The sequence below is a fragment of the Lacibacter cauensis genome, assembly GCF_007830055.1.
Taxonomy (GTDB): domain Bacteria; phylum Bacteroidota; class Bacteroidia; order Chitinophagales; family Chitinophagaceae; genus Lacibacter; species Lacibacter cauensis.
This window is the reverse complement of record NZ_VLLE01000002.1, coordinates 943352-1001022: the sequence shown is the minus strand read 5'-3', so window position 1 is coordinate 1001022 and position 57671 is coordinate 943352. Positions and strand designations below refer to the sequence as shown.

Here is a 57671-nt window from a genome sequence, read left to right as displayed (position 1 = left end):
TCGCCAATTTTTCCAAACTCATATTTTGTGTCTACCAAAATCAAACCTTGCTTTGCTGCTATTTCTTTACCTCTTGCAAAAAGTTGTAAAGCATAAGTACTCAGCTGTTGCCATTCTGCTTCGGTACAAATGCCCTGTGCAATAATTTCTGCAGGTGAAATGTCTTCATCATGTCCCGCTTCTGCTTTGGTAGATGGGGTAATGATCGGAGTAGGGAAGTAGTCGTTTTCCTTTAGACCATCTGGCATTGCTGCTCCGCAAAGTTCACGCTTGCCTGCAGCATAGGTACGCCATGCATGACCAACAAGGTTGCCTCTTACAACCATTTCAATTTTAAAAGGTACACAACGTTTACCGATACTTGCATTGGGAGCAGGTACTGCCAGCAGCCAGTTCGGACAAATATCCTTTGTGGCGTTCAGCATGTAAGCAGCTATTTGATTAAGGACTTGTCCTTTATAAGGAATGGGTTCTGGTAAAATAACATCGAACGCCGAAATTCTGTTGCTTGCAACCATTACCAATAAATTAGTGCCGATGCTGTAAACATCTCGCACCTTTCCTTTGTAGTAGTTGGACTGATTGGGAAATTGATACATATTCATGTGCTAAAGTAAACCGCCCGGGAATGTTTGCCAAGTTTAAAAATGAAAATGCAAAATTGGGTACATAACTGGTTACAAAGAAAATTTTTGTATTAAACTAACAATCTTTATTTTGCTCATTACTTAAACTAAAAACGACTGACTATGCCAAAAAAACTGCGAGCATTGTTATTGCTGTTAGTATCCTGCGTCTACTCCTTGTCATTGTTTGCCCAATCTGTTACAATAAAAGGTTCTGTTAAGAGTGCTGCGTCGGGAGAAACCATTCCTGCTGTTTCGGTTACCGTAAAGGGAACCTCAACAGGTGTATATACAAACGAAAAAGGGGAATTCAGCTTAACGGTTCCTTCTTTGCCCGTTACATTAGTTATTTCTTCCATCGGTTTTGAATCGAAGGAAGTAAACGTAACATCAGCTTCAACTGCTGTGGATGTTACACTTGCCAGTGCAAGCTCACTCGGTCAGGAAATTGTGGTATCGGCTACAAGGGTGGCAACACGTATTCTTGAATCGCCTGTTTCTATTGAAAGGGTGAGTGCAACAACTATCCAGAATGCTCCTGTAGCATCGTACTACGATGTTATTACGAACTTTAAGGGTGTTGACATGCTTGCATCTTCACTTACATTTAAAACGCCTACAACCAGGGGCTTTCTGGGAAGTGGTAACGTCCGCTTTAACCAGCTTGTTGATGGTATGGACAACCAGGCACCCGGTTTAAACTTTTCTGTTGGTGGTGTTATTGGCTTGTCTGAGCTGGATGTAGATAATATGGAATTATTGCCTGGTGCATCTTCTGCATTATATGGCCCCGGTGGTATGAACGGTACATTGCTCATCAACAGCAAAAATCCTTTCAAATACCAAGGCTTGTCTTTCCAGGTGAAACAAGGTATCATGCATACCGACAACCGTTTCCGTGATATGTCTGGTTATACCAACTGGACACTTCGCTGGGCACATAAAGTGTCAGATCGTTTTGCATTCAAGATCACATCTGAAATTATCCAGGCGAAAGACTGGGTTGCTGCCGATTACCGTAACTACGACAGAGCAACCGGTTTGCCTAAAGGCGGCGACCGTATTACTGATGCCGGTTACAATGGTATCAATGTGTATGGTGATGAAATTGCCCGTGATATCCGTCCCATCATCAACAACTTTGCAGCTATTCCGGGTTATGCAGCTATTATAGCGACCTTACCTTCTACAATGCCGGTATCAAGAACCGGTTACACTGAAAAAGAATTGATCGACCCCAATACTGTAAACTTTAAAATGGGTGGATCATTAAACTATAAAATCAACAGCAATACCGAAGCTATCCTGAGTGGATTCTGGGGTACCGGTAATACTGTTTATACCGGTAGCGATCGTTACAGTTTGCAAGACCTGAAAATGGGTCAGGCGAAATTTGAGATCAACAGTAAAAACTGGTTAGTGCGTGCTTACACCACACAGGAAAATTCAGGTAACTCGTACAATCTTACTGCCACTACTTCTTACTTTAACGAGTTGTGGAAGCCTACACAGGTTTGGCTGCCCGAATACATTGCCGCTTATATGAACGGCCGTGTTACCGGAGGTTTGAACGATCAGCAGGCGCATATTGCTGCCCGTGCTTTTGCCGACAGAAATCGTCCTGCAGCAGGCACTCCACAGTTCAACCAGCAGTTTAATTTTATTAAAGGTGTACCTATTGGTAAACCTGCAGCAGGTGCACCTTTGGGTGGTGGCCGTTTCCTTGACAAAACTGATTTGTATGCTGCTGAGGGACAATACAACTTTTCTGATATCACAAAAGGTTTTGCAGATATTCTTGTGGGTGCTAACTACAAACGTTACGTGTTAAACTCTCAGGGTACATTGTTTGCTGATAGTACCGGCCCGATTGGTATCAATGAGTTTGGTGCTTTCTTACAAATAGCGAAAGAACTGTTTAAAGAAAAGGTTCGTTTAACTGTAAGCGGACGTTACGATAAAAACCAAAACTTCGCAGGCCGTTTTACACCACGTGCAACTGCACTTATCCGTTTATCGCCAAACAACAACCTGCGTTTGTCGTACCAGACAGCTTACCGTTTCCCAAGTACACAAATGCAGTGGATCAATTTGTTTGTGGGTAACGATTACCAGCTTATCGGCGGTGTTCCTGCTTTCAGAACTTTTTATAACCTGAACGGAAGCCCAGTTTACGCAATTCAGAACGACCAGGTAACTACCAATAAAGTAACAGTTACAGATCTTAAACCTGAATCGGTAACATCTTTTGAAATTGGTTACAAAGGTTTAATTGCAAATAAGTTGCTGATTGATGTGTATGGTTATTATGGTCAATACCAGGATTTCCTTACACGCCGTCTTGTATTCCAGACTGCAACCAACCGTAAGTTCTCTATTCCTTATAACACAACAAATAAAGTAAAGAGCTTTGGTTACGGTATCAGTCTCGATTACCGTTTACCTGCTAACTTTTTGGTTGGTGTTAACTTCGCAAGTGATGAGTTGACAGATGTGCCTGCAGGTTTCCAGGCTGGCTTTAACACACCGAAATATAAAACCAACATCAAACTTTCAAATACCGGTTTCGGTGCAAGAAAAGCGTATGCTTTCAGCGTTGTTTACAAGTGGATGAGCAGCTACAAATTTGAAAGTGATTTCATTAACGGCGAAGTGCCTCAAATTAATACACTTGATGCGCAGGTTAGCTATAAGCTACCTTCGAACAAATACATTTTCAAATTAGGCGGCAGTAATATTCTTAACCAGTATTATGTACAGGCTCCGGGCAACCCTGCCATTGGTGCATTGTATTACATCAGTATCGGTTATAACATTTATTAATTAAATCATTAAAGAATAGACCATGTTGAATAAATTCTTAAAAGCTGGCCGCCTCACTGTTATTGCTGCATCGTTGGCATCGTTAGGCGCATGTAATAAATTATACGAGCCTGTTCCGTACACTGCTTACAGTGAAGGTGATGTTGCAAATACAGTTTACAAAAAACTGGCTGCGAACTCTAACTACTCAGTTTTTGTTTCTGCTCTTGTACGTACAGGTATTTCTGCGGAGCTCGATGTAGCTAATGCCAAGTTTACTGTATTTGCTCCAGATAATACGGCAATGGCTACGGCTGGTATTACCTCTACTACTGTTGCAGCTCTCCCTTTATCAACTTTAACTTCTGTAATTAACTATCATGTAATTCCGGCAGAGAATATTGCTGCTGCACAAATACCTGATGCGTTCCCTAACGCAGAAAAAAAATCAAAACTGGATATTGCCACTACAGCTTTTGTGCCGTCGATTCCAACAACTGCCATCCCGATTAAAATGTCCATCTTCCCCTCACGCAGAGGAACTGCTGCATGGGCCAATAATATTCCCGTTGCAGCGGCAGATATTATGACGGGTTCTAACGGTGTTGTACATCGTGTGGGCGCAGTAGTGGCTCCGCCATCACGTGTATTGCTCGATACAATCGCTCGTGATCCGGATTTTGCATATTTGGTTGCAGCAGTTGTGCGTGCTGATTCCGGTTTAGCTACAAACGCATCTCCAAGTTTGCAGTATGCTTTGGCCCAGCCATTTGCGAACCTTACTGTTTTTGCTCCAACGAATGCCGCATTTCAAACCCTAATTTACGGCTTGGTTTACCAACAGGCTTTTGCAGCAAGTGGCGGTAACGCTACTTTTGCTGATGCTCAGGCATCTGCTGCAGTTGCTGCCGGACCTGCATTTCTCTCAACAAATAATGTAACCACAACTTTGGTAAGAGGTATTGTTGTTTACCATGTTTTGGGTCAACGTGCATTCTCCGTAAACTTTGGTTCAACAGCTGCCAACTACCCAACATTGCTCAATGGTGCTATTGCTAATCATCCCGGATTGGCTATTTCCTCTACCTTGTCATCAGGTTTAGGTGTTGGTCTTTCTGTTAAAGGTGTTGGTAATGCAACAGCTGCAACTGCCGCTGCTGCATCAGGAACCAATCCTTTGGTTGATCGTATTGCTGTTAACGGCAACTTCTTCAAGATTAACCAGGTATTATTACCGCAATAAAAAAGTTGTTTTCATAGGTAAACGGCATCCGATAGGATGCCGTTTTTTTGTGCGCAGGTATGTGCTATTCGTTTACTTTTACAACAATGTAAACCTGTTTGCATATGCACATCGTTTTGTTTGATACAACAGCCCGGACTCAGTTATATCCTTTTTCGTTGATACGGCCACTTGCAGCTTTACGCAGCGGCATTTTTACCATGCAGGAGCGATGGAGTGCTGCATTTGAAAAAGATACATTTACATTAAGCGAGGCTTACCTGCAACAGCCTGTACCGAATAAACATGCTGATGGTTTACTGTACATCAATGCGTCGGCTGTATTCTCTCATGAGCTATTCAACGAGGTAAGATCGTTGGCCAAACAAACTGCATTGTACAGTGCCGATGTATTGATAGCAGTTAGCGCTAACGAGTTATTGACTTTTCCCATAGAAGATGATCAGCTTGCATCGTTTAAAAAGCAGCAGGCTGTTTCAAAAATTGAGCTACTTGCTTATCCCTTCGACCTTGTTCGCATGAACGATGCTTTGTTGCGGATGGATTTTGCTTTTATACAGCAGACAAGAGAAGCTGCAGCCATCTCATCAACCAATACAGTTATAAATCCTGAACAGATATTTATTGAAGAAGGAGCAGAGGTTGAGTATTGTCATCTCAATGCATCAGCCGGGCCTATTTACATTGGCAAAAATGCATTGTTGATGGAAGGTGCAATGATTCGTGGACCATTTGCAGCTTTGGATGAAGCGGTGGTAAAAATGGGGGCGAAAATTTATGGTGCTACTTCTGTTGGAAGAAAATGTACAGTGGGTGGAGAAATTAAAAATGCGGTGTTCTTCGATTACTCAAACAAAGCACACGATGGGTATATAGGTGATGCTGTAATCGGCTCCTGGTGTAATATCGGTGCCGGTGCATCTTGTTCCAACGTCAAGAATACTGCAAGTGATATTAAAGTATGGAACCAGCCTTTGCGTAAATGGATAGCAGCCGGTAATAAATGTGGTGTTATGCTGGGCGATTATACAAGGGTGTCCATCAACTCTTCATTAACAACAGGAATGGTGAGTGGTATCAGTGCCAATATTGTAAGCAACAGGTTGTCGCCGAAATATGTTACCGATTTTACATGGGATGTTGCAACGGGAGAAAAATATTTCCTGCACAAAGCATTACAGGAAATTGAAAACTGGATGCAGATGAAAAATAAATCGCTTACTAACGAGGATAAGTCCGTAGTAGAATATCTTTACGGCCAACTATAATTTAAAAATCAGAACAAAATGCGTAAACAGGTAGCAGCAGCCAACTGGAAGATGAATCTTACTTATCAGCAGGCTGAAGAGTTAATTACAGGTATCATCAATACGCCGCATCAGTTGTCGGCTCATCAATATGCAGTTTTTGCAGTGCCATTTCCTTACTTAACCATGGTGGCAGATAAATTGAAAGGTAAGGCAAATACCGGTGTTGCTGCACAAAACTGTTATACAAAAACAGCAGGCGCTTATACTGGTGAAACTTCGGTAGAAATGCTGAAATCGATTGAAGTAGGCTATGTGGTATTGGGCCACAGCGAACGCCGTGAATATTTTAACGAGAGCAACGAAATGCTGGCGGAAAAAGTAAACGTTGTTTTAGCAGCAGGTCTTACGCCGATTTTTTGTTGCGGTGAAGCATTAAGTATTCGTGAAGCCGGAACACAAAATGAATATGTAGGCAATCAGTTAAAAGAAAGTCTGTTTCATTTAAGTGCAGATGAACTGAAGAAAATAATTATTGCTTACGAACCAATCTGGGCAATCGGTACCGGTAAAACAGCTACCTCTGACCAGGCACAGGAAATGCATGCGCATTTGCGCAGTGTATTGGCGGCTCAATACGGCACAGATGTTGCAAATGAGATTTCAATTTTATATGGTGGAAGTGTAAAAGGTTCCAACGCCAAGGAAATTTTCGGACAGCCGGATGTAGATGGCGGATTGGTAGGTGGTGCTTCATTAAAAGCCGATGAATTTGTACAGATCATTCAGGCACTAAAATAATGCAATGAGACGAGCAGAACAGTTACAGAAACTATCGCATCAGCATCACAATGGTTTAATGGCTGTTCTGCTTTTAAAAAAAGGTATTGAGAAAAAAGCTGCGGTAGGTGTGTTGAGTGGATTTATTGTTCATTGCTGGGAAAGTGAACTACGTACGCATTTTATTAAAGAAGAAGTATACCTGCATCCGTACTTTCTGCATTTGCCCGGGTTGATGCCCATGTACGAGCAAATGAAAAATGAGCATCACGTAATACGCCGAATGATCGATGCGATACGTAACGGAGAATCTTCAGAGGAATTGATCACATCTTTTTATACCCTGCTTGAAAAGCATATCCGTTTTGAAGAACGGGAACTATTTATGTATATCCAGGAGCATATTGCAGCGGAGCATTTTGCTGCAGTAGAACAGTCGCTTGATGTGCTTACTGCAAAAGCCTGCTCCGATTACCCTGTAAAATTCTGGGAATAATAAAAACTTCAGCTTTTCATACTGTGCTGTGCACGCTCAAGCCGATCGTTCACTGCTCTTCCCAAACCTTCCTCAGGTAAATATTCTGCAAGTATCACATCTGCCTGCAGCTGATCAGCTTCACGCAAAACACGGAAAAGATTTTTTGCAGCTTCTTCTTTACTGCCGTTTGCTGATAAAATGAATTGTTGTTCTTTCGGAACAGAGGAGTGGTAGTGATTGAAATTTATAAGAATGATTTTTTTTCCTGCAAATTGCAGCAACAGCTCATCAATATTTCCTAAATACAAAGGCGTATTCGTAGCATAATGACTTTTTAATTGCCCCGGTGTATTCGGATTGTCGGTAATTTTTTGATGATGCTTTATTTCCTTGCCGATAACTTTTTCAATTGCTTCAACAGCAATACCGCCAAGCCGGTAGAGTACAAGTTCAATGTCTTCGTTCCATCCTACAATTGTTGATTCTACACCCACACCACAGGCTCCGCCATCAAGGATATACGGAATCTTATCTTGCAAACCTTCGTATACATGTTGTGCTGTTGTTGGACTAACATAGCCCGATGGGTTGGCGCTTGGTGCCGCAACAGGAAAATTTATTTGTGAAAGTAACTGCAGCGTTAATGGGTGATTGGGGACACGTATAGCTACACGTTTGCTGCCTGCTGTTACAAGATCGGGAACGTTCTGTTGTTTATTAAACAGCATCGTTAATGGCCCGGGCCAAAAAGCTGCAGCCAATAATTCTGCTTCTGCAGAAATATCTTTGATATATTGCTTCGCTTGTTCAAACGAAGCGACATGCATAATTAACGGATTAAACTGCGGACGGTTTTTCGCTGCATATATTTTTAACACAGCATCTTCATTTAATGCATTTGCTGCAAGACCGTAAACCGTTTCAGTTGGTATGGCAACCAGTTCGCCAGCTTGTAAAAATGCAGCTGCCGAAGTAATATCATTTCCTATTACTGTCTTCATTTTATATGCTCACCGGTAATTTTTCTTCGTGGTAACTATCAATTTTATCCATGTGCAGAAGGGTTGTACTCTTATCTTCACTTGGCTCATACATCATGTCAAACTTTGCACCGTAAATAAATTCTTCGTAGGTGTAAGAGCTTCTGCTCACAACAGTGTTGGCATATTCTTCATCATATCCTTTTACAAAAACAAGTATCTCCGTTTCTGCATCGGCAATTTCTTTGCGGGTAAGTTGATGAAACGGACTTTTTTCGTTGATGCTGTGTACAATGGTCCAGTTGCTGGTGAGAGTATTTGCTTTTGATAATTCCAGATCTAGGCTGTAAAATGCGTTCTTCCGTTCTGTTTCGTTTTCTGTATAACGCATTACGCAGGTAACTTTTACTTCTACATCGGTTAAAAAGTGCTCTTTAAACGGTGCAAAGCGAAACATTAATGCGTAGCCCTCTCTAAACGGTGTAAATAACGCAATGCTGCTGTATTTAATGTAAGCTTTCGGTTGTGAAAAACGTCCATAGATTAAACCGGTTGCAAGTGCCAGCATCAATATACCGGTGAACGATTCAAATGCTGCGATGGTGTTGGATGTAAGAGAGTCGGGGAACACATGGCCGTAGCCAACTGTTGACAGTGTTTGCGTACTGAAGAAAAATGCTTCCCAGAATTTCCCCATAACAGTAATTTCTTCCATGCCGCCTAAGTGATGTACACCAACAATAAAGTAGACGCATGCAAAAAAGAGATTAACGGTAATGTAGGTGATAGCAATCAATGAAATAAATTTCCAGGAAGGAAGTTTGAGCATGTATTGAAACACGCTGAAACGTTGCAAATACGAAATTCCCCGGAAGCGAATGTTGGGACGGCCATCTTTTTGAAAAAAACGACCGCCGCTTTGCTTGCTGTTAACACTTAGTCCGGTTTCTTTATTTTCTTTTGCCAGGCGGTTAAGCCTGCCTTTGGTTGATGCCATAATTCAAATATCTGTAAAACTACAGAAATGACCGATTTGCCTGTCTCATTCGGCTTGCAGGTTGGGGGAAATATTGTTTTTTGTACAATCTATTCGCTCTATATTTGAAACTGACTGAGGCGAACATGAAACTTGCAACTGCACTTTCCAAAAGTATATTATGGCGTGGATTTTATTTTGTGTCGGTGATGCTGCTGAACATTTTGGTTGCAAGACATTTTCAATCGGAAGGCAGCGGGCAAATGTACTATGTGATTAACCTGCTGGCCTTTACACTTATCCTCATCAGTTTTTGTCTTGAAGCTCCGATGGGCTACTATCTCTCCCAACAAAAAATAAATGAAACACAACTGGCGCTGCTTTCTGTTGGGTGGACGGTCCTGATTATGCTGCCGGGCTGGTTCATCATCCGTACATTACCGGTGCCAAAAGAAGGGTTGTTGCAGCTGGCCGGTTTCCATTTTTCTGCTACGTCTTTTCTTGCGGGTAATCTGCTGATTAGTTTTTTTGTTTCGCTGTTTTACGCCAAAATGGATTTTGTATTGCCCAATCTGTTACTGGTTGCTGTCAATCTGTTGTTGATTGGATTGGTGCCAAATAACGAATGGGTCAGCGGTTTTTTAAGCAACGAACGTTATGTGCAACTGTATTTCTTTGGCTTTTTTATGCAGGGCTTTTTGCTGATGCTTGCTTTTTTGTTTCGTTATTTTAAATGGTCTGCACTGAAAGCTGTGCCGGCTGCATTAATAAAACCGTTCTTTTCATTTGCGTTTATTGCTGTTGTTACCAACTCCATGACGTTTCTGATGTACCGTATTGATTACTGGTTTGTAAATAAGTATTGTGGTGATGATGAGCTGGGTAACTACATACAAGCCTGTAAACTGGCGCAATTGTTTTTTATTGTTCCTTCTATACTGGCTGGTGTTGTTTTTCCTATGACGGCATCGGGACGAAAGGAGGAAATGAATCAGAAAATGCAACTGCTTTCACGTGGATTAATTCTTTTTTACAGTGTCGCCTGTATGTTTTTGTTGGTAACAGGCGCCTGGCTTTTTCCATTTGTTTTTGGCCCAACATTTCAAAAAATGTACTTGCCATTTATATTGCTGGCGCCGGCGATTCTTTCGTACTCTGTTATTCATTTATTGGCAGCTTATTACAGCGGTAAAAAAGTTTTGCGTGTAAACCTTACGGGAAATATTCTGGCGCTCACTGTTATTGTTCTTGGCGATTGGCTCGTTATTCCCGTGTATGGTATTGCCGGTGCTGCAATGGTAAGCAGTGTTGGTTATCTCTGCTACATGAGTTATATGTTACTGGCGCATGCAAAAGAATACAACAGCCGCTTTGTTGATTTTTTATTGTTCCGGAAGTCGGATGCGCAGTTGTTGATCGGTTTGTTGAAAGAGAAATTTTCCACAGCTAAAACTGATGAGGTATGAAAGTACTTTGGCTTTGCAGTTGGTATCCGAATTCGGCCGATCCGTTTGATGGCGATTTTATTGAGCGACATGCAAAGGCATTGGCTTTATATCATCAAGTTGATGTGATGCATGTAGTACAGAATAAGCATTTTTTGAAAGGAATTACTTCAATCAAAAAAGAAGAACGAAACACTACAAATCTTAACGCATCCATTTACTTTCTCCCTTTACCCAATACCGGATTTGCATTTGTGAATGTATATCTATTCAATAAACGATATCAGGCTTTTTACAAACAACTGATCGAGCAATACATTGCAATAAACGGCAAGCCGGATCTTGTGCATGTGCATGTGCCGGTAAAAGCAGGGTTAACAGCAGTGCTGCTGAACAGAAAATACAATGTTCCGTTTGTTGTTACCGAACACAGCTCAGCTTACTTCGAATATATTCCTGAAAATTATTTCAGCCGCAACCGTTATTTCCGTTTTGTGACAAAGCAAACATTCAGTAAAGCACTTGCAGTTAGTACTGTTTCAAACTGGCTGCTGAAACGCTTACAGTTTTTATTTTCTGTACAGCAAACAAAACTCATCCGCAATGTGGTTGATACAAATTTGTTTTACCCGGTTGTTAGTGATCGTGAGCGGTTACGGTTTATTCATGTGTCGATGATGCATCCACTGAAAAATGTAGAAGGTATTTTGCGTGCACTCGCTTTGCTGAAAGAAAAGCGAACTGATTGGGAAATATGGTTCGTTGGACCCGCTTCAAAGGAAAACAGAGCGCTTACAGAAACTTTAGGTTTAACAGAACAGGTTCAGTGGAAAGGCACATTGCCTTATGCTGATGTTGCTGCTGCCATGCGTGCTGCAGATGCATTGGTGCATTTCAGTAATTATGAAAACCTGCCCTGTGTAGTAAACGAAGCTTTATGTTGCGGCTTGCCGGTTATTTCATCAAGTGTTGGAGGTATTGCAGAGATTGTTAATGCAACGAACGGCGTATTGGTAACAGCAGGTAATATAAACGAACTGACTGCAGCGCTTGCAGAATTTCTTCAATACAAAAACAGGTATAACAAAAATAAAATAGCTGCCGAAGCAGCTACTTTATTTAACGAAAAAGAAATTGGTAAGCAGTTGAACAGCTGGTATGCTGAGCTGCTTGCAAAAAAATAAATTACGATTTCAGCTTTGCAATGAGTTCAATATATTCCTGCATTGCAGCTTCTTTGCTTTTTCCTTTCAGCGCTTCCCATGCCTCGTATTTAGCTTTTGCCACAAAATCAAAAGGGTTTGAAGGAGCTTCGATATTTACATCGCCTTCGCTGCCTTGTTTGTATAACGAATAAAGCTGGAGTAGGGTGTCGTTACTGGGCCGCTCACTAAGCGATTTGCTTTCTGCCACCGCTTGTTCAAATTGTTGATGCAGATCCATAAGTTGTAAATTTTGACGAAAATAAGCGAATTCTTACTGAATCTGCTTTTCAAGAATCAGAAATTCCAATGGTTGTAAATGGGTGCCGGTAAGGTTGTCCTGCACAAAGGGTTTTCGTTCGCCGGTTTCGGCATAACCGTGGCGTTTGTACCAATCAATCAGTTCACTCCGTACCGAAATCACCGACATATAGATGGTTGCACTTCCAACCTTTTTTGCATGTTCATCGGCAGCTTTTAATAACTGTTTGCCAATACCGCCGCCCTGCAGGTTGGGGTTAACTGCAAACATGCCTAAATACACGCCCCGCTCATGTTGTTGCAGGTTGACGGTGCCGATGATTTCACCTGCATCGTTTGTGTATTTGAGAATTACGCTTCCGGGTTGTTGAAAAACTTTTAATACATCGGCTTCATCGGTGCGTACATCACCGGCAATTAAATGTGCTTCGGTAGTCCAGCCTTTTTGCGAACGTTCGCCACGGTAAGCACTGTTAAGCAAATCAACAATATGCGGAATATCCTCTTGAACAGCTTGTGCAATCATATATCAGATTTTAAAAATGTTGCAATTTACATTTCTTCATCGAAGTAAATTTTATAATACCGTTTACCGGTTACTTCATCGTATCCCTGTTCAATCAATTCTCTGTTACCATGGATGTAAATATGAAAATTACGATCGAGCTTAATGACGCTTTTAAATACCCGTGCTTGTTTTTTCACAGCAGAAGAGGAGATAGCAAACGAATCGGCAATTTCAATATTATGCTCGTGCAGGTACGATGAGCCGAATTGCTGAAACGATTCGATCAGTTCGGGTTCCTGAAATACAGCTTCCTGGAAATTATTGATGTTGAAATTGTCGTGCTCTTTGAAATAGGCAACCGATTTATTGAGTAAGCCTGCCTGATCGGCCTTAGATGTTTCAAATGCAGCAGGCAGATTGTTTACAATAAACTCTTTGGCAACATGGAGAAAGTTTTTGGTAAAGCTGAAACTGTCTGCACATTCCTTCACCTTTAAAAAATCATATTTCCAATAAGCTGCTTCATTGCCTTTGTTGGTATGATCAATTAAAAATAAACGATAGCCATCTTCCGAATTGCAGTTGAGAATTACACAGGCTTTGTCAGCTTTGTTGGGGTCAAGTCCTTTGCGGCTTTGAATATCGAGTTGATCACGCATCAGGTCAACCAGTAAAAAATCTTTTTTGTTTTCTGCTTTGATGAGTACAATGGCATCCACTTGTTTTTGTTCGAACGTTAAATCTTTGAAATACGCTGTAAACAATTCGCCGGGTTTAATGCCGGGATGTTTACTGGCATTGGCCAGATGTTTTGCCATGGCAACCGATTGCTCATGTAAGCTGTCGGGTTTTTGAAAAATGGTCTGGCAGTATGCATACATTTCGTTGTACTTTAAATCGGTTTCGTGTACAAACTGGTACTGCTGTTCTTCTTTAAATGCAGTGAGAAAAAACTGGCTCAGTAAATCACGCAGAGCTGCATCAGCTAACGGAAAACCATCTTCGGTTAAAACGGTTTGTCCCTCCTGATCGATGTAGTGAACGGAAAGAGCTTCGAGACTTGAATCGGTATAAGTAAACATGAAATGCGCTGTATTGAGTGGCGCAAGATAACTGAATGCAGAGAAATTTGTTTTTCATTGTTCGTTTATTCCTGAAAAAGTTGCCAGGGCTTGTTACACTTATGTTAATCCATATTTGTATATGATCGTGCCGCATAAATTTGCCGCTCACCAACAAGTAACGTATGCGATTTTCTTTTGCACTTATTTTTTGTTTCAGTATTTCAATTGCCCAAGCCCAAACGGAAAAAGAGAAGGAAGTAATGGATAGCTTGTATGTGCTGGAAGAAGAGACAAAGAAAAGTCCGGTTAAAGTATTGCATGCAGAGCCATTGTATATCGATCTCATCCGTGATCTTGGTGCAAGAAAAGGAGAGAAGGAGTGGAATGTTGGCCTCGGACTTACTGATAACAATAACTACGATCGGTATACAGCATTGGTTGAATACGAATGGGCGCCGATCAACCGTCTTGGTTTAGAAGTGGAATTGCCTTTTTCGTTTTATTATCCCACAAATGGTAATAGTACAAAGCCGGGCAGCCAGTTAAACAGTTTTAAAGTTGCGGCCCAATATACGTTTCTCGTTGCAGAAAAGCAGAAAACCTCTATGGCTTTTGGTTATATACAGGAGTTTGAATTCACCGAGTTTCGTAATTATGGAAAACGCAAACTTTATACAGGTAATGTGTACAATCCTTTTTTTGTAGCAGCTAAACGTTGGGGTAATAATTTTCATACACTTTTGTACAGCGGCCCTTTGATCGGTCAGCATTTTGAAGACAAATCAATACATACCAACTGGCAGATCAACAGCAATGTGCATTATATGATTCCCGGTACAAGAAACTTTATTGGTGTTGAGTTTAATAAGGAATTATCGAAAAATAGTTTTGATATGACGGTTCGTCCGCAAATGCGTGTAAGCGTTGCCGATAATTTATTGGTGGGTATTGTAACAGGAATTCCTGTAAGCAGAAAGACAGAACGGTTCAGTAGTTTTTTACGATTGATCTACGAGCCGGGACATAAAAAAGGAAGAGCATAATAAAACAGCCCCGCAAATTTTGCGGGGCTGTTTTATTTATTAGTCTCTGTAGTTGAGTGCCGGCTTTCGATCGCCCAGCAATGCCTTGTATTGGTAATCGCCTACCTGTTGTTTAAATTCTGCTTTTGCTTTTTCAATCAGCTCAGGATGCAGGAACAAATCAATTGCTGTCATTGCCATTGTTTTGGCCGATACCATCATTCCTTTTGTACCAATTTCAGTGCCGCCGCATGCTACGGCCTGCCAGCTGTGTGCAGCAGTGCCGGGTACCCATGTAGCCGAACGCAAACCAACCGTTGGTACAACATAACTCACATCACCTACATCGGTACTGCCGCCGCCGGCATCTGCTTCAACCTTCAATGGTTTTACCGTTCCTGCTTCGTTTACTGCGGGTGCCGTAAAACCAAAAGTTGCCTGGATTTTATTTCCAAACTCAACTTCGGCTGCAGTGTATTGTACGCCGCCTGTTTTGTCTAAATTCTTTTGCATTACTTCTGCCAATGTTCTGTTGAGTAACAAATCATGTGTGCCGCCAATCATTTCAAATTCCATTTTTGTATCGGTGCCGAGTGCTGCACCATTTGCTGCATTTACCACACGGTTGAAGATACTTTGTACCTGATCACGCTTGGGATGACGCACATAGTAATATACTTCTGCATAATCAGGGATTACGTTGGGGGCTTTACCGCCACTTGTAATTACATAGTGAATGCGTGTTTCCTGCGGAATATGTTCACGCATCATGTTCACCATGTTATTCATAGCTTCTACACCATCCAAAGCAGAGCGGCCACGTTCCGGTGATGCAGCTGCATGTGCAGAAATGCCACGGAAACGAAACTTGGCACTCATGTTGGCTAATGCACTCGTCATGGTGATGCTGTTATCATTTCCGGGATGCCAATGTATAGCAACATCTACATCTTTAAACAAGCCTGCTCTAACCAAATACACTTTGCCGCTACCGCCTTCTTCAGCAGGACAACCAAATACCTTAATGGTGCCGGTAAACTTTTTTTCTTCAATAAGTTTTTTAATGGCAATACCTGACGCCACAGATGCTACACCAAACAAATGATGGCCGCATGCATGCCCTGCGTCTTTACCTGCACTTGTTTTTTCGGGTGCATTGGTTTGCGATAAGCCCGGCAATGCATCAAACTCAGCAAGAATGGCAATTACTGGCGAACCACTACCGTACGTAGCAACAAATGCAGTAGGTATTCCTGCAACACCTGTTTCAACAGTAAAGCCGTTATCTTTTAGAGTTTGTTGTAAGAGTGCGCTGCTCTTTACTTCTTTGTAACCCACTTCAGCATAGTCCCATATCTGGAAAGCCATGCTTTTGTATTGCTCGTAATTCGATTGAATAGAAGTGGAGGCTTGTGTTTTGAACTGATCGTCTTTGCTAACAGCAGGCTTCTTTTGTGCCAGTACCGTTGCTAACTGTAACAGAAATGTAAGTAGTAAAACGCTTCTCATGCTTCATTGGTTTTTAGAAACAGGAAAGATAAGAAGCAATAGGTACATAAAATGCACACGTTGTTAATTCACATCTTTATGCGGTATTACAGCATTTAACCGTGATTTAGCTTTGCGGTGGTAAGATTAAAATTTCACTCAAATAACCATGACAAACAATATAGCCTTATCTCTTATAACTGTTTTTTTGTTTTTTGCAGCCTGCCGTAAAACGCCTCCTGTTCCCAAACCTTCCACTGCCGATTTGATAGTTGAGCTGGACAATAATTACCTGCCCAACGAAAAAGCAGACTCTGCCTATGTATGGTGGACTGCAGACGGTAAGCGTGTACAAAAGAATCTAACAAAGATTGCCGGTAAGTTTTCGATTTCACTCGATTCGTTAACTGCTGCTGTAGATATTGTTGAAGTCCGTTTGTATACATCAAAACTCATCAACAGTCACCGTTCGATGTATGTGAAACGAATCAGTAAACCTGTCAATAATAAATATGGGATTGTTTTGAGAGGACCATCTTCCGTAACAGACCCAAACTGGGTGCCACGTGTGTTTATGCTTGATGGCGGAGTAGGTGCAATTGCGGTAATGGGCATACGGCCGGAAGATACTTTCCTTGGCTTGTACAATATTGCAGACAAGTGGATCGATTTGACTGTAGAGAAAATTTATTACAAAGGGTTAAGCACTGTTGCAGGAAAATTGTGGACATGTAACGGCAATCATTGTATTATACCCAACGGTATGTATGAAAATGAACTTTACTTCGCATCTGTTCAGCAGCAACTGGCCGGTAAAGAATACAACCATATTGAACAGTTGTTTATGTTCGGCGATGGTAACATTCAAAACGGCTGGCGGGTGCTGAGCTTTACGTACGACTTCAAGTAACTGTTTAACTCATCAGGTCAATCATGCCCTTAAATACCAGTACGAGCCCAATGATGGTTAAGCCGTACAATGCAAAATTGAAATTGCTGTTGCTGTTAAACAGTATCAGTGTAAAAAAGAAACCGGTGGTAAGCAGGAAGATGCCGATGCCACAGTAAATGAAAGCTGAGTTGCGTTTCTTTTCATTACGGATTTTCTTCCATTCGTCGAATTGCTGTTGCGCAACTTCATTGGGCAATCCTGTTTCCAGTAAACGTTGCAGAATTTCCTCGTTTGTGAGGCCCTGTTGTTTCAATGTATTAATATGCTGAAAAGCATCCTGCAGTTGGACAGTACTCATGTAAATGGCAAGTTTATGTGGAAGATAGAAATTTTCTGTGATTAGTTTAAACAGCAGGTACTTCTTTTTCCCGGCTTGTATTGTTCGTTCAGGTGTCTGACGCTTGCAGCGTCCTCACACCGAACTCCGAAATGCCTGCAGTGTCAGGACATCGCAGATGTCAGACACTGCAGGATGCCTGTTTCCTTCTTTCAAACAATATAACTACAGCCGCACCAGCAACGTAGGCCATCAGATCTTTCCATTCAAATGAAGAGCCAATGATGATGCGGGCTGCTTTTGAATGTTCGAGTCCGAGCCATTGAACAATATTAAAGTATTGCAGCAGCTCTACCAGGAAAGTGAAAGCCAACACAGCAATTACTGTTTTAAACACTGGCATTGCAAAAAACGATTTAATAAAACAATAGAGGAGAATCACAACTAACAAGTCGCCAATATAGGGACGGATGATTGTATCATGCACGAAGAGGGCAATAAGAATTTCAACGATAAGCAGAAACAAGCAGGTGAGGAAGTACCGCAGGCTAAATTGCATGTATGCGGAATGTTTTCGCAATGATACACAACTCTTAAAATTCTATTGGACATTCCAGTTCCCCTCTTTATCCCCAGCTCCAACACACTGCTTTCCGCACGCCTAATTCACCTATCTTTGCCGCCTTGAAATCGAAGGAGTTTTAATGAAGAATATCAGGAATTTTTGCATCATCGCCCATATCGACCACGGAAAAAGTACCCTGGCCGATCGTTTATTACAAACCACCAACACCATCAGCGATCGAGATATGATGGACCAGGTGCTGGACGATATGGATCTGGAACGTGAAAAAGGGATTACCATCAAAAGTCACGCTATTCAGATCAACTACAAACACAAAGACGGACAGGAATACATCCTGAACCTCATCGATACACCCGGTCACGTTGATTTCAGCTACGAGGTGAGCCGTGCCCTTGCTGCCTGCGAAGGCGCCTTGTTGCTGGTAGATGCTGCACAGGGTATCCAGGCACAAACCATTTCGAACCTTTACCTCGCTATCGATAACGATCTGGAAATTATTCCTGTCATCAACAAGATCGACATGGAAGGTGCCATGATCGAGGAAGTAAAAGACCAAATCGTTGATTTGATCGGCTGCATACCCGAAGAAATTCTGTTGGCCAGCGGTCGTAGTGGCATTGGTATTGAAGCCATTCTCGAAGCCATTGTTGAGCGTATTCCAGCGCCGCAGGGCAAACCCGAAGAACCATTGCAGGCGTTGATCTTCGATAGTGTGTTCAACAGCTTCCGTGGTATCATCGTTTACTTCCGTATTTTAAACGGAAGCATCAAGAAAGGCGACAAAGTAAAATTTGTAAGTACCGATCAGGAATATGAAGCGGCTGAGATCGGTATCCTTAAACTGAAGATGACCGAGAAGAAAGAAGTGAATTGTGGCGATGTAGGTTATCTGATTACCGGTATCAAGAATGCCAAAGAGGTGAAAGTGGGTGATACGATTACACTGGCTGCTAATCCCACACAGGAAGCCATACGTGGTTTCCAGGAAGTAAAGCCGATGGTATTTGCCGGCATCTTCCCGGTGGTAACAGAAGATTTTGAAGAGCTGCGTGACTGCATGGACAAACTGCAGTTGAACGACGCTTCTTTAACCTTCGAACTCGAAACCTCGCAAGCCCTTGGCTTCGGTTTCCGTTGCGGCTTCTTAGGCTTGCTGCACATGGAAATTATCCAGGAGCGTCTGGAGCGTGAGTTCAACCAAACAGTAATTACTACTGTACCTAACGTAAGCTTTATTGCCTATACAACACGTGGCGAAAAAATACAGGTAAATAATCCTGCACAAATGCCGGAGCCTACGGCAATGGATCGTATTGAAGAGCCTTATATCAAAGCACAAATAATTACCAAGCCCGATTATATTGGTAACATCATGACGCTTTGTTTGGGCAAACGTGGTATCCTCATCAATCAAAGCTATCTCACGCAAACACGTGTGGAACTGATTTTTGAAATGCCGTTGACGGAGATTGTATTCGACTTTTACGATAAACTGAAATCGCAAACTCGTGGTTATGCATCGTTCGATTATAACCCGATCGGTTACAGAGATGCAGACATTATTAAAATGGATGTGCTGCTGAACGGCGATAAAGTGGATGCTTTGAGTGCATTGATTCACCGCAGCCGTGCGCAGGATTTTGGCCGTAAGCTTTGTGAAAAACTGAAGGAGTTGGTTCCCCGTCAGCAGTTCCAGATTGCTATCCAAGCGGCCATTGGTGCCAAGATCGTTGCCCGTGAAACGATTTCTGCGATGCGTAAAGATGTTACTGCAAAATGTTATGGTGGTGATATCAGCCGTAAGCGTAAACTCCTCGAAAAACAGAAAGAGGGTAAAAAGCGTATGCGTCAGATTGGTAATGTAGAAGTGCCACAGGAAGCGTTCTTAGCGGTGTTGAAGCTGGATGATTAAAATTTGATGTAATCCTGAGCGAAGTCAAAATGCCCGGATATAAATGCTAAAAGCACAAAGAACATTCTTTGTGCTTTTTTATTTATCGTAAGTTTCCGTAAATTGAATAAGTAATAACCCTATTCACCGTAAACCACAAACTATGAGCGACTTTACACTTAATAAAGAACCTGATCTTGTCGTAACTGCCCGGTTTATTACCAAAGGGGCAGATAGCCCGTTATTTGGTAATGGCTATACTGTTCGGCTATACGACAGAGATATTGTAGATGATGATTATTTAGGTGAAAGTTATCTCGACCGAGAAGGACATATACGCATTGCTTTTGCCCACGATGCATTTGTTAACGATGCTGCATTTAAAGAAGCCAAACCCGACTTTTATTTTGTGGTATTACAAAACGGCAAGCCCGTCTTCACTACAAAAGTGTTACAGGAGTTGAGTATCGAAGATTTGCAGCAGTTCAGAATGGGAGAGGGCGAAGTGGTTGATTTGGGCACTTTCCTCATTGATCTGAATTAATCCATTTTCAACTTCTGTGTTCCTTAAATACAATGCCGTGCTGTTGTAATTCTTTCAGCACGGGTTCGTAAATTTCTTTTCGTGTAGGAATATGTAATCCTTTCAGTTTTATCTGTTCTTCCAGGATAAGTTTTGCTGCAATGCCCAATGGTAATCCTACTGTCTTAGCCATTGCAGTCCGCAAGCTGTCATCGCCTTTTACAACGAGGCTGCTGTTGATAGTATGTGTTTCATTATTCTTGCGGTATTCAATTTCGTGCAACATTACAATCATGTCTTTGTCGGTTGGCTTTAATGCCAGTTTTTGTTCTGCTTTCTGTTGCAAAATGTCGGCACTACATTTTACGTTTGCAGGCAACGCTTCATTACTGTCAAGTTCCAGGAAAGCAAACTGCTCAAGAATAAGATCATGATCTGCCTCTTGTACATACAGTTCAAGATACATGCGCAGGCTTAGTTCCCGTCCTTCTACCTGTTTTGTTTTTGCAGCTAACCAGTCGGCATAGGTGCTGCATTGTTTTACCAAATCGGTATCGTTTTCATTTGTTAAACCAAGGTCAACAACAACATCCCATCCTTTACAGAAATCGGCATAACGTAACGTGGTACGGATGAATGTTGAAGCCTCTTCAAGTTTGTACAAAGGCATATAACTCAACGAATCTCTGTTGGGGTACCAGGCCAAGGGCGGTAAATCATCAATCACAATTGCTTTACAGTTTTCAAATACCTGGTGATAGCTTTTCTGCACAAGTGCATCGTTTTCTTTGTAGGCTGCACCTGCATGTCCGGCCATGACGATGTTGCGTGGATTCCAACTGATTTTATAATGCCAAGGGTTGTTATCACTCTCCGGAGCAACCAATCCCCCGCAATGCGATTTGAAGGATGCGATGGAACCGCCATCGTTGCGTATTTCATCAAACAACTGCATAGCGCTCATGTGGTCAATTCCGGGGTCGAGGCCCATCTCACACAAAAACAATAATTCCTTGCTGTTAATTTCTGCTTCCAGTTGTTTAATGTCTGCATCCACATACGAAGCATTCAGCAAATGTCGGCCTATAGCCACACAATCTTTTGCAACATGACTGTGGAGAAAAGGAGGGAGTAAGGATATGACGAGATCAGCAGCTTCAATCAACATCCTCCGCTCATCGGCATTGGTAACATCTACTTCTGCGGCTTTGGTATTTGTTGCGTTGTTGAGTTTTTCCTGTACCTGTTGCAGGTTGGCATCGGCAACAATGAGCTGCCATTGTTTTGCGGCTACAGTGGCCTTCAGATAGTCAATTAAAACAGTGGCCGATTTGCCGGCGCCAAAGACAAGAATCGTTTTCAAAATGCTTTTTCTTTTAACGAGTTACGATAAGCGAACATAGGTAATTTATACTGATGAATTGCTGTTGCGAATCAGTTTTGGGTGTTTGCCCTTCTATCAATAAATTTGCCCCACTTTAAAAACAAAGTTATTTCAATGAGAACAATAGCCATGCGTGAAGCCCTGCGTGAAGCAATGCAGGAAGAAATGCGCAGAGATGAAAAAGTGTTTTTGCTGGGTGAAGAAGTAGCCGAATACAACGGTGCTTATAAAGTTAGCCAGGGTATGCTGGCCGAATTTGGTGAAAAACGTGTAATTGATACCCCCATCTCTGAATTGGGTTTTACTGCTATTGCAGTAGGCGCTGCTCAGAATGGCTTACGTCCGATAGTTGAATTTATGACCTGGAACTTTGCTGTATTGGCATTGGATCAGATTCTTAATACCGCATCAAAAATGCTGGCGATGAGTGGTGGTCAAATTGGCTGTCCCATCGTTTTCCGTGGAGCCAACGGTTCTGCAGGTCAGTTGGGTGCGCAACACTCTACAGCGTTTGAAAGCTACTATGCCAACATTCCCGGTTTAAAAGTAATTTCTCCATCTAACCCATACGATTCAAAAGGTTTGTTGAAAGCGGCTATCCGTGACAATGATCCGGTTGTGTTTATGGAAAGCGAAGTAATGTATGGTGATAAGGGCGAAGTACCAGAAGGCGAATACATCATTGAAATCGGTAAGGCAGATATTAAGCGTCCCGGTCGTGATGTAACCATCGTTTCTTTTAACAAAATGATGAAAGTTGCCTTGGGTGCAGCTGAAGAGTTAGCGAAGGAAGGGATTGAAGCTGAAGTAATCGACTTACGTACGATCCGTCCGTTGGATTGGTTTACCATTCTGGAAAGCGTTAAGAAAACAAATCGTTTGGTGATTGTGGAAGAACAATGGCCATTTGCTTCTGTTTCATCTGAAATTACATATCGTATTCAGAAAGAAGGTTTCGATTACCTCGATGCACCGATTCGCCGTATTACCAGTGCTGATGCGCCGATGCACTATGCGCCAACATTGGTAGGTGCGTATTTGCCGGATGTACCACGTACAGTAAAATTGGTGAAGGAAGTGATGTACATGAAGAAATAACCTTAGTTGCAATAAGTAAAAAGCCGATCAAATTGATCGGCTTTTTTGCATTCTGGACAAATAAGTGGCTGTAGAATTTTTTATTCAAAACTTTTGAAGCATATTTGCCTCGGTTTTTCATAGGATATTGGATTTTAAACGAAGCTGGATTTCTATCCGGCTTTTCTTTTTTCCGGAACTGTCCAGTCGCTATATCTTTCAACGGGCCTGTGCGAGCCGCTAGGGCATAATACCTTCTACAAATAAACGGAGTGTACTTAGAATAATCCAGACTAAGCCATAGGTAACAAACACTAACGAAAGCCCCAATGCAGAAATTTTTGCTGCGAGTTTCCAGGCTGGTTGCGACGAAATTGAATTCAACTTCATAGGGATTGGTTTTAGTACATAACAAAGCTACATAACCTGTTTGGCCTGCGCAATCGAAGAAAACCTGTATTTTAAAGCGGTATTTACTGATGCCACACTACGGCCAGCTACGTAGTTGCGACTCGTAGAAAGTCCATTCAGGCGTAGCTATGATTTTATTTGAAGATGCAGAATACCATGGATTTAGGTTTTTATTGCTGGTATTTTTAAGCACATGAATATCCTGCGCCGGCATATAGCTTTGGGCTAAAAGGTATATCAGTTCGCCTGTTTGTTTATGCCGGGCCAGATCCATTACAATCACTGCATGTCCGGGTGAACCGCCTTTGATCAACACATCACCTGCTGCCAATGTCTGCCAGTTTTTAGGCTTGAGTTCTTTTTCCAGCGAAGCAGTACCGCACATGCCAAATACAATATCTAAGTAGGGCTGCCAGCCCCTGGTTTTGTATTGTTCCCAGCAATATTTTTTCCGGTTGTTATCAGCAAAGCAAATGGGCTTGTTTTGCTTTTTCAGATATTCTGCACGCAGGCGCATCACTGCATCTGCGCATTGCTGCAAATCCTTATTGCCAACACTAACCTCAAGCACAGCATATTGAGCCGCCTGGTTGATTTTGGGTTTACCATTGTACAGGTACACTGTGCGGTCGGCTTTTAACGGAAGTTGCCGCAGAAAGTGTGCAAAACTGTTTTCCTGTACCTGCAGGCGTTCGTATCCGTCGGGTAAAGGAATACTGCTAATTGTTTTTGTTATGGGCACTGTATGCTTGTTGTTTAGGGAAAGTAAAAAGCATCCTGAGCAGGCAAAGAAAAAGGCGGCCGCATTCATACTTGCATGGTTTTTGGTTAGCTTTGAATCGATTCGAAAAAAAATCCACAAAAGAATCTGTTAAACTATATGAGCAACATTTTAATTATCGACGACGAAAAAGCAATCAGGAAAACATTAGGTGAAATTCTTTCGTACGAAGGCTATAAGATTGAAGATGCTGAAAACGGTGATGAGGGCTTAAAAAAATTGAAGGAGAAAAGTTATGATGTGGTGTTGTGTGATATTAAAATGCCGAAGGTTGATGGCCTTGAGTTTCTAGAAAAAGCAAAGGAAATAAATCCCGATGTGCCCATTATCATGATTTCGGGACATGGCACCATTGAAACAGCGGTGGAAGCGGTTAAAAAAGGTGCTTTTGATTATGTAGCCAAACCACCGGATCTCAACCGTTTGCTCATCACTATCCGCAATGCAATGGATAAGCAAACACTGGTAACCGAAACCAAAGTGCTAAAGCGTAAAGTGAGCAAAGTGCAGGAAATGATTGGTGAGAGCCCGGCTTTGAAAAAGATCAAAGACACGATTGATAAAGTTGCCCCAACCGATGCCCGTGTACTCATTACCGGCGAAAACGGTTCGGGTAAAGAATTGGTAGCCCGCTGGATGCACGAAAAAAGCAACCGTGCAAACGGCCCCATCATTGAAGTAAACTGTGCGGCTATTCCCGGTGAGTTGATCGAGAGTGAATTGTTTGGTCATGAGAAAGGTTCGTTTACTTCTGCTATTAAACAACGCATCGGCAAATTTGAACAGGCCAACGGCGGTACACTTTTCCTGGATGAAATTGGCGATATGAGTCTTACAGCGCAGGCAAAGGTTTTGCGTGCCTTACAGGAAAATAAGATCACAAGGGTAGGTGGCGAAAAAGATATTACTGTGGATGTGCGTGTTATTGCTGCAACCAATAAAGATCTGCTGAAGGAAGTTGAAGAAAAGAATTTCCGTCTCGATTTATACCATCGTTTAAGTGTAATTATTATTCATGTGCCATCGCTCAACGAACGCAGAGAAGATATTCCGTTACTGGCCGACCATTTTCTGCAACAGGTGGCAGATGATTATGGCCAGGCAAAGAAAGGAATAGATAAGGCTGCTGTGGAAGCTTTGCAAAAGCATAACTGGAGCGGTAACATCCGTGAGTTCAGAAACGTAATGGAACGTTTGGTGATTCTTTCGGGCAAAACAATTACAGCCGAAGATGTGTACAATTTTGTGATACCCCGTGCATGAGCCAACGCATTTATTGCATCAGCGGTTTAGGAGCCGATGAAAAAGTTTTTTCGCAACTAACATTACCCGGCTGCGAATTGGTTGTTCTTCCTTGGTTGATGCCGCAGAAAAACGAATCGATACAGCAATATGCCCGGCGTATGGCTGTGTCGATACAGGAAGAGCGCCCCGTTCTTCTGGGAGTTTCATATGGTGGTATGGTCGCTATAGAAATCAGTAAACTACTGGAGTTGGAAAAGCTGATCCTGGTTTCATCTGTAACAACAAAATACGCCTTGCCCTGGTGGATGCGGGCAACAGGTAAGCTGGGGCTACATAAACTTTTGCAACCAAGACCCCATCCGTTGTTTTATCCAATCGAAAATTATTTCCTTGGTACTGTGTCCAAAACAGAAAAGAGGATGGCCAACCAGTTTCGAAAGAAAGTAGATGGCCGCTTTGTGCAGTGGGCCATTAACGAAATTGTAACATGGAACAATGTAACAAAACCATCCAACTATCTACAAATACATGGTACAAACGATAAACTGTTCCCGGTAAGTAAGTCGGAGGCTGCTTATATTGTAAAAGGTGGCGGCCATTTTATGGTTTATAACAGGGCTGCAGAAATAAGTGCCATTATTTTAAACGAGTTACGTCTGCAGGAACAATAGGCGAATATTTTAATAGCGGTTTCGGGCTGCAAAACCGAAACCCTTACATTTGTGACCAATAAAAAAACTGAGCATGGAAGGAAATGAAATTTTAGGAATCTTCTTGATTGGCTTACTGGTAATACTGTTGCCTGCCGTTGGTTTGTATGGCATGTTTAAAAAAGCAGGTGTTGCTCCCTGGAAAGCACTTGTTCCTTTTTACAATACATGGGTAATGGTAGAGCTCGCCGGTATGAAGAAGTATTGGTTCTTCCTGCAGTTTTTGCCGATCGTTGGTTGGTTTGTCTCTATCGCCATCATTATCGATTTTGTAAAGGCATATGGCAAGTTTAAATTTTGGGAACATGCCTTAACTGTGCTCATTTCACCACTTTACTTTATTTACCTCGGATTTAATAAAACAGATAAGTACCTCGGACCCGAAGCGATTACGGCTCACAAAAAGTCAACTGTACGTGAGTGGGTTGATGCTGCCATTTTTGCCATCGTTGCTGCAGGGCTTATCCGCATGTTCATTTTTGAAGCGTATGTTATTCCTACACCGTCAATGGAACGTTCATTGCTGGTAAACGATTTTCTGTTTGTAAGCAAAACGGCATACGGCACACGTGTTCCCAATACACCATTGGCATTTCCGTTGGTGCATCACACACTACCCATCGTTAAAACAAAATCGTATTTAGAGTGGATCAAACTCGATTACAGGAGATGGTTTGCCAAGCAGGTAAAGCGGAACGATGTGGTGGTGTTTAACTTGCCGGTAGGCGATACGGTTATTAATGATGAGGAACGTTACGGATCGAAAGTAACCTATTACGATGCGTTGCGCAGCGAGTTTAACGGTAACAGAAATGCATTATGGGATGCTTACGGCGACATTATTATTACACGCCCGGTTGATAAGCGTGAGAATTTTATTAAACGTGCAGTAGCTGTTGCCGGCGACACACTTGAAATTAGAAATGGTGTGGTGTTCATTAACGGCAAGCCGGGTGAAACACCTCCGCATTCGGAAACGAATTATGTGCTGAAAACAAAAGGCCAGCCTTTAGATTATACTGCAATTGAAGAAGAGTATGGTATTCGTGCAGATGCCGGTGAAGTAAGAGACCTTGGTAATAATCTTTACGAAATATTTTTAACCAAAGAACAGGTTGGTATTTTCAGCAGACTCTCGTTTGTTGAATCGCTTACACCAGTAAACTATGCTTACGAAAAAGATACCAGAGGCATTGGCGGTATTGATGTGTACCCGAATGACAGCGTGTATTGCAAATGGACAATTGATAATTATGGTCCGTTGTTTATTCCAAAGAAAGGAGCCACTATTCAGCTCACAGCTGAAAATTACAGCCGTTATGAGCGTGTAATCCGCACCTACGAGCACAACGATTTTGAAATGAAGGACGGCAAGTTCTATGTAAACGGAACGGCTACAGATAAGTACACCTTTAAACTGGATTACTATTGGTTAATGGGCGACAACCGCCATAACTCACTCGACAGCCGTTATTGGGGTTTTGTACCCGAAGATCATGTGGTGGGCAAGGCTTCCCTCATTTTCTTTAGCTGGAACAAAGGCCCGAGATGGAACAGGATTTTCCGTTCAATCAAATAATAACTTATATTTGATACCGAGCTTTTATGATGGATCCTCCGACATGTTCGGGGGATTTTTTGTCTAAACAGGTGACCATGAATAAAAAAGAATACCAGTTTGATTACGAGGTGTACGAGAGTATCGACGACCTCACAGAAGAAGATAAATGGCTTTTAGATGAGGCCAGAGAAGTAACTCAGCATGCTTATGCACCCTATTCCCGTTTCCAGGTGGGTGCTGTTGCCAAGCTCAACAATGGAGAGATTATTGCCGGCAGCAACCAGGAAAACGCCTCTTTTCCTGCCGGGCTTTGTGCCGAAAGAGTCGTGCTGGCATCGGTATCATCACTTTATCCGAAAATGCCAATTGAAACAATTGCCATCAGCTATTTCAACAATAATGGCGAGAGCAATCATCCGATTTCTCCATGTGGCATTTGCCGGCAGGCATTGCAGGAGTTTAGGGAAAAAACCAAGCAACCGATCCGTTTGATATTGGGTGGTATGCATGGCAAAGTATTTATTATACCCGATGCGGCGATGTTGTTGCCATTGAGTTTTACCAGTACCGATCTGCAATAACAGTTTACTTGGTAAACTCACTTTTCAGCAATGGCCAATCGCTGTTGCTGACATGCGCTTCTTTCATCAGTTGTTTGATCTTTTGCACAACAGCAGGGTATTGGGCTGCGAGATTGTTTTGTTCCGATGGATCAGTTGATAGATCGTACAGCTCAACAGGCGCATCATCATTCTTGTTTACATCTAACCGAACGCCTTTCCATTTGCCCCACAATACAGCTTGTCGACCATTGTTTTCATGAAACTCCCAATAGAAATAGTCGTGTTGTTTTTGTTTGCGTTTATTAAGCAAGATTGGTACAATTGAAATGCCATCGATCTTTTCTGCAACAGGAATTTTTGCAAGTTCCAGGAAAGTTGGATACATATCCCACAACGCAAAGGGCTTTTGTACAACAGCCGGTTTTATTTTGTTTGGCCAGTACGCAATAAAAGGTACACGCATGCCGCCTTCGTACAAATCACGTTTAATACCACGGTAAATACCATTGCTGTTAAAGAACTCCGGATCACCACCGTTTTCTCTGTGAGGTCCGTTATCGCTGCTGAAGATGATGAGTGTATTTTCGGCCAAGCCTTTTGCTTCAATTGCTTTTACAATTTCTCCCACATACATATCCAGCCGGCCAACCATGGCCGCAAACTGTGCATGCGGATAAGGCTCGGGCTGCATGTTATGTGGTCTTGTTTTTAAAGCAGCACCGGTGAGTGGTTGTTCGTTGAATTTTTGTTTGTAGTAGTTGTATAAACTATCGTGCGGACCAATGACGTCTCCATGTGGTAATGTGTAGGAGAGATACATGAAGAACGGTTTGTTATTCTGTTGATTGATGTATTGTACAGCTTGCTGCTGAATGAGTGCTGCAGAATAAACGGAATCGTATTTTTTGTTTACAGACAGATCAACTTTTGTATGATTGTTCCATAAATATGGCGGAAAGAAATCATGTGCCAGGCTTTGATCGTTATACCCATAGAATAAATCAAAACCTTTCTTATTCGGATCACCGCTGTTTTGATTAAAGCCCATTCCCCATTTGCCAAAGCACGCAGTAGCATAACCATTTTGCTGCAGATAATTTGCAAAGGTTTTGGTTGATGCAGGCAATGGTGTTTGTCCTTCGGGTTCAAATTGTTTGTTGCCACGAATAGGCGTGTGGCCTGTATGCAACCCCGTCATCAACGAAGCACGGGATGGTGCACAAACAGAAGTGCCCGAATAGAACTGTGTAAACTTTTTTCCTTTTGCAGCCAACGCATCAAGATTGGGTGTTTCAATTTTCTGCTGACCATAACAACCAAGCTCACCATAACCCAGATCATCGGCAAAAATGAAAATGATGTTGGGCTGTTTTGTTTGAGCTGTACCCGTAGCTGATGCGGTTAAAAATGCCAGAAGGAATAAAGAATAAACAGGTTTCATATGCTGAACAAAATAATTAATTGGTAAGCGTTACTTTCATTAATCCCATTTCTTTCTTGTTTGTAAATGGAACAATAAAGGCATTGCCAGTTACTGTTTGCATTAACGAAAGTAAGTATTCGTAACGATCGAATGAGCGTATTTGTATTGTTTGTAATGCATTGCTTTCGTTAGGTGTTAATAGAATCAACGCCTTACTTTTCCTTGTTAGATTTTGTTTTAAAATAAGGTAAGGCTGATCGTTTAAAACAAACGAGGCATATGCCAGCGGGTCAATTTTTAAACTCTTTCCATTGTTTTTAATCAGGCTGTCGGTTACTTTTTCCAGACGGTCATTTAAGACGGTAAAGGATATTTCTTTTGGGTTTGACTGACCTGCGATTGCTGTTGGTAAATTGAAGTTGTATGGGGCAGCATTCGCTGAGTTATACGAAGTTGATAAAGATGTTGGTGATGTAAAATAGCCGGATGAATAATTTGAATATTCTTTTTGCGATTGTGAAAAACACATCCAGCCGGCAGAGTTTTCTTTTTCAATAATAAATGACGAAAGTGCTGTTTCCGGTAAAGCGTCTTTTAGAATTTTAACCGGTACAATTTCGTTCAACGACTCGTTGAGTCTGGCCATAAATAAACTCGGTTTGTCGCCTTTGAAGCCGTATGGCGGAGCTATCATGGCGTATATAAATACAGATGAATCGGTTTTGCCAAATCTGAATGAAGGATTAAGAAATAAGTATTTTCCGCTTTCAAATTGATTTGTATAAGACTTGTTATTGGTACTATCTGATTTTAAAACAGATAGTATATTGTTCCCTTTGGAGTCTTTTCCTGTTTTTAAAACAAACAATTTGTCTTTAAATAAGACAATGTCTTTTAACTCTTCGTTTTCGATATCAAATGCAATAGATATTTCGTTTTGAAAGGATGTGCTTTTTCCTGGTTCAATTTTTATAAATAAAAATTTTGCAGTTTTTGACTGTTCGAAATATTTATTAATTATTACAAATAAGTTACTCCCGATTTTAGTAAGATTGAACGATGAAGTTGTTTTGTTCCAAAGAGAATCAGCAGGATTTTTAAAAAGGTCAGAGTGGTCAGTGATTATGCCATTGCCATCTATTTTAAGTAATTGATGTATACTGGTTTTCATCGTGTGTGTATAAAACCAATACACATTTTCAAACTGAATGATTTTTACCTCTGTATTTTCATGAATTGTTGTATTCAGTTCAATAATAGATTCTAAAACCAGCTCTTTGTTAAAAAGAAAAATTTGAGGTTTACTTTCCGGTAAAAATCGAATTAAATGATGATAGCCGTTTACTCCGGCCAACAACCGCACAAAACCTTTACCAGGCGTTTTTACTATTCCTTTGCAGTATTGTATTTTCTGGGCATGTGTAATTGTACATACTGAAACCAGAAAAAAGGAAAGCAACGAGTATTTTTTCATAAAGCTGTTAATTGTTCATGGTCGTTCCGAACGTGATAGTTAATTGGTAAACGTTACTTTCATTAATCCCAATTCTTTTTTATCGATATACGGAACAAGGATGTATTTGTTTTCGACTACCTGCAGTTGTGGCAACAGGAAATCGTAGTTGCTTTGTACCCTTAAGGGAACTGTTTCGAAGTAATTATTTTCTCCCGGATAAACCAACAGCAAACCCTTTTTTTTTGCAACCAGCTCCTCTGTTAGCAAAAGATAGGCAGTGTTTTGCAATACAAATTGTGCATAAGGTGCAGGATGAATTTTATAGTAGTTTCCATTGTTCTTTACAATGCTGTCTGCCTTTCTTTCCAGATGATTATTTAGTAAGGTCATCGAAACTGCTGTAGGTTGATTTTCGTCATACACGAAGGGGTTGTAATAATTATCCGAAAATCGGCGTGCTTCATCCATGTAAGGACTAAACTGATTTGCAGTAAGCCTGCTGCCTCGGCCAAATGACTGCAGATCGTAGGTGAAACACATCCATCCCGACGAATGTTTTTTCTCTACCAAAAATGCTGATGCTGCATTACCATGGAAAATATTGGGTAAGGTTTGTACAGGACTTATTTCGTTCAAAGTGTTGTTCAATCTTGCCATGAACAACTCGGGCCTTGCTCCTCTGTAACCAAACGGAGTGCGTAATAACGAGTAAACAAATACACTAGAGTCGGCAGTATTATACCTGAGTGTTGGATTGTGGTATACATATTTGCCACTTTCAAATTGTTTCGAAAACTGATTACCTGTTGCAATATCTGTTTTAATAATGGAGAGGATATTTTTCCCCTCTTCATCTTTGCTGGTTTTTACAATCAGTAATTGGTTTTTCAACAAGGTTACTTCCTTCAGTTGATCATATCCAAAATCGAATGGAAAGAAGAGTTGTGTAAAAGCGGATGTGCCGGGGTCGGCTTTAGGTTTTACAATTATTGTTTTTATTTGCTTCAGCTGTTCGTGGTACGAATGAGCGATTAAATAAAGACTGTCATTGTGGTTGAATAACTGAAAAGTAGCTTTGCTTCTGTTCCATAGCGAATCTGCCGGTTTGTTCAAGAGGTTCGAAATATCTGTTGTAACACCATCCCTGTTTATTTTCATTAACCGGTGAACGGAAGGCCTGTCAGTATGTGTATATAAAACATAATAATCTTTTAATTGCAGTAAACGAACATCGCAATTTTCAGCAATAGGAATATTTAATTCTTTTTTGCTTTCAAGATGCAATTGGTTGTTGAATACATAAACAACAGGCTTTTTGGCATAGCCGAAATAAATTAAATGATGATAGCCGTTAACATTTGCCAACAGCTTTAAGGTGCCACCGCCAGGATCTTTAACTGTGCCTTTGCTGTACTGCAGTTTTTGTGCAGTTGTGTACTGGCACAAGCAACAAAAAAATATGATTAGCAACCGATACATGCGCATAATAAAAAGCCGTTATGAAGTTTTACAAAATGCAGAGTTTCTTGTAAACGTTTATTTTATTGGTTCGTAAATCTCCACTTCAATAATACTAAGTCGGCCTTTGCTGGCTGCATCATTGCGGGTTACACCGTCATCTAATTTTTTACCCGATACCTCTGTAGAAGTTTCGCCGGTTAAATTACTTGATTTTACCAATTCAATCCGCACTTTACTACCGGTCAAACGTTTGCACGAAATAGTACAGTAACCAAGGCTGCTAGTTGTGTTACCGTTAAAAGCTTCCTTTCCATCAACTAATATGCGAATGGGATAGGAGCGTGTACGGAAATTATTCAGCTTAAGTGTTACTTCACTTACTGTTGCAGTTGCGTCTAATTCATATTCGATCCATGCAGTAGATAGATTGCCATCGTTATACCAATCGGTAAGTTCATTGTCATCAAAACTGGCAAAAGCGCTGTCGCTGTTCGAGCCTGCATTTGCTTTTACGATCGTTAATGCCTTTCTTGTTTGTTTGAAAGACGGTGTTAAAGGAGTTGGACCTCGTTGCAGATTGCCTTTTAAACCGTACGATGGTAATTGTGTACTGAGGCCGTTGCTTACAGGAACAGCAATTGATTGCAGCTGCGTACTTGCTGTACTTAATCCATCTGCTGTGGCAATGAGTTTGATGGTTCCTGCTTTTGTGGTGCTACGGATGAGCACTCTGTTTACACCACATTCAACAGGTAGTTGTTTCGATAAAATATAATTATCCGGTCCCTGCGCCATGCCTCCACGCCATTCAGCTTCGCCTTCCAGTCGAAAATTGATCATGTTAAATGCAACGGGGCAACGATCACCTTGCGCATCAACTACTTCCACTTCCACCAATGCCAAATCATGACCATTAGCCTGCATACCTTTTGGATGTGTAATGGATGTTAACCGTAGTGCTACCGGTGTACCAGCCGTTGTTTTTTGTGTACTGCAGAGTTGCTTGCCGTTTGCATTATAGCCAACCGCTTTGATAGTACCTGCCTGCCAGTTGATTTTTTTGAATGTAAACAGGAAGCGGTTGCTCTGTTCGCCAAAGCCTAAGGATTTACCATTTACAAACAGTTCAACTTTTTCTGCCGATGAAATCACAAACATATCTTTCACCGTTGTATCGCTGTAATTCCAATGACCAATAATGTGAATGCGTGGTTTCTCCACATCTACCCATCCATCCCACATTACCTGGTGTGCATAAAAGTTTTCTTTGGTGATACGTAAAGCATCTACCTCACCGCTACGTCTGTAATTTTCTGCACCACGATGATGGGTGTTGGTTTCGGAAAAAATAATATTTACGCCACCTGAACTTACACGTTTGCCTGTGCCGGGCCGTTCTCTCCAGTAATCGTACCAGCGTGCAATGTTTTCCAATGCATGCGATTCCATGTTGCGATTGTAAATTTTTGCAGGCTCGCCTTTGTACAAAGGTCCATCGCCATCTTTATGATAGGGTGGAGAATAATCATCCCAATATTTGCGCAATCCTTCATCTCTTGAATATTCCATGGCCCACATCGGTATGTGTGCACTTTTGTTGATGTACAGCATTTCACCGCCATACTCGGCTGTTTTACTGTCGAGCATTTCCCTGCTGCCGATAGCTCTGCCGCCAAACGGATCGTAAGCATCACGAATGCTTTTCATTTCCTTCATATGATCTTCGCTGATGCTTTCGTTACCGCATTCGTAAAAAATAATACTGGGATTGTTGCGGTTGTAAATAATGGCATCACGCATCACCGCTTTGCGTTGTTCCCATCGGATACCTGTAACATCTTTTTCTGCATCACCAGCCGGCATAGCCTGCAGTAAGCCAACACGGTCGCAGCTTTCAACATCCTGTTTCCATGGAGTAATGTGCATCCAGCGTACAAGATTACCGTTGCTTTGTACCATCAAATTATTGCTGTAATCGCTTAACCAGGCAGGTACACTCATGCCTACAGCAGGCCATTCGTTACTGGTGCGTTGTGCATAACCGTGCACCTGTAGTACACGATCATTGAGGTAAAACATGCCATCTTTAAATGCTGTTTTGCGAAAGCCTGTTTTGGTTACAACTGCATCAATAACTTTTCCATTAAAAAGTAAACTTGTTTCTACATCGTACAAATAACCAAAACCCCAGCTCCAGAAGTTTAAATTGGATGCTGCTGCTGATGCACTGATTGTTTTTGTTTCGTTTGGTTGAACAGTAACAGAAGCAGAGGAGAATGATTTTACTACAATACCGTTCATGTCTTTCAGCTTAACTGCATAGGTAACTGTTTGTATTTTGCCCGATTCATTTTTTATTTCGGAAGATGCAACAATGGTTGCTTTCCGGTTTTGAATGTCAAAGTCTTTTGCATAAATATAAGTTCCTGTTGTGCCGAGATTGTTATACAGCGGTAATGTTTGATAAACGTTGCCTGTTACATGCAGCAATACATTTTTGCAGAGTCCTCCGTAGTTGGCATTAAAATTCCTGTCGATCCATTGGTATTTGGTGTTGGTTGCTTTTTCACGATACTCCCAGCTGTTGTCGGTACGTACAGCAACAACATTTTCTTCGTTACCGAATTTGAGCAACTGGCTGATGTCGTAACCAAAAGCCATCACACCATTTTCGTGTAAACCTACAAATACACCGTTTACATATACTGCGGCAGCCTGCCGTGCGCCTTCAAACTCAAGAAATATTTTTTGTCCTTTGGCTGTTGATGGTAGTTTGAACTTCTTTCGGTACCAGGCGATGTTTGTGGAGAGATCAACAATGTCTTTTTTAAATGCTTCATCTTCGTTCCACGCATAAGGGAGTGTCACCTGTTTCCATTTCGAATCATCGAAGGTTGGTGCAGGTGCAGCCGGATCATCGCCCACAAAAATCTTCCACTGATGATTAAAATTGTATTTGCTGCGTTGTGCAAAAGAAAAAATTGCAGCAATGTTCATTGCTGCAATTAAAAGGAGTTTTTTCATTCAGAAATTATTTCATTTTGTAGATCTCTGTGCCTGCTAATAAAAAGCATCCAAGACCATAATCTTCAAAATCGGGTGTGCTTGTATACGAAACAGGCTGACCATCTTTTGGTTCTTTGCCTGTACCTTGTACATAGCCCAGTTTGCCATCTTTGTGTACAGCTTCTTTGCACATGGCATTCCATGCTTTTGCTATTGAAGTTTTATATGTTTTTGCATCAAGAATACCATTGTTAATACCCCATGCAAAGCCATAGATAAAGAGCGAGGTACCCGATACTTCTTTGCCGCCAAAATGATTGGGGTCGTTGAGGCTTACATTCCAATAACCATCTGTACGTTGCAGAGGCAGTAAGGCTGCACACATATCTTTAAAATCCTGGAGGTACTCGTTGTAATGTGGATCGGTTTTTGGCAAAGCCTCGAGTGTTTTTGCCAGCGCTGCAACTACCCAACCATTGCCACGGCTCCAGTAGCAATCATCACCGTTTGGTTCTTTATATGGAGGATCAAAATCTTTGTCTCTCCACCATAATTTTTCTGCAGGATTGTACAAACCCTTTTCACCGTGTTTGTTTTTGGTGTACGCATACATCTCGTACATGCGTTGAAAATAAGCAGGCTCGTTATACAGGTTGCCTAGTTTTACAAATACAGGCATCGCCATTTGCAGTGCATCAATCCAGTTCCAGTCGTCAATTTTACTTGTTGCCATCATCGAATCGATGGATGCTTTAATATCCTTCACACGCTCCGGGTTGCGCTTATTATCGATGAGGTACATATCAATATATGTTTGGCCGCAACATTGGTTATCGGCATTGCGTGTTTTAATACCGCCACGCAAACCCCATTTGTGTTTTTCGCCCCACTGCAGCGTATAATCGTAGTAAGCTTGTTGCTTATCGATGCTGTAAAGTGCCATCAAACCTTCGTAATAAACGGCTCTTGTCCAGATGTTGCTGGGCCGTTCAATGTTGGTGAAGATGGTTTTACCCGCATCGGGCCACTTGTTCATAAAGTACTGGTTGGTTAGCCTTAACGTGTTTAAAATCCTTTTTTTGGCAGGTAACTTTTGCGCAGTTGCAGGGTATAAGAAGGAGCCCATCAACAGCAGACAAACGATTTTTTTCAGCATAGCAGCAATGTTATTTTTAAAATTCAATGATAGTATATAAACACTGGAAGGGCATCCTGCTGCATCCTGAAACTGATACACTTAGAGTTGTTTTCGACGCTTTATCCTGTATAAAAGCCGATTGTCAGTTCGGGAACGATTGCGTAAAAAAATAACAACTTACAGGACGGAACAGGATACCCCCACTACGAAATTCTTCTACTTTTAAAACCTAAACCTTTTAACAAGCTGCTATATGAAAGAAAAAAAATGGATACGCTCCAGCGTATTGCTATTACTGTCATGTCTGTTAGTCTCCGCTTCTTTTTCACAAACCACATTTAAAGTTTCCGGTAAAGTATCTGATGATGCAGGTAAACCTGTGTCTGGTGCCAGTGTGTTGGTGAAAGGAACAACGGTGGGCACTACTACAGGAACCGATGGTAGTTTCGAATTAAATGCGCCTTCGGGCAAATCGGTTTTGGTTATTTCATCGGTTGGATTTACCGATCAGGAAATTGAGATCAATAACAGAAGTACAATTAATGTAACACTTGCTGCCGGCGCTTCTAACCTGGAAGATGTGGTGGTAATCGGTTATGCATCGGTAAAAAAGAAAGATGTAACCGGCTCTGTATCGGGCATCAATCAAAAAGAAATACGTTCAAGGCCGGTTGATAATGCTTTGCAGGCAATGCAAGGGAAAGTTGCCGGTGTGGATATTACTTCGAATGAACGTCCGGGTACATTGGGTTCAATCCGTATTCGTGGCGAACGTTCTTTAAATGCAACGAACGATCCTTTATATGTAGTGGATAATATTCCTTTAGCCACTGGAGGTATCGAATACCTGAACCCGAACGATATTGAGTCGATCGACGTATTAAAAGATGCATCTGCCACTGCTATCTATGGTTCAAGAGGAGCAAACGGTGTTGTAATTGTTACAACCAAACAAGGTAAAGCAGGTAAAACGCAAGTAAACTTTTTCAATTCAACAACCTTTGAAACGGTACGTGACTGGGCGCCGATTATGAGTGCTTCGGAATACATTGATTTTCGTCGATGGGCTGTTTATTACAGTAACCCAAGCGGCCGTCCTCGTGGAGATGCTCCTACAATTGCCAATGATCGTGATATTTTCTTGGCAACTTCAGATCCTGATTCGTGGAAAAATATTGCGAAAGGCTGGGCAAGTGGTACATGGGATGGTTCAAAAGTGGGCAATACCGATTGGACAGGTTTGGTTACACAAACGGGTATTACAACCGATAATACCATCAGTGTTAGCGGTGGTACCAATAAAATTAAAGCCTATGGCTCTTTCGGATATTTGAATAACAGAGGAACTTCTATTGGACAGAAGTTTACACGCTATTCAGGAAAAACCAGCGTGGATGTACAGGCAACAGACTGGTTTTCGATGGGGGCTAATTTTAATGTAACGTATGGCATCCAGGAATTCGGCCAATCGAATCTTGTAATCGGTTCGTTTGTAGGTTCACCTGCAAACAGCATTTATAATTCTGCCAGAGGTTTGTTTAAATGGGCTGTTCCTTACGATTCTGCTGGTAACCGTATTCTCTATCCCGGTGGTGATGTTGCAATCAAAACTGTAATTGGTGAAGATAAATTTACGCAGGATCAACGCACTACATTACGTGCTTTTGGTAGCATGAACGCACAGATTGATTTCGGTAAGATCAATTCTTTCTTAAGTGGCTTAAAATACCGCTTCAATTTTGGTCCTGATTTTTCCAACTATACCAACGGTGTATACATCGATGGACAGTCTGCTGCCAGCAGTGGTATTAATGGAGCTTCATTGCAAGAGGCAAAAACCTACTCATGGACACTCGATAACCTGCTGTACTACAACAAGGAAATTAAGAAACATAGTTTCGGCGTTACATTATTACAAAGCGCAACAAAGTACGTGGCAAACCCTGTAAACCGTTTGGTTGGCACAGGTATTCCGTTTGCTGCACAGAAATGGTACGAGTTAAACAACGGTGTGTTGCCATCAACAAACCTCACCATCAATCGTGTGTCGCCTTTAACAGAAAGTCAGTTATCGAGTTTAATGGCTCGTGTTAACTATGGTTTTGATGAGCGTTATTTGTTAACAGCCTCTATACGTTATGATGCTGCATCGCAGCTTGGCGAAGGTTATAAAGGTGATTATTTCCCAAGTGCTGCGTTTGCATGGCGCATCAGTCGTGAAAAATTCATGCAAAATGCAAGCATTATTAACGACTTAAAACTTAGAGCAGGTGTAGGTGTAACCGGTAACTCATCAATAGGACCTTACCAAACATTAACCTTTGGTGTTCCTTACTTTTATGCGAATGGCGGAAGTGTATTACCTGCAAATTTGCCAACGACGCAATTGGGTAACCCGAATCTGCGTTGGGAAAAAACAACACAGTACAACTTAGGTGTTGATTTCAGTATTTTAAAGAGCAGAATTTCAGGTACTGTAGATGTTTATTCATCGATCACCAAAGACCTGATCTTCCCACAATTGTTACCAACAGTAACAGGCTACGTAAGAACGCTTACCAACCTGGGGCAAACATCAAACCGTGGTGTTGATGTGAATATCAATACAGTGAATATTTCTCAGAAGAATTTCCAGTGGACAAGTATTATCAATGCCAGCTGGCAGAAAGATCGTATTGATGAAGGTGCAAATGGTAAACAAAACGATATCAACAACAACGTATTTATTGGTCAGCCCATACGTGTAATTTATGGTTTTGCATCAGGCGGTTTGTGGCAGTATGCAGATACTCCTACACTGAAGAAGTTTGCAGCAAACGGAAACACGTTTACTCCCGGACAAGTACGTCCTGTAGATCAAAATGGTGATAATAAAATTGATGCCAATAATGATCGTGTAGTAATTGGTCATACACGACCACGTTGGGTTGTTGGTTTTACAAACACATTCAACTACAAAGGGATTGAATTGTCATTTTTCATTTATGGTCGTTTAAACTATTGGTATAACACAGGAGGTGAAGCACAAACAGCAAGAGGTAATCAACGTAAAATTGATTACTGGACCGATAATAATCAGGATGCAGAATACCAAAAGCCATTTTATTCTGTAGGCTCTGGTGATAACTATTCAGCTTCCCTTGGTTATAAAAAAGCATCTTTCTTAAAAGTGCGTAATATTTCAGCTGCTTACAATTTTAACAGCAAAGCAGTAAAAGCCATGCACATGCAAAATCTGCGTGTATATGTACAGGCAGCCAATCCGTTTATGCTTTATTCTCAAATTAAGTTTATGGATATGGATGCGGTGTCAATGTTCTCTAACCGTGGCTTTACAGTTGGTATTAATGCAGGTTTTTAAGACAATAAAATTTACTACGAATGAAAAATAGAATATTAAATATAGCAATCGTAAGCGTACTCATTATTTCGCTTGCTTCATCTTGCAAAAAGAGTTTCTTAGATGAAACGTTGAAAACCTCCAGGGATCTGGAGTTTTACAAAACGGATGCCGGTATACAACAACTGGTAAATGGTGCATACCACCAGGTGTTTGCAACACCATTTAATGGTGAAATGGCTTTTTCCAATATGTGTTATGGTACCGATGAGTTTAGAGTAGGGGGTGATCCTTCGAACGGCATGTACAATTCTTATGGTAATACCTTCGGTTCGTTTGTTACGCCCAATAACGGAAATACTGTACCAGCAGAAGCGCAGTGGGATAATTTGTATGTAGGCATCGGTCATGCCAATCTTATTATTCAGAACGCAAACGCCAGCACATCTACTGCCGATGCCATTAAAAAAACAGCCTTAGGGGAAGGTTATTTTTTAAGAGCATATAATTACCTGCGTTTGGTAAGCCAGTTTGGTGCTGTACCTATTACCAAGGAGCCGTTTACAAAAGTAGAATTGGAGTTTACACGTGCAACTCCAAAAGACGTATACGATTTAATTATTGCAGACTTTACACAGGCGTATAACCTGTTAGGCAATGTTGGTTCGCCGGCAAGAATTACCAAGGATGCTGCAGCACACTTTTTAGCAAAAGCATATTTAAGCCGCACGAGCGAAATCAATGATTCATGGAATGGTTCAACAAAAGCGGCCGACCTTGCAGCTATTATTCCTTTGTGCGATGCGGTAATCGCCAACCATCCGTTGGCTCCAAACTACGGCGATCTGTGGCGTTATACCGCACCCAATGGTGCAAATGAAAATCTGCGTGAGCTGATTTTGTCTGCACAGTTTACATCAGACTTAACTGCAAGTGGTCAAAATACCCAACATTTATATTACGTTTCACGCTATGAAGATATTGCTCAGATGCAGCGTGATTTAAGTGGTGATCGTCCGTTCAGTCGTTTATCTCCAACATTCTTTATGTACAGGATCTACGACATGGTAAACGACTCCCGTTTCTGGAAAACTTTCCGTACAAAGCATAAAGTAAATGCCAATGCGCCTACCAGCGGTTATGTACAGGGCGATTTAGGTATCATGTATGTAATTAACCAACCCGGCGATACCCGTTTTTCTGCCAACGTATTGAACAACTCAGTTGTTTACAGCACAACAGGTAAAACAATTCCACATGTGTACGTTGCGTATAAAAATGGTGTTACTGCTGATGGTGGCTGGAACGATACACGCCGCTTCCCTTCATTAAGTAAGTTTATGGATGGTTCACGTACTGCCGGTTTTAATGATGTACGTGGCTTGCGTGATATTACATTGGCCCGTTCGGCAGAAACATACCTGATAGCTGCAGAGGCAAAAATCCGCCAGGCAAAAGCAGGTGTTGGAACCTATGCTGATGCGTTGGTGTATATCAATCCTGTAAGGGTGCGAGGACAGTATGCAAATGGCGAAAGCCGTTCGGTTTACTACGATGGCGGCGCAGCGCCAAGCAGTGTTCCGCAGTCAATTCCTCCTTCATTCTTCCCGGAAAATTCGTACTACGAATCAAACAATATTCCTGTTACTACGGCTGCTTCGGCAAGCTTAGCTGTAACCAATATTGCAACTTTACCTACGGCAGATGAATACATCATCAACCTGCTCGGTTATTCAAGCACATACGACAGAATGCTGTGTTTCCTGTTAAACGAACGTTCACGTGAGTTGGCAGGTGAATACTTACGCTGGCAGGATCTGTCCCGCACAAAAACATTAATTGCCCGTGCGAAAGCCTTTAACCCCGATGCTGCTCCAAATATCCAGGACAAGCATCTGTTGCGCCCGATACCACAAACCTTCCTTGATGGTATTCAAATGGGCGGACTGGCATTAACTGCTTCTCAAAAGCAGGCCATGCAAAACCCAGGCTATTAATCGATTCTACGGTCAAAAAAAAGGCTGCCTTCCGGGCAGCCTTTTTTATTGGTAAAAAAGTTTCGAGAACGATTGCGTAAAAAGCAATATTTGTTCAGGATGGCACATGACGGTTAACTGCCGCACCTGCAATAATTTGGCCTTGTTAACGGTAAACTACTGCTTGCCACTAACTGCTGATTGAAAAAGATTGCTGCTGTATGACCCATTTTCGCAAATTGCTGCGCCTTATTACCAAAGCCGCTTCTAACGAAGGTTATCGTTGCATGCAAAGGTTCACCTGTAGTTTCTTTTTTCCTCTCAGTCAAGTAAGTTTTTCCATCGAACACATCCGATAAATTAAATGAACTGTAGATTTATGTTTAAGCTTATCAAACAGTTTTGCCTTTTTTTTGCCTTGGCAACTATAACGTTTGCATGCCAAAAGAAATTCGATGAATTTTATAAAAGGCCCGATTCTCTTGAGCAACCTATTTATCAGCAATTGCAGGCGAAAGGCCGCTTTACCCAGTTTTTAAAACTGATTGACAAAGCAGGGTACAAACAAACACTTTCAGCCGCAGGTTACTGGACAATTTTTGTGCCGCACGATTCTGCCGTAACACTTTACCTTACACAAAACAATATTGCCAGCGTAGATGCTATCGATTCAGCATCTGCACGTAAAATTGTTACCTACAGTTTGGTGTACAATGCGTTTAAGCAGGAGCGGATTTCCGATTACCAAAGCAACCTCGGCTGGGTAGAGGGGGCAGCTTTCCGCAGACGTACGGCTAATTATACCGGCATTTATGAAACAAAAAATTTAAGCGGTCAGGATATTAAAGCAATCGCATCAAACCGTAACAACTCCGGTACTTTGTTTTATGTTGATGCCGATAATAATAACAAATACATCCCCATTTTCGAAACTACGTATATGAGCGGCAAATCATTAACTGCTGCTGATTACAATTATTTTTATCCAACTTCAACTTATACAGGCTTTAATGTTGCACAGGCAAAAGTGGTAGAAAAAGATATTGCTGCCGAGAACGGCGTTATCCACATTGTAGATCGTGTTATTACTGCATTGCCAAGTATCGATCAGTATATTGGCAGTAATCCACGTTACAGCGAGTTTAAAAAATTAATGGATAAATTTTTGGTGCAGTATGTATTAAACCAAACTGTATCGCAAAATTACAAAGCTATTTACGGCACACCTGCAGATGTATTTACAAAAGTGTACAACAACAGTCTTGCATTTTCGCCAAATAATGAAAACTTTTTGAAGTTGCAGGATAACGATGGCCAGGCAGACAGCTATACCATGTTTGTTCCGGAAAATGCAGCTTTACTCAATTATATCAATACGGTATTGCTTGAGTATTATCCAAGTATCGATGCGTTACCTGTAAATGTGATTTATGATTTTATGAATGCACACATGTGGCGTACCGTGGTTTGGCCATCTAAGTTTGCAACTACTTACAATTCGGTTGGTGAAGAAGCCCGCTTTAATCCCGCCACTGATGTAGTAGATAAACAGGTGTTGAGTAACGGTGTGTTTTATGGTACCAATAAAGTACAGGAAGCTAATGTGTTCAGCAGCGTGTACGGAAAGGCTTATCTCAATCCGAATTATTCCATCATGACGAGTCTGTTGAATCTTGATTTGAAATTCCAGATTTCGAATATTTACCAGAAGTATACATTGTTTCTGATCAGCAATGCGGCGTTTAATGCTGCCGGCTATTATGCCGATGCAACAGTAAGTAATAACGTGAACGAACAATGGCGTTATACTCCGCCAGGTGGCGGTACGCAGTTAACCGGCTCTTCGGCATTGGTTCGTCTGCAACGTATTTTAAACATGCACGTAGTGCCCGGAAGAGATATTACTTCGCTTACATCGCCAGGTGTGGCTATGTCGTATTCAGGTGAGTTCTTAAAATTCGATAATAACAAAATTGCAGCTGCCGGAAATTACGATGCCGGTAATCAGGCAACTGTTGTTGACAAGAAAACTGCAAAGAATGGTACGGTTTATTATATCGATCGTATTCTTGAATTCAGCGAAAAAACAATTGGTAAGCATATTGAAACATTAGGTACTCCAACTACCTCGCCGTACAATTATTTCTGGAATTACCTGAAAGCATCGCCCATTTTTAATACAACAACAGGCGAAATTGTGCAGGTTGCTTCCGGTTCGTTCTACACGTTCTTTATACCCAGCAACACGGCAATTCTTGCTGCTGTAAATGCTGGTGATTTGCCCGGCACAGGAACTGCACCGAACAAAGTACCGAAGTATACTTCGTTAACCTCGCAGGAACGTGAGCAGGTTGATGCGTTCATTTACTATCATATTCTCAATAAGAAAAATATTGCTACAGACGGGCAGGAGAGTGGCACATTCGAAACTTTGTACAAGTTCCCGAACGGCGATCCTTCAACCATCTTCGTAAACAACACTACGCCAAACACTATCGTTTTAAATGATATGAAGAGTAGATCTGCAGGCGTAACAACAGCATCAAGTAACCAATTAAGCACAAGGTGTACGATTCATCTTATCGATAACTACCTGCGCTATAAATAAAACTTATTACCCAAACAATGCATCGTATGTGGAATAAACTAACAAGACTGCTTTCCTTCACTGCATTTTTTCTTCTTGTAGCTGTATCGGTATATGCACAAGATGTGCTGCGTGGAAAGGTTACCGATAAAGATGGTAAACCGCTGCAAGGCGTATCGGTTTCGGAGCTGGATGCGGATAACCGGATTGTACGTGGTACACAAACCGATATTGAAGGTTTTTTTGTTCTGAAGAACGTAAATGGTAAGAACCGTATTTCCCTTTCGTATATCGGTTACAAAAGTGTTACGCAACGTATCAACGGCCGTACATCTATCAACTTTTCACTGGAAGATTCGCAGGCAGATTTAGGGGAGGTTGTAATCGTAGCCCGTCCGTCATCTTCAAACGGGATGATCAACGTGCCTGAAAAAAATCTTACAACAGCGGTATCCCGTATCAACGCCAAAGAAATGGAAGAGATGCAGGCTCCAAGTATCGACCAGGCTTTGCAAGGTCGTTTAAGTGGTGTGGATATTACCGCTTCAAGTGGCGATCCCGGTGCTGCTATGAACATCCGGATACGTGGGGTGTCTTCTATCAACTCAACAGGTATCCCTATGATTGTATTGGATGGTATGCCTTACGAAACAGAAATTCCAAGCGACTTTAACTTTGGTACTGCCGATGAACAGGGATATGCGCAGCTGTTAAATATATCTCCTGCAGATATTAAAGATATTACGGTGTTGAAGGATGCTGCTGCAACTGCTATCTGGGGTGCCAAGGCTGCAAACGGTGTATTGGTAATTACAACAAAACGTGGCAGTATTGGTAAACCAACCATTAACTATACATTTAAAGGTTCGGTTTCTGTAGTACCCAAGGCAATTCCTTTGCTAAATGGTGATCAGTATTCTTCGCTCATTCCCGAAGCTTTCATGAACCGTATTGGTACAACGTTGAACACAACCGTTAACCGTGAGTTCAACTACGATCCAAACGATCCTTACTGGTACCATAACTACAGCAACAATACCAACTGGATCGATGCTATTTCAAGAACAGGTTATATACAGGATCATACAGTAAGTTTAACCGGTGGTGGCGAAAAGGCAAAATATTTTGCATCTGTAGGCTGGTTCGATCAGAAGGGGATTACCATTGGTACCGGTTTGCAACGGATCAACACACGTATTAACCTCGACTATACCGTATCAGAAAAAATTAAATTCTTTACCAGCTTCTCGTATACGCATTCCAACCAGGTTCGTCACTATTTATCAAGCAACGAATCTTCTATTCGAGGTATGGCTTACATTAAAATGCCAAATATGAGTGTGTTCGAATACGATGCAAACGGCGATCTTACAACCAATTATTTTTCGCCTGCATCGAACGTACAAGGGCAGTACAGCCGTGTGTATAACCCGGTTGCAATGGCCGATAAAGCAAAGTTTGGTGTATTGGGCGATCGGATTATTCCACGTTTCCAGGTTGATTACGACATCATCAAGCGTGTGCTGAAGGCAACCTTTGATGTGCAGTTCGATATCAACAATACCAAGAACAACAGCTTCCTTCCGCAGATAGCAACCGGCCGTCCGAATACGGAAACAGTCGTAAACCGTGCATACGATGGCGATATTGATGCATTTAGTGTTGGTACAAAGACAAGTTTGATCTATACGCCACAGATCAAAAATGAAAAGCACAATGTGCAGGCGTACATGAACATTCTTACAAACGATTACACTGCAGTATTCCAGGAAGTAATGTCATCAAACACTGCGTCTTCGTTGCTGGTAGATCCTTCTGTTCAGTCTCGTACCCAAAACAACGAACTGCGTGCAGTATCAGGGCAAAATCAAAGCCGTTCAGTAGGAGCGTTAATAGGCGCACAGTATGGATATAAAGATAAATATCTTATAAATGTTACGCTTCGTGGTGATGGTAACTCACGTTTTGGGCCTAATTACCGTTATGGTTTATTCCCTTCTGTTTCTGCTCGCTGGCGCATTTCGGAAGAAGGTGGCTTGAAAGATTTAAAATGGTTAGATGATTTGAGCTTACGTGCAAGCTATGGTATTGCAGGCCAGGTGCCCAGAGGCGATTATTTATTTTATAACACTTATTCAACCTACGATTATACGTACCTCGATCAGGCTGGTATTATCCCCGCCCGCATGGAGCTTAAAAATTTACGTTGGGAGACCATGCGTGGTACAAATATCGGTTACAACGTAAGTGTTTTTAAAGGTCGTATTCGTATGGATGGTGAAGTTTACCGTAACCGTACAAAAGATTTGTTTTTTGATGGTTTGCAAATTCCTTCTTTCACAGGCTTCAATACAGTACTGATGAATGTTGGAACAATGGATAACCAGGGCTGGGAACTTGCAGTATGGACACAGCCGTACAAAACAAAAACAGTAACAGTTGGTTTCGATTTTAATATTTCAGCAAACCAAAACGTCATTCGTGAAATTTCTGAGTTCTATCCAAGTCAACGTGGCGATGTAACCAAAAATGGTGAATATCTCCGTTTGTTACAAATCAATAATCCGTTTGGTTCTTTTTACGGTTACAAGTTTAAAGGTGTGTATGCCGATCGTAATGCAACCATTGCAAAAGATGCCAAAGGAAATCCAATTATTGGTCCTAATGGTCAAACTATTTATATGCGCTTTAACTATCCGCAAACGGATTATATTTTCCAGCCGGGCGATGCGATGTATGAAGACATTAATAACGATGGTAACATCAACTATATGGATGTGGTTTATCTCGGTAATAGTAATCCGAAACTATCTGGAGGATTTGGACCTTCAGTTACCTGGAAAAACTTCAAGTTAACCTCCTTCTTCAGTTTCCGTTGGGGTTACGATGTAATTAACGGTACCAAAATGAACACGACCAATATGTATGGTTTCGATAACCAGAGTACAGCTGTGTTAAGCCGTTGGAGAAAAGAAGGTGATGTTACCGATATGCCACGTGCATTGATCAATGGTGGTTTTAACTGGCTCGGAAGCGATCGTTATGTAGAAGATGCATCCTACATCCGCTTCAGAACAGTTACACTTCGTTACAACTTTGATAAGAAAACATTGAAGAAGATGAAAATGAAATCGGCAAGCTTCTATGTAACTGCTGAGAACCTCTTCACCTTCACCAACTATCTTGGTCAGGATCCCGAAGTATCGTTCCGTGGTTCCGATCCGTTCCGTGTATCGTACGATTATTCAATGACACCTCCTTCAAAAAATATTACCATTGGTTTAGTAGCATCCTTCTAATTACAAACGCATGAAACAGATTACATTTCTTACATATTTTCTTTTGGTACTGTTTGCAGTAAGTTTCAGCAGCTGTAAAAAATGGCTTGAATTGAAACCGCAGGATGGTATTGTAAAAGAAGAATTCTGGAAAACAAAAGAGCAGGTAAAAGCTTCTGTTATCGGTATTTATTCTTCGATGATGGAATACTCGAGCGGCTCCTACGGAAATCCGACAAATTATGTGCCGTCAATGGCCGAGTTGTTTTTTGTTTGGGGCGAAGGCCGTGCCGATCATGTTGCATCAGCAACTGCATCAAGTGCAGATGACATTGCATTGATCAATGCCAATATTCAGCCCACAAATGTAAATGCCAACTGGCGTCCTTTTTACCGAACCATCAACTTCTGCAATACCGTAATTGAGAAGGCACCTGAGGTTTTAGCAAACGACAATACGTTTACACAACAACAGCTCGATAACTATCTTAGTGAAGCATTAACTATTCGTGCACTCATGTATTTTTACCTGGCACGTACGTTTGGCGATGTGCCTTTAAAGCTTGATGCAACATTAAGTGATGAGAATATTACTCCGATTCCGAAGACCCCACAGGCTGAGATATTTGCGCAGATTGTAAAAGATCTTACAGCTGCTGAAGCAAAGGCGGTAACAAGTTACGGCGATGTTGCTTCAGACAAAGGACGTGTAACAGTATATACCATCAATGCAATTCTTGCTGATGTGTATTTGTGGATGGAAAAGTATACAGAAAGTGTTGCAGCCTGCGACAAGATCATTAACTCCGGTAAATTTGGTTTAATACGTGGTGCAACACAAAACGGACCAGCTATTGAATACAATGATGCCTGGTTTAATACACTGTATTATAACGGTAATTCTAACGAAGGGATTTTCGAATTGCAGTTCAGCCAGCAACGTTTAAATCCTTTCTTTTTAATCTTTTCTCCGGCTACCTCTGCCAGAAGATGGATTGCGGCTGCCGATTTGATGGAACGTGTGTTTACGGTTGATTACACCAATGATCAGAATTATGATATCCGTGGCGATGGTGGTTCTGTGCGTGCAGCTACATCAACAGTTTGGAAATATGTTGGTGCCAGCAGCACTGGTGCAATTCGCCCGCTTGATCAAAGCTATGCACATTGGTTTTTCTATCGTTATGCCGATGTTTTGCTTATGAAAGCAGAAGCCTTAAATGAATTGGGTCGTGGGCAGGAAGCATTGGACATTATTTACAGCGTACGTGCCCGTGCAAATGCTTTGGCAGCAACAGATCTTACACCTGCTCCAACAGATAAAAATCTTATACAGGATTTTATTCTGGAAGAGCGTGCAAGGGAATTCTGTTTCGAAGGTAAACGTTGGTACGATGTGTTGCGTAATGCAAAACGCAACAAGTATGAACGTCTTGGTATTTTGTTAAGCATGGTGTCCATCAGTGTTCCTTCCAGTATGCAGCAATCTGCACAGGCGAAATTTAAAGATCAAAACAGCCATTACCTGCCGATTTACCTGTACGAAATGCAAACCAATAAACAATTAGTACAAAATCCTTTTTATAAATAACTGAAACCTGCATTATGAAAAGAAACATTGTTCTTGCCTTAGGCTCGGTTGCTATTATAGCCCTGCTCATGTCGGCTCCGGGCTGTAGAAAAATCAAGATCGAGGAATCTACAACGGGTGACGTAAATATTGTAGGTTATCTGGATAAAAATCTTGATTCCTTTTCGTTGTTCCGTCAGATTCTCGAAAGAACTGGCAACGCTGCTTTTTTGAATGCATACGGGGCTTATACCTGTTTTGCGCCAACAAACAGTGGTGTAAAAACGTACTTAGCCGGTTTGGGAGCTGCTTCTGTTGACGCTGCCGATCTCAACACTTTAAAAGACATGGTGCGTTTGCATCTGTTAAGCGATACGGTGTATACCAACTCGTTTACAGATGGTAAGCTGCCTGTTATTACCATGTACGGTCAATACCTTGTAACATCGGTTACCAATAAAAACGGTGTGTCAAGTTATTTAATTAACAGGCAGGGTACAGTATTGCGTTCGAACGTACGTGTGGGCAATGGTATTATTCATGTTATTGATAACGTATTGAAGCCAGCTGTGAAAACCATTGCACAGCAGCTGGAAGAAAATCCGGATTATTCCATTTTTGTACAGGCGTTAAAAGAAACCGGTTTCTATACAAAACTGAATACAGTAGACAGCGATACGTCTAAACGCTGGATGACGGTGTTTGCAGAAAGCAATAGAGCTTTAGCCGATAGTGGTTTTGTAACCTATGCAGCATTAAAAGCGAAGTATTCAAAAACAAGCAGCCCTACGAATGCAAATGACAGCTTACACATTTATGTAGCTTACCATATTTCACAAGGATTGAAATTCCTTGGCGATATTATTTCTACACCAACACATGAAACATTACAACCACAGGAGGTAGTAAGTATTAAGTTGATCGATCAACAGGTACTTCTTAACCAGGACGAGTTTAATGGTGTATTGGAAAAAGGAGTCGTATTAAATCGTGATAAAAGTGATATTGCTGCAACCAATGGTGTATGGCACGATGCTGCTGCACATTTTATGGTGAAGTTCCGCAAACCAACTGCTCTGTATTGGGACGTTTCTTCTTTTGATGAAATTAAAAAGCTGCCTGCTTATTATAAAAAAGCCAATTATACGTTCAGCCGTGCTACAGAAGCCGATCAGCCAATTAAAGATCATTACTGGGGTTGGGGCCCATTGGCAAGTACAAACTTCCTGCAGTATACTTACTCCGCAGCAAGCAGTATTACCAACTATGCTTATAATGCAGATATCAACATGGTGCCGTTAGGCTTACCTAACCGTCCGCCATGGTGGGAGATGCGCACGCCACCGATTGTAAAAGGTAAATACAAAGTATGGGTTTGTTACCGTCAGCAAAAACAATCAAGCAGTTCAAACATGCTTTGCCAGGTAAGTGTAAACGGTACCATTATGCAACGTACGATGAACTTTACAGATACACGACCTGCCGGTACCGATTCCGAACTGGAAGCAATTGGCTGGAAACGTTACACCGAAAACACGAGTAGCCTTTGGGCTGCACGCCAGGTGGGCGTAATTGAGTTTACCACAACGAAGCAACAAATTATCCGCATTACTGCATTGAGTGGAACGCAGAACAATAATAACCTTGATATGATTCATTTCATTCCGATTGATCAGGACCAGGTTTTACCTCGTTTCCGTCCGGATGGCACAATGATTTATCAATAATAACTAACGACAGAAGTACTGAAAAATATAATGAACATGAAGATCAGGCAAACCTCTCTCTTACTGCTGGCGGGGTTATTTTCTCTGCAATTGTTAAGCAGTTGCAGTAAGATAAAAGACGAACGTAATGATGTTACCGATCCTGCATTGCAACAAACTTTGCTGGATCTGGTAAGCGCCAATCCCCAGTTAAGTACATTCAAAGAATACCTGGTGAAAACGGGCTACGATAAAATCATCAGATCATCACGCAACTATACCGTATTTGCGCCGGTAAACAGTGCACTTTCATCGCTCGACCCTGCAATAGTTAATGATGCAGCAAAACTTAAAAGTTTCGTTGGTAACCACATCGCCCTACAGCAATATCGTACAAGTGAAGTAGCAGAGCTTACCCGTATTGCCATGTTAAACGATAAGTACAATAACATGCAAGGGAAAAAAATTGAAGATGCCAACATTACCGTAGCTGATAAGTATGCCGGTAACGGTTTGCTGCAGGTGATTGATAAAGCATTACCTTCTTTAGATAACTGTTGGGATTTTTTATCTAACAACAGCAATGCGCCGGTTAAGCAAAAAACATTTATGCTTTCGCTTTTCCGTAAAGTGTTCGATGCAACAAATGCCGTTGTTGTAGGTATTAACCCCAATACCGGCGAACCGATTTACCAGGCAGGTACTGATTCCGTATTTACCAATCTTTTCTGGAACAAAGTACATGATTTAAGACAGGAGAAAAAACAATTCACCTTGTTTATGCTTGCCGATGCTGCATGGGATGCAGAGGTAACCAAGTACATGCCTTATTACGTAACGAACACAGCCGATAGTAATACACTTGTTACCAGCTGGAATGTTGTGAAAGATTTTGCGGTAGATACCGTTTATCAGCCAAATGCAATACCCGATACGGTATTGTCTAAATTCGGCACAAAACTTCCGGTTAACAAATCGGCAATTGTAAAAACCATTAAAACAAGTAATGGTATTGTGTACATCATGAGCCAGATGAATGTATTGCCTGCAAGCAAAATTCTGGAAATAACTGTTCAGGGCGAAAGTTATAATGCATCGAGTGTGAACCGCCGTTCTAATACCTATTTCCGTGATCGTTATAATACGGTTACAGGAAAAGATTTTACAGATGTGTTGGTATTCAATCATGGCGTTTCTAATTTTTGGCTGCGTTATGATATTCCTGAAGTGCCATCTGTTAAGTACAAAGCTTATGCAGTTGCGTTGAACGATTTTCAGACCGCTGCCTATACACAGCGTTTGGGTATAGGAGGCATCGTAACCACGTTGTCGATGCTGGTTAATCCAAATGTTTACAGCGAAGTGTACATCGGTGAGTTTACACAAAGCAAATATTCACCTGTGTTTAATTTGTATCTGCTGGGTGCAAACAGCACTACGGCAGCAGTAAATCCGCTGTCGTGCGATTACATTAAGCTGGTACCAAGTTTATAAAACGAACCATCATTTAAAGAAAGTTGTGATGATAAAAAAGAATGTACATAGTCTGGTTATAGCAATGCTTGTTGCTGCTGCGTTAAGCACTTCGCAGGAAGTTGTTGCCCAGCAAACAAATCCAACAAAAAAAGACAGCATACCGGCGTCTCAAAAAATTGTAATTACCGGGAAGGTAACCGATGCGGCCGGTAAGAAGCCGTTGGCAGGTATACGTGTGGAAGTAAAGAATTTTTCTGCTGCCATTACAGATGATGATGGAGTATTTACATTAAAAGTTCCCTCATACTACACCGATATTGAGATCAGCGGTGAAGGTTTCGCTTCAAAACAGGTTTCGCTGAAAGGCAAAACATCTGTTGCAGTGTCTTTGCTTTCGGAGTCGGCTGTAAATTTCCAGGAAGAAGTGGTGATGCATTTTGGTACAATGCGTAAACGCTCAATTACCGGAGCTGTAACAGCATTTGATGCCAATAGTGATTGGGGACGTCCATTCGAAACTGGCGATGCAGCGTTACAAGGTAAAGTAGCCGGATTGAATGTGATACGCCGCTCCGGTACGCCGGGTATAGGTGCCAATATGTTTTTACGTGGTTACAATTCATTATACGGCAGCAATGCACCGCTGGTGGTGGTCGATGGAATTGTATACGATATGAATGATTATGGCAACAGTATTATTGCAAACAATTATACCAATCCGCTGGCGTTAATCAGCATTCACGATATTGATAACTACACTGTGGTGAAGGATGCAACATCGATGTATGGAACAAAAGGGGCAAACGGAGCGATCATCATTACAACTGCACGTGCAAAAAAAGAAGCTACAAGTATTGATTTTGGTATGTACACCAGTTACAACCAGGCTCCCGCACCGTTGAATGTAATGAACGCTTCGGCTTACCGTACTTACCTTGGCGATATCCTGCAAAGCAAAGGAGTAAGTTCTGCTGACCTTGCTGCAATGCCTTTTATGAATGATGACACAAGCAGTAACGTAGCTTATTACCGATACCACAACAATACCAACTGGCAAAAGAATGTGTTAAACAACAGTGTTAACCAGAATTATTACCTGAAAGTAACAGGTGGTGATAATATTGCAACGTATGCCTTAACCGTTGGTTTCAGCAGAAATGCAGGTGTAATCAAAAACACAGATCTTACCCGTTACAATACACGTTTCAATGCACAGTTTAATTTTTCGAAGAAGTTTACAGGTGTTGCAAGTCTTGCGTTTACCTACAACCAGGCAAATTTAAAATACCAGGGTGTAGTGAATAAAACAGGAGCACTGTATACAGCTTTAACCAAATCGCCTTTCCTGGCTGCCAATGAAATGAACGAGAAAGGGGTGTTATCTCCCAACTTTGAGGATACTGATATACTGGGTATCAGTAACCCATCGGTGTTGATTGAGAACATGCAGGCCTACAACCGTTACTATCGCTTTATGGGTTCGTATACGTTTAAGTACGATTTTAATAAATACCTGTCTGCATCTTCGTTGCTGGGTATTGTATACGATAAAAACCGTGAAAATATTTTTGTGCCACGTAAAGGTGTAGCCGATGATACATTGAGCAACGCCATTGCCGACAGCAGGTTAGGTACACAGGTGCGTCGTTTGTTCTCTGTTTATTCAGATAGCCGTATTGAGTACAAACGCACCTTCCAGCTGCGTCACAGCATTGCGTCACGTCTGGGTTTACGCTATCAGCAAAACCGTGCTGAACAGGATTTTACTCTTGGTTATAACTCTGCAACAGATGAACTCATCAGCGTGCAGAACGGTGTAAATGCGTTGCGCCAAACAGGTGGTGGTATTGGTGAGTGGAACTGGATGAACACGTACTTCAATTTCGATTACGGTTACAAAGACAAACTTTTCCTTTCTGTTAATGCAGCAATGGATGGTTCATCACGTTTTGGTTCGAAAGCAAAAGGAGGTATTTCAATGGGTGGAGTTACCTATGCTGTAATGCCTTCGGTTGCTGCTGCATGGATTTTGTCTTCAGAGCGTTTTATGGCAACATCAAGCATCAATTTGTTGAAGGTGCGTGCAAGCTTTAGTCTTACCGGTAACGATGATATTGGTAACTACACTGCACGTCAAACTTATACTTCGCAAAACCTGTTGGGTATGCAGGGGTTGGTACGCAGTGGTATTGCAAATCCTGCCATTCAGTGGGAAACTAATAAGAAATTTAATGCAGGTCTTGACTTTGCTACCTGGAACGAGCGTTTAAATGTAAGTGTAGATGTATATCGCAATAAAACCGATAACATGCTGGTGTACGAAGATGTACCTGCAGCATCGGGTTTCAGCAAAGTGCTTACCAACGGTGGAAGCATGCTGAACACAGGTATTGAAGCCAGCGCCAACGCACGCCTCGTAAACAAACGCAAATTCAAATTCGACCTTGGAGTAACAGTTGCGCACAACGACAACCGTGTTGTAGCTGTGCCTAACAGAGAAATTACAACCGAATATTCCGGCGCAACTATCTTAACCCGCCAGGGACTTCGTTCAACACTTTACTACGGCTACATTGCACAAGGTGTTTTCAGTACCGAAGCTGAAGCTGCCGGTGCTGGGTTGAAAAAGAAAAATGCAGATGGTTCGTACAGCTATTTCAAAGCAGGTGATGTACGGTTCCTTGATGTGAATAAAGACCAGATCATTGATGAAAAAGACAGAGCTATCATTGGTATTCCAACACCCGATATTTTTGGAAGCATTACTCCACGTATTGAGTATGGACGTTTTACACTGGAAGCATTATTTACGTTCGCCAAAGGAAATGATGTGTTTAACTACCTCCGTTATAAACTGGAATCGGCCAGCACTGTAGAAAATCAACTGAACAGTGTGGTTAACCGCTGGAGAGCAGAAGGGCAGAAAACAACGATGCCAAAAGCTGCTTACGGCGATCCGATGGGGAATAACCGTTTCAGCACACGCTGGATCGAAGATGGTTCCTACCTCCGCCTGCGTAGTGCCACATTAGCCTACAACATTCCATTTAAAGAAAAGTTCTTTAAAAATGCTTCCATCTATGTAACCGGAAACAACTTATTTACATTAACGAATTATAGCGGTTATGATCCTGAGTTCAGTGCATCACCATCCTTATTTGCACAAGGTACCGATATCGGTCTCGATCCGTTATTCCGCTCCTTTATTTTAGGTGCAAGACTTGGTTTGTAAGAAAGAAGAAGATCATTATTGAATAAAAAAATATTGCTTCAGATATGAAGAAGATTACTTTGCTTGAATTTGCTGTGGTGCTGATGATGCTGGTTAGTTTATCGGCCTGTAAAAAAGTGTTCGATATACAACCCGAAGATCAGCTCGACGAAGCAAATGCTTACCAGAACGTGTACGATGCCGATGCTGCTGTAATTGGTATTTACGGTAAGTTCATGGGCCTTGCCGAACAATATGTTGTATTGAATGAATTGCGTGCCGATTTGCTGGATGTTACTGCAAACTCAAACGAGGCGTTACGCCAGATCAACACGCATACTGTTACCGAAAATAATCCGTACGCAAGTCCCAAACCGTTTTACGAGTTAATCCTCAACTGTAATGATGTGCTTGCGCATTTTAAAGTAATGGTGCAGGATAAGAAGATGAATGAAGAACAGTTTAACCAGCGTTATTCTGATATTGCAGCTTTACGCTCGTTTCTGTATCTGCAGTTAGGTATTCACTTTGGTGATGTGCCTTATGTAACAAGTACATTAAAAAATGTAGATGAGGTAAAGAATGCTGCAAACTTCAAACGTATTCCGTTTAATGCCTTACTTGATAGTTTGATCAGCAATACTGAAACCATTCCGTTTAAGGAGATTTATCCTTCGGGCTCAGGCTTAAATATTACGGTAGATGGTTACCAAACACAAAAGTTTTATATCAATAAAAAAGTATTGTTAGGCGATCTTTATTTGTGGAAAGGCAATTACCAAAAAGCAGCCGATTATTATCGCCAGGTAATGGAATACGGCACTACCGCTTTTGGTTTTGGTGAAGATTTTTATTCGTACTACAAGCTTGGCTGGGCCGGCGGACATAATCACTACGTATCGTACGGCCGTGCAGGTGATGCTTCTACTTTAACGTACAACGATGGCTGGAGAGTAATTTTTGAAAGTGCTTATGGTAGCAACAGTTTAAACCGTGAGTGGGTTTGGGTGTTGCCTTTTGATAATAAATTCAAACCAGAAAATTCACTTATCAAATTGTTCTCACCAATTGGTGGTCAGTATTTAGTTCGTCCATCGCAGGAAGTGTACGATTTGTGGGATGGAGAAACACAACGCCCGGCACAGGGAACATCGATTCCTTACGACGCAAGAAAGCTGTTGAGCACGATGAACATTGGCGGACAGCCGGTTGCCATGAAATATCTTTACAACTATATCAACTGGGCAACAGGCACTGCTGCAACTCCTTTAATAAAAAATGGCAAATGGTTTTTGTTCCGTCAAACACATCTGCATATGCGCTATGCCGAAGCTGCAAACAGGTTAGGTAAACACCGCATTGCATGGGCATTGGTAAGCGGTGGTTTTGCAGCAGCTTATCCTGCTCCAACCAGCGACGTTACAAACTATCATAACACATTGGCAGAGCCGTATCCGTTTAATTTTGATGCACGTAACAGTGGTAACTCAGGTGTACCTTATTACCGTGCAGATTGGTATCGGCAGATTGGTATAAGAGCAAGAGCCTTGGTTACCGATTGGCAGATCAGCAGCGACAGCTTAAATACAATTGAAGCCGGAATTATTAAAGAGGGTGCATTAGAGAATGCATTTGAAGGAACACGTTGGCCCGATCTGTTGCGTGTTGCATTACGTAAAAACGATCCTGCTTTTGTTGCAGATAAAGTATACAACAAACTTGTTAAGTCGGGCATCTCAGCAGGTGCTGCATCTGCTGCCCGTGCCAAACTGATGGCAAGAGACTGGTACCTGCCATTCAAATGGTGAAATTTGTATTAGACAATCAATCGTTCGAAAAGGGCAGGGAATCAAGTACCTGTCTTTTTCATTTACACTGTTACCTTACTAGGTATCATTCGAAAGCTAACGAAATCGATTAAGTGGAAGTTTTGATGTGTTAGCTAAAGACATAATATATT

At 41.6% G+C, this 57671-nt stretch carries 42 protein-coding genes (1 of these 42 cut by a window edge); 25 read left to right on the top strand and 17 right to left on the bottom strand.

What is annotated here, in order from left to right; translation table 11 throughout:
* Nucleotides 1-605 carry the 5' portion of a phosphoribosylaminoimidazolesuccinocarboxamide synthase gene (locus IQ13_RS04085; protein ID WP_144884769.1) on the bottom strand. It extends 319 nt beyond the left edge of the window, so only the first 605 of its 924 coding nucleotides appear in the window; its start codon is at nucleotides 603-605; its stop codon lies off the left edge, out of view.
* 144 nt (nucleotides 606-749) lie between these two features.
* Between IQ13_RS04085 and IQ13_RS04080 the strand changes: the two genes are divergently transcribed.
* The 5 genes from IQ13_RS04080 (at nucleotide 750) to IQ13_RS04060 (ending at nucleotide 7194) form a co-directional block, all read left to right on the top strand.
* Nucleotides 750-3449 (top strand): TonB-dependent receptor, encoded by a 2700-nt coding sequence (locus IQ13_RS04080; RefSeq protein ID WP_144884767.1) that lies wholly within the window; start codon nucleotides 750-752, stop codon nucleotides 3447-3449.
* 22 nt (nucleotides 3450-3471) lie between these two features.
* Nucleotides 3472-4671, top strand: coding sequence for a fasciclin domain-containing protein (locus tag IQ13_RS04075; protein WP_144884765.1), 1200 nt, complete (start codon nucleotides 3472-3474; stop codon nucleotides 4669-4671).
* A 104-nt stretch (nucleotides 4672-4775) separates the two neighbouring features.
* Nucleotides 4776-5939 carry a putative sugar nucleotidyl transferase gene (locus IQ13_RS04070; RefSeq protein ID WP_144884763.1) on the top strand — a complete coding sequence of 388 codons (1164 nt, stop codon included), beginning with the start codon at nucleotides 4776-4778 and terminating at the stop codon, nucleotides 5937-5939.
* An 18-nt stretch (nucleotides 5940-5957) separates the two neighbouring features.
* Nucleotides 5958-6719, top strand: a complete 762-nt coding sequence (tpiA, locus tag IQ13_RS04065) for a triose-phosphate isomerase (RefSeq protein ID WP_144884761.1) — start codon at nucleotides 5958-5960, stop codon at nucleotides 6717-6719.
* A gap of 4 nt (nucleotides 6720-6723) precedes the next feature.
* Entirely contained in the window at nucleotides 6724-7194 is a 471-nt protein-coding gene (locus IQ13_RS04060; RefSeq protein WP_144884759.1) for a hemerythrin domain-containing protein, read from the top strand.
* A gap of 8 nt (nucleotides 7195-7202) precedes the next feature.
* Here the strand turns inward: IQ13_RS04060 and IQ13_RS04055 are convergent, their stop codons facing one another.
* Nucleotides 7203-8177 carry an L-threonylcarbamoyladenylate synthase gene (locus IQ13_RS04055; RefSeq protein ID WP_144884757.1) on the bottom strand — a complete coding sequence of 325 codons (975 nt, stop codon included), beginning with the start codon at nucleotides 8175-8177 and terminating at the stop codon, nucleotides 7203-7205.
* Between the two features lies 1 nt (nucleotide 8178).
* Complete coding sequence (locus IQ13_RS04050; RefSeq protein WP_144884755.1) at nucleotides 8179-9153, bottom strand: ion channel; 975 nt, start codon at nucleotides 9151-9153, stop codon at nucleotides 8179-8181.
* A 125-nt stretch (nucleotides 9154-9278) separates the two neighbouring features.
* Here IQ13_RS04050 and IQ13_RS04045 point away from each other — a divergent pair, with 125 nt between their 5' ends.
* Complete coding sequence (locus IQ13_RS04045; protein ID WP_144884753.1) at nucleotides 9279-10598, top strand: lipopolysaccharide biosynthesis protein; 1320 nt, start codon at nucleotides 9279-9281, stop codon at nucleotides 10596-10598.
* A complete protein-coding gene (locus IQ13_RS04040) occupies nucleotides 10595-11761 on the top strand; it encodes a glycosyltransferase (protein ID WP_144884751.1) in 1167 nt (388 codons plus the stop codon). Before IQ13_RS04045 ends, IQ13_RS04040 begins: the two co-directional genes overlap by 4 nt.
* 1 nt (nucleotide 11762) lies before the next feature.
* Here IQ13_RS04040 and IQ13_RS04035 read toward each other — a convergent pair whose 3' ends face one another.
* From IQ13_RS04035 to IQ13_RS04025, 3 genes are read right to left on the bottom strand one after another with little or no spacing between them, the layout of a single operon-like run.
* Complete coding sequence (locus IQ13_RS04035; protein WP_144884749.1) at nucleotides 11763-12020, bottom strand: acyl-CoA-binding protein; 258 nt, start codon at nucleotides 12018-12020, stop codon at nucleotides 11763-11765.
* Nucleotides 12021-12053: 33 nt separating this feature from the next.
* Entirely contained in the window at nucleotides 12054-12566 is a 513-nt protein-coding gene (locus IQ13_RS04030; RefSeq protein ID WP_144884747.1) for a GNAT family N-acetyltransferase, read from the bottom strand.
* Nucleotides 12567-12592: 26 nt separating this feature from the next.
* Nucleotides 12593-13630, bottom strand: coding sequence for a nucleoid-associated protein (locus tag IQ13_RS04025; protein WP_144884745.1), 1038 nt, complete (start codon nucleotides 13628-13630; stop codon nucleotides 12593-12595).
* Nucleotides 13631-13794: 164 nt separating this feature from the next.
* Here IQ13_RS04025 and IQ13_RS04020 point away from each other — a divergent pair, with 164 nt between their 5' ends.
* Nucleotides 13795-14655 (top strand): HAEPLYID family protein, encoded by an 861-nt coding sequence (locus IQ13_RS04020; protein WP_144884743.1) that lies wholly within the window; start codon nucleotides 13795-13797, stop codon nucleotides 14653-14655.
* A 39-nt stretch (nucleotides 14656-14694) separates the two neighbouring features.
* Here IQ13_RS04020 and IQ13_RS04015 read toward each other — a convergent pair whose 3' ends face one another.
* Nucleotides 14695-16143, bottom strand: coding sequence for an amidohydrolase (locus IQ13_RS04015; RefSeq protein WP_144884741.1), 1449 nt, complete (start codon nucleotides 16141-16143; stop codon nucleotides 14695-14697).
* Nucleotides 16144-16291: 148 nt separating this feature from the next.
* Between IQ13_RS04015 and IQ13_RS04010 the strand changes: the two genes are divergently transcribed.
* Nucleotides 16292-17032: a hypothetical protein gene (locus IQ13_RS04010; protein WP_144884739.1), complete on the top strand. Its 741-nt coding sequence runs from the start codon at nucleotides 16292-16294 to the stop codon at nucleotides 17030-17032.
* A gap of 4 nt (nucleotides 17033-17036) precedes the next feature.
* Here IQ13_RS04010 and IQ13_RS04005 read toward each other — a convergent pair whose 3' ends face one another.
* Nucleotides 17037-17372 (bottom strand): hypothetical protein, encoded by a 336-nt coding sequence (locus tag IQ13_RS04005; protein WP_144884737.1) that lies wholly within the window; start codon nucleotides 17370-17372, stop codon nucleotides 17037-17039.
* Between the two features lie 160 nt (nucleotides 17373-17532).
* Nucleotides 17533-17910: a ribosomal maturation YjgA family protein gene (locus tag IQ13_RS04000; RefSeq protein ID WP_144884735.1), complete on the bottom strand. Its 378-nt coding sequence runs from the start codon at nucleotides 17908-17910 to the stop codon at nucleotides 17533-17535.
* 145 nt (nucleotides 17911-18055) lie between these two features.
* On the opposite strand from IQ13_RS04000, the gene lepA reads away from it, so the two are divergent.
* Both lepA and IQ13_RS03990 read left to right on the top strand, forming a co-directional pair.
* Entirely contained in the window at nucleotides 18056-19849 is a 1794-nt protein-coding gene (lepA, locus tag IQ13_RS03995) for a translation elongation factor 4 (RefSeq protein ID WP_144884733.1), read from the top strand.
* 142 nt (nucleotides 19850-19991) lie between these two features.
* The gene (locus tag IQ13_RS03990; protein WP_144884731.1) at nucleotides 19992-20372 is read left to right on the top strand and encodes a hypothetical protein; all 381 of its coding nucleotides are present in this window, start codon (nucleotides 19992-19994) and stop codon (nucleotides 20370-20372) included.
* A gap of 7 nt (nucleotides 20373-20379) precedes the next feature.
* Here IQ13_RS03990 and IQ13_RS03985 read toward each other — a convergent pair whose 3' ends face one another.
* Complete coding sequence (locus IQ13_RS03985) at nucleotides 20380-21714, bottom strand: saccharopine dehydrogenase C-terminal domain-containing protein (RefSeq protein ID WP_144884729.1); 1335 nt, start codon at nucleotides 21712-21714, stop codon at nucleotides 20380-20382.
* Between the two features lie 135 nt (nucleotides 21715-21849).
* On the opposite strand from IQ13_RS03985, the gene IQ13_RS03980 reads away from it, so the two are divergent.
* On the top strand, nucleotides 21850-22833 hold the full coding sequence (locus IQ13_RS03980) for a pyruvate dehydrogenase complex E1 component subunit beta (RefSeq protein WP_144884727.1): 984 nt from the start codon (nucleotides 21850-21852) through the stop codon (nucleotides 22831-22833).
* Between the two features lie 219 nt (nucleotides 22834-23052).
* Here IQ13_RS03980 and IQ13_RS21310 read toward each other — a convergent pair whose 3' ends face one another.
* Nucleotides 23053-23202 (bottom strand): hypothetical protein, encoded by a 150-nt coding sequence (locus IQ13_RS21310; RefSeq protein WP_158637300.1) that lies wholly within the window; start codon nucleotides 23200-23202, stop codon nucleotides 23053-23055.
* A gap of 97 nt (nucleotides 23203-23299) precedes the next feature.
* Nucleotides 23300-23965: a DUF4846 domain-containing protein gene (locus IQ13_RS03975; protein ID WP_158637299.1), complete on the bottom strand. Its 666-nt coding sequence runs from the start codon at nucleotides 23963-23965 to the stop codon at nucleotides 23300-23302.
* 138 nt (nucleotides 23966-24103) lie between these two features.
* Here IQ13_RS03975 and IQ13_RS03970 point away from each other — a divergent pair, with 138 nt between their 5' ends.
* The 4 genes from IQ13_RS03970 (at nucleotide 24104) to IQ13_RS03955 (ending at nucleotide 28101) form a co-directional block, all read left to right on the top strand.
* Complete coding sequence (locus IQ13_RS03970) at nucleotides 24104-25267, top strand: sigma-54-dependent transcriptional regulator (protein WP_144884723.1); 1164 nt, start codon at nucleotides 24104-24106, stop codon at nucleotides 25265-25267.
* Nucleotides 25264-25920 carry an alpha/beta fold hydrolase gene (locus IQ13_RS03965; RefSeq protein ID WP_144884721.1) on the top strand — a complete coding sequence of 219 codons (657 nt, stop codon included), beginning with the start codon at nucleotides 25264-25266 and terminating at the stop codon, nucleotides 25918-25920. The genes IQ13_RS03970 and IQ13_RS03965 overlap by 4 nt, the downstream gene beginning before the upstream one ends.
* A 73-nt stretch (nucleotides 25921-25993) precedes the next feature.
* Nucleotides 25994-27538: a S26 family signal peptidase gene (locus tag IQ13_RS03960; protein WP_144884719.1), complete on the top strand. Its 1545-nt coding sequence runs from the start codon at nucleotides 25994-25996 to the stop codon at nucleotides 27536-27538.
* 26 nt (nucleotides 27539-27564) lie between these two features.
* Nucleotides 27565-28101 (top strand): cytidine deaminase, encoded by a 537-nt coding sequence (locus tag IQ13_RS03955; RefSeq protein ID WP_374728384.1) that lies wholly within the window; start codon nucleotides 27565-27567, stop codon nucleotides 28099-28101.
* A gap of 4 nt (nucleotides 28102-28105) precedes the next feature.
* On the opposite strand, the gene IQ13_RS03950 is transcribed toward IQ13_RS03955, so the two are convergent.
* The 5 genes from IQ13_RS03950 to IQ13_RS03930 form a co-directional block, all read right to left on the bottom strand.
* Complete coding sequence (locus IQ13_RS03950) at nucleotides 28106-29524, bottom strand: arylsulfatase (RefSeq protein WP_144884715.1); 1419 nt, start codon at nucleotides 29522-29524, stop codon at nucleotides 28106-28108.
* A gap of 16 nt (nucleotides 29525-29540) precedes the next feature.
* Nucleotides 29541-30980, bottom strand: coding sequence for a hypothetical protein (locus IQ13_RS03945; protein WP_144884713.1), 1440 nt, complete (start codon nucleotides 30978-30980; stop codon nucleotides 29541-29543).
* Nucleotides 30981-31019: 39 nt separating this feature from the next.
* Nucleotides 31020-32408: a hypothetical protein gene (locus IQ13_RS03940; protein ID WP_144884711.1), complete on the bottom strand. Its 1389-nt coding sequence runs from the start codon at nucleotides 32406-32408 to the stop codon at nucleotides 31020-31022.
* A gap of 90 nt (nucleotides 32409-32498) precedes the next feature.
* Nucleotides 32499-35447: a DUF4982 domain-containing protein gene (locus tag IQ13_RS03935; protein ID WP_144884709.1), complete on the bottom strand. Its 2949-nt coding sequence runs from the start codon at nucleotides 35445-35447 to the stop codon at nucleotides 32499-32501.
* Nucleotides 35448-35454: 7 nt separating this feature from the next.
* Entirely contained in the window at nucleotides 35455-36465 is a 1011-nt protein-coding gene (locus tag IQ13_RS03930; protein WP_242009476.1) for a glycoside hydrolase family 88/105 protein, read from the bottom strand.
* A gap of 355 nt (nucleotides 36466-36820) precedes the next feature.
* Between IQ13_RS03930 and IQ13_RS03925 the strand changes: the two genes are divergently transcribed.
* The 9 genes from IQ13_RS03925 (at nucleotide 36821) to IQ13_RS03885 (ending at nucleotide 57519) form a co-directional block, all read left to right on the top strand.
* A complete protein-coding gene (locus IQ13_RS03925) occupies nucleotides 36821-39928 on the top strand; it encodes a SusC/RagA family TonB-linked outer membrane protein (RefSeq protein WP_144884705.1) in 3108 nt (1035 codons plus the stop codon).
* 20 nt (nucleotides 39929-39948) lie between these two features.
* Complete coding sequence (locus tag IQ13_RS03920) at nucleotides 39949-41904, top strand: RagB/SusD family nutrient uptake outer membrane protein (protein WP_144884703.1); 1956 nt, start codon at nucleotides 39949-39951, stop codon at nucleotides 41902-41904.
* A gap of 358 nt (nucleotides 41905-42262) precedes the next feature.
* Nucleotides 42263-44491 (top strand): fasciclin domain-containing protein, encoded by a 2229-nt coding sequence (locus IQ13_RS03915; protein WP_158637298.1) that lies wholly within the window; start codon nucleotides 42263-42265, stop codon nucleotides 44489-44491.
* Nucleotides 44492-44517: 26 nt separating this feature from the next.
* On the top strand, nucleotides 44518-47769 hold the full coding sequence (locus IQ13_RS03910) for a SusC/RagA family TonB-linked outer membrane protein (protein WP_144884699.1): 3252 nt from the start codon (nucleotides 44518-44520) through the stop codon (nucleotides 47767-47769).
* Between the two features lie 10 nt (nucleotides 47770-47779).
* Nucleotides 47780-49339, top strand: a complete 1560-nt coding sequence (locus IQ13_RS03905; protein WP_144884697.1) for a RagB/SusD family nutrient uptake outer membrane protein — start codon at nucleotides 47780-47782, stop codon at nucleotides 49337-49339.
* Nucleotides 49340-49353: 14 nt separating this feature from the next.
* Nucleotides 49354-51045, top strand: coding sequence for a fasciclin domain-containing protein (locus IQ13_RS03900; protein ID WP_144884695.1), 1692 nt, complete (start codon nucleotides 49354-49356; stop codon nucleotides 51043-51045).
* A 36-nt stretch (nucleotides 51046-51081) separates the two neighbouring features.
* Complete coding sequence (locus tag IQ13_RS03895; RefSeq protein ID WP_158637297.1) at nucleotides 51082-52518, top strand: fasciclin domain-containing protein; 1437 nt, start codon at nucleotides 51082-51084, stop codon at nucleotides 52516-52518.
* Nucleotides 52519-52546: 28 nt separating this feature from the next.
* Nucleotides 52547-55732 carry a SusC/RagA family TonB-linked outer membrane protein gene (locus tag IQ13_RS03890; protein WP_144884691.1) on the top strand — a complete coding sequence of 1062 codons (3186 nt, stop codon included), beginning with the start codon at nucleotides 52547-52549 and terminating at the stop codon, nucleotides 55730-55732.
* A 44-nt stretch (nucleotides 55733-55776) separates the two neighbouring features.
* On the top strand, nucleotides 55777-57519 hold the full coding sequence (locus tag IQ13_RS03885; RefSeq protein ID WP_144884689.1) for a RagB/SusD family nutrient uptake outer membrane protein: 1743 nt from the start codon (nucleotides 55777-55779) through the stop codon (nucleotides 57517-57519).
* Nucleotides 57520-57671: the final 152 nt, after the last annotated feature.

Bases quoted from the DNA above. Each gene is read 5' to 3' on its own strand.
- IQ13_RS04080 (WP_144884767.1), top strand. From the start codon at position 750: ATGCCAAAAAAACTGCGAGCATTGTTATTGCTGTTAGTATCCTGCGTC.
- IQ13_RS04075 (WP_144884765.1), top strand. From the start codon at position 3,472: ATGTTGAATAAATTCTTAAAAGCTGGCCGCCTCACTGTTATTGCTGCA.
- IQ13_RS04070 (WP_144884763.1), top strand. From the start codon at position 4,776: ATGCACATCGTTTTGTTTGATACAACAGCCCGGACTCAGTTATATCCT.
- tpiA (WP_144884761.1), top strand. From the start codon at position 5,958: ATGCGTAAACAGGTAGCAGCAGCCAACTGGAAGATGAATCTTACTTAT.
- IQ13_RS04060 (WP_144884759.1), top strand. From the start codon at position 6,724: ATGAGACGAGCAGAACAGTTACAGAAACTATCGCATCAGCATCACAAT.
- IQ13_RS04055 (WP_144884757.1), bottom strand. From the start codon at position 8,177: ATGAAGACAGTAATAGGAAATGATATTACTTCGGCAGCTGCATTTTTA.
- IQ13_RS04050 (WP_144884755.1), bottom strand. From the start codon at position 9,153: ATGGCATCAACCAAAGGCAGGCTTAACCGCCTGGCAAAAGAAAATAAA.
- IQ13_RS04045 (WP_144884753.1), top strand. From the start codon at position 9,279: ATGAAACTTGCAACTGCACTTTCCAAAAGTATATTATGGCGTGGATTT.
- IQ13_RS04040 (WP_144884751.1), top strand. From the start codon at position 10,595: ATGAAAGTACTTTGGCTTTGCAGTTGGTATCCGAATTCGGCCGATCCG.
- IQ13_RS04035 (WP_144884749.1), bottom strand. From the start codon at position 12,020: ATGGATCTGCATCAACAATTTGAACAAGCGGTGGCAGAAAGCAAATCG.
- IQ13_RS04030 (WP_144884747.1), bottom strand. From the start codon at position 12,566: ATGATTGCACAAGCTGTTCAAGAGGATATTCCGCATATTGTTGATTTG.
- IQ13_RS04025 (WP_144884745.1), bottom strand. From the start codon at position 13,630: ATGTTTACTTATACCGATTCAAGTCTCGAAGCTCTTTCCGTTCACTAC.
- IQ13_RS04020 (WP_144884743.1), top strand. From the start codon at position 13,795: ATGCGATTTTCTTTTGCACTTATTTTTTGTTTCAGTATTTCAATTGCC.
- IQ13_RS04015 (WP_144884741.1), bottom strand. From the start codon at position 16,143: ATGAGAAGCGTTTTACTACTTACATTTCTGTTACAGTTAGCAACGGTA.
- IQ13_RS04010 (WP_144884739.1), top strand. From the start codon at position 16,292: ATGACAAACAATATAGCCTTATCTCTTATAACTGTTTTTTTGTTTTTT.
- IQ13_RS04005 (WP_144884737.1), bottom strand. From the start codon at position 17,372: ATGAGTACTGTCCAACTGCAGGATGCTTTTCAGCATATTAATACATTG.
- IQ13_RS04000 (WP_144884735.1), bottom strand. From the start codon at position 17,910: ATGCAATTTAGCCTGCGGTACTTCCTCACCTGCTTGTTTCTGCTTATC.
- lepA (WP_144884733.1), top strand. From the start codon at position 18,056: ATGAAGAATATCAGGAATTTTTGCATCATCGCCCATATCGACCACGGA.
- IQ13_RS03990 (WP_144884731.1), top strand. From the start codon at position 19,992: ATGAGCGACTTTACACTTAATAAAGAACCTGATCTTGTCGTAACTGCC.
- IQ13_RS03980 (WP_144884727.1), top strand. From the start codon at position 21,850: ATGAGAACAATAGCCATGCGTGAAGCCCTGCGTGAAGCAATGCAGGAA.
- IQ13_RS21310 (WP_158637300.1), bottom strand. From the start codon at position 23,202: ATGAAGTTGAATTCAATTTCGTCGCAACCAGCCTGGAAACTCGCAGCA.
- IQ13_RS03970 (WP_144884723.1), top strand. From the start codon at position 24,104: ATGAGCAACATTTTAATTATCGACGACGAAAAAGCAATCAGGAAAACA.
- IQ13_RS03965 (WP_144884721.1), top strand. From the start codon at position 25,264: ATGAGCCAACGCATTTATTGCATCAGCGGTTTAGGAGCCGATGAAAAA.
- IQ13_RS03960 (WP_144884719.1), top strand. From the start codon at position 25,994: ATGGAAGGAAATGAAATTTTAGGAATCTTCTTGATTGGCTTACTGGTA.
- IQ13_RS03955 (WP_374728384.1), top strand. From the start codon at position 27,565: ATGATGGATCCTCCGACATGTTCGGGGGATTTTTTGTCTAAACAGGTG.
- IQ13_RS03950 (WP_144884715.1), bottom strand. From the start codon at position 29,524: ATGAAACCTGTTTATTCTTTATTCCTTCTGGCATTTTTAACCGCATCA.
- IQ13_RS03945 (WP_144884713.1), bottom strand. From the start codon at position 30,980: ATGAAAAAATACTCGTTGCTTTCCTTTTTTCTGGTTTCAGTATGTACA.
- IQ13_RS03935 (WP_144884709.1), bottom strand. From the start codon at position 35,447: ATGAAAAAACTCCTTTTAATTGCAGCAATGAACATTGCTGCAATTTTT.
- IQ13_RS03930 (WP_242009476.1), bottom strand. From the start codon at position 36,465: ATGAACAAGTGGCCCGATGCGGGTAAAACCATCTTCACCAACATTGAA.
- IQ13_RS03925 (WP_144884705.1), top strand. From the start codon at position 36,821: ATGAAAGAAAAAAAATGGATACGCTCCAGCGTATTGCTATTACTGTCA.
- IQ13_RS03920 (WP_144884703.1), top strand. From the start codon at position 39,949: ATGAAAAATAGAATATTAAATATAGCAATCGTAAGCGTACTCATTATT.
- IQ13_RS03915 (WP_158637298.1), top strand. From the start codon at position 42,263: ATGTTTAAGCTTATCAAACAGTTTTGCCTTTTTTTTGCCTTGGCAACT.
- IQ13_RS03910 (WP_144884699.1), top strand. From the start codon at position 44,518: ATGTGGAATAAACTAACAAGACTGCTTTCCTTCACTGCATTTTTTCTT.
- IQ13_RS03905 (WP_144884697.1), top strand. From the start codon at position 47,780: ATGAAACAGATTACATTTCTTACATATTTTCTTTTGGTACTGTTTGCA.
- IQ13_RS03900 (WP_144884695.1), top strand. From the start codon at position 49,354: ATGAAAAGAAACATTGTTCTTGCCTTAGGCTCGGTTGCTATTATAGCC.
- IQ13_RS03895 (WP_158637297.1), top strand. From the start codon at position 51,082: ATGAAGATCAGGCAAACCTCTCTCTTACTGCTGGCGGGGTTATTTTCT.
- IQ13_RS03890 (WP_144884691.1), top strand. From the start codon at position 52,547: ATGATAAAAAAGAATGTACATAGTCTGGTTATAGCAATGCTTGTTGCT.
- IQ13_RS03885 (WP_144884689.1), top strand. From the start codon at position 55,777: ATGAAGAAGATTACTTTGCTTGAATTTGCTGTGGTGCTGATGATGCTG.